Raw genomic sequence first — 57,671 nt, 5'->3', positions numbered from 1 at the left:
TGCGGGCCCTGGCCAAGTCCAGCGCGGGATCCCTTTCGCTGGAGCGGCCCAGTGCCGAACGCCTGCGGGAGCAGTGGCAGCGCCGCAAGCGACTGGTACGGCGGCTCCATGAGAGCATCTTCTACCGCCCGCTGCTGAGCACCGCGGCGAACCTCAGCGCGGACGAGGTCCGGCTGACGCCCGAGGCCGCGCAGGCCCGCCTGGCCGCACTCGGCTACGCAGATCCCCGCGGGGCCATGCGCCACATCGAGGCTCTGACCGTGGGGGTCAGCCGCCGTGCCGCGCTGCAGCGGCAGCTCCTCCCGGTGCTGCTGGCGTGGCTGGCCGACGGCGTGGACCCCGACGCCGGCCTGCTGGGTTTCCGGCGGCTCAGCGAAAACCTGGGCGATACGCACTGGTACCTGGGCATGCTGCGCGATTCGTCGGCCGCGGGGGAGCGGCTGTGCTCCATCCTGTCCTCAAGCCGGTTCATTACCGACCTGCTGGAGGTTTCGCCGGAATCCACGTCCTGGCTGGCCTCCGACAAGGAACTGGTGCCGGCGTCGTTTGACACGCAGTGGCAGGAAATCCAGTCAAAGATGTCCCGCCACCCCCATCCCGCGGAGGCGATGCGGCTGATCCGGCTGATCCGCCGGCGGGAGATGCTGCGCATTGCCATCGCCGACAGTGCGGGCCTGCTCAGCCAGCAGGACGTCGGCCGTGCCCTGGCCGATGCTGACCGTGCCGCAGTCCTGGGGGCCCTGCACGTGGCGGAGTCCGAGGTATTCGGCGGCAGCGAGAAGCTCACCGATCTGCTGGTGGTCGCGATGGGGCGGCAGGGCGGACGCGAGATCGGCTACGGTTCCGACGCGGACGTGATGTACGTGCACCGCCCGTTGCCCGGCGCCGACCCGGCCGCAGCGCAGGCGCAGGCCGAGAAGGTCGTCTCCCAGATCTCCACCTTCCTGCAGCAGCCCTGCAGCCCGGCCGTCCAGGCCGAACGCCCGTTGGTTCTCGACGCCGGGCTGCGCCCCGAAGGACGGCAGGGGCCGATGGTACGCAGCCTGGAATCCTACGCCGGCTACTACGAGCGCTGGTCGGTGATCTGGGAGGCACAGGCCCTGCTGCGGGCACGTCCGATGGCCGGCAGCGATGCCCTTGCCGAAGAGTTCATGGCGCTGATCGATCCGGTCCGCTACCCGGATGCGGTTACGGTCAAGGACGTGCGGGAAATCCGCCGGATCAAGGCCAGGGTGGAAGCCGAACGCCTGCCCCGGGGCGCGGATCCCTCCCGCCAGCTCAAACTCGGACGCGGCAGCCTCAGCGACGTCGAGTGGCTGGTCCAGCTGCTCCAGCTGCAGCACGCACACCGGGTGCCGGAGCTGCGGACGACGGCGACACTACCCGCGCTGGACGCGATCGAGGCAGCGGACCTGCTTCCCGCCGTCGACGTCGACACCCTCCGGCAGGCCTGGCTGCTCGCCAGCCGGGTCCGAAGCGCAAATGTGATCCGCGGCGGACGGAACCCCGATGTGCTGCCGTCCTCCCGCCGGGAACTGGACGCCGTGGCCCGCTGGTGCGGTTACGGCGCCGGCCAGGGCGGGGACCTGGAGGAGGACTATCTCAAGCTCACCCGGCACGCCCGGGCCGTTTTCGAACGGTATTTCTACGGATACGGGACCTAGCTCACGTCGCTGACGGCCCAATCGGTTCGTTGCATTGCCACTGCTCTAGGTACGCTCTATGAGGGCATTTGCGGCGTGTGCCGCAGTGATAGAGCTAGGAGACGTTTACTTTGCTTAGTGGCAAACGGGCCTTAAAGGGCCCGGCTAAACTGGCCGTACCGCTGACCACCTTCCTCGCAACCCTGGCTTTGCTGCTGGGGATACCTGCGGCCGGAGCCTATGCAGCGGACGGCGTCGAGGGTGAGACCTTCGTCATCGGCACCGATACCACTTTCGCACCGTTCGAATTCCGTGAAAACGGCGAACTGGTCGGTATCGATATGGACCTTCTCAACGCAATCGCCGAGGAGGAGGGCTTCAATGTCGAAATCCAGTCCCTCGGCTTTGACGCGGCGCTGCAGTCGCTGCAGTCCAACCAGGTGGACGGCGTCATTGCCGGCATGTCCATCACGGATGAGCGCCGGCAGGTCTTCGACTTCTCGGATCCGTACTTCGAGTCCGGCATCCAGATGGCCGTCGCCGAGAACAACAACGACGTCAAGGGGTACGAGGACCTGCGCGGCAAGCGCGTAGCGGTCAAGACCGGCACGGAAGGGCAGACCTTCGCCGAGTCCATCAAGGACCAGTACGGCTTTGAGGTGGTTGCGTTCGCGCAGTCCGCCCAGATGTACGACGACGTCAAGGCCGGCGGCTCCGTGGCCGTGTTTGATGATTACCCCGTGCTTGCCTACGGCGTGGCCTCCGGCAACGGCCTGAAGACCGTCACCGAAAAGGAAGCCGGCAGCTCGTACGGATTCGCCGTGAACAAGGGTGCCAACCCCGAGCTCCTCACCGCCTTCAACGCCGGCCTCGCCGACTTGAAGGAAAGCGGCGAGTACGACGAAATCCTGGATACCTACCTGGAAGCCGGTGCCAAGGACTCAAGCTTCTGGTCCCTCATCACGGACAACGGCCCGGCCTTCGCCAAGGGCATGGGCCTGACCCTGCTGGCAACCGCGCTGTCGTTGCTCTTCGCCCTCGTCCTGGGCGTGTTCTTCGGCTTCCTGAAGGTCGGCTCGTCAAAGATCCTGCGCGGCATCGCCACCGTGTACGTGAGCATCTTCCGCGGCACCCCGGTGCTGGTCCAGGCCTTCTTCTTCTACTTCGGCCTGCCGCAGATCATCGGCCAGCCGGTGGACGTACTTACGGCCGGCGTGCTGACGCTGAGCCTGAACGCCGGCGCCTACATGACCGAGATTGTCCGCGGCGGCATCCAGTCCGTGGATCCCGGCCAGATGGAAGCGGCACGCAGCCTCGGACTGGGCTACGGGAAGACCATGCAGAAGGTCATCATTCCCCAGGCCATCAAGATCATGACGCCTTCCTTCATCAACCAGTTCGTCATTACCTTGAAGGACACCTCCCTGCTTGCGGTTATCGGCTTTGCGGAGCTGACGTACCAGGGCCAGCAGATCTACGCGGTGAACTTCCGTACCGCGGAGGTCCTGATCATCGTGGCGGCCCTGTACTTCATCGTGATTACGCTGCTGACCAAGCTGGCGGACGTCCTGGATAAGAGGTTTAACAAGTGAGCAAGATCCAAACCATCGGACTCCGGAAGTCCTACGGATCCAACGAGGTCCTCAAGGGCCTGGACGTCAGTGTGGCCGAAGGCGAAGTGGTCTGCGTGATCGGCCCCTCCGGTTCCGGCAAGTCCACGTTCCTTCGCTGCCTCAACAAGCTCGAAGACATCACCGGCGGCACGGTGAAAGTCGACGGTTTTGACCTCACCGATCCAAAGGTGAACCTGAACGAGGTGCGCCAGCACATCGGCATGGTCTTCCAGCACTTCAACCTGTTCCCGCACATGAGCGTGCTGGACAACATCATGCTCGCTCCGGTGCAGCTGAAGAAGGCGCCGAAGGCCGAGGTCCGCAAGACCGCGCTGGCACTGCTGGACCGGGTCGGCCTGGCAGACAAGGCCGACGCACGCCCGGCTCAGCTGTCCGGCGGCCAGAAGCAGCGTGTGGCTATTGCCCGCGCGCTGGCCATGCAGCCGGACATCATGCTCTTCGACGAGGCCACCTCCGCCCTCGACCCGGAAATGGTGGGCGAAGTGCTCCAGGTCATCCGTGACCTGGCCCGGGAAGGCATGACCATGGTCGTTGTCACCCACGAAATGGGCTTCGCCCGCGAAGTGGCTGACCGCGTGATCTTCATGGCCGACGGCCACATCGTCGAAGAGAACACCCCGGGCCTGCTCTTCGGCAGCCCCCAGGCCCCGCGCCTGCAGGACTTCCTGGCCAAGGTGCTCTAGCGCTCCACTCGACCCCCGCAGTGGCCGCCGCCGGTATTCGTTATGCTCTTATCAATGAGCGAACTAACCGGTACGGCGGCCACTGTCGTACTGCTGCGGGATTCCGACGCCGGCCCCGAGGTCCTGCTGCTGGAGCGGCCGACCGCGGGCTCCTTCGGCGGTGCCTGGGTCTTTCCCGGCGGCCGGGTGGACCCGGAAGACCGTGTCGAAGGAGAGCCCGAAGCAGAAGCCGCCCGGCGGGCCGGAGTCCGCGAAACCGCGGAAGAGACCGGACTCGCGCTGGACCCTGAGGATCTGGTGCCGCTTTCCTGCTGGATTCCGCCGGAAAACATCCCCCGTCGGTACCAGACATGGTTCTTTGCCGCGAAGGCTCCGGCCGGGGATATTCACCTCAATCCGGGGGAGCTGCTCAACCACGTGTGGCTCTTGCCGGCGGAAGCTCTGGACCGGCACCGCAACGGGCTGATTCAGCTGGTTGCACCGACCTGGGTCACGCTGCACTCCCTGACCTCCGATGCCTCCGCCGGTGCGGCCCTTGCCCGGCTCGCGGATGCCGACCCGGAAACCTTCCGGACCCGCCCCCTCACCGGATACGAGCCCGCGACCGTCCTTGCCTGGGCGGGCGACGAGGAGTACGACGGCGCGGGCGGTGCTTCGGGTGATGCCAGGCCGGCGCGGCACCGGCTCGTGATGGACAAAACCGGGTGGCGCTACGAGCGCACCCGGTAGCCCGTAGCTCCGGGACGGGACCGGAGCTGCTGGCTCAAGACCGCAGCAGCTCCAGTATCTTCTTCCGTGCGGCCCGCCCTTCAGGCACGGGAAGCAGCGGGTAAACATGGACCCCGCCGTCAGCGATGTGCAGCGAAACAGGGATGCCGGCAGACCTCATCCGGCTTTCCAGCCTGAGCACATCCGGGTAGGGCAGGTCATGGGTTCCGACAAACACATCCGTCGGCGGGAGCCCCGACATTGTCCCGTTGACGGGACTGACCCGGGGATCAGCCAGGGGATCACCGGACGCCCAGGCACGTGCGGCAACCCGAAGCCCGGCACGGCTAAGCCACGGATCCACCGCTTCAACCGCGGCAAGCTCCGGATTTTCCATGGCCACGTCCACCCAGGGGGACAGCAGGACCAAACGCCGCGGCAGAGGCAGTGAATATTCCGCCAGCTGCTGGGCAAAGGCCAGGGCCAGTCCACCACCGGCCGAGTCGCCCATAAAAGCCACATCCTGGGAATCGAAGTCTTCAAGCAGGTTCCGGTACACGGCCGCCAGCAGTCCGGACGCATCCCGATGGCTGGATTCCGGTGCCAGCCCGTACAGCGGAACCTCCACCCGGTGGCCCGCTGCCGCCAGGCGGGCGATGAACCGCCAGTGCCAGGCGCTGATCGGGCTGATGTACGAACCCCCATGCAGGTACAACACCGCCTGGACGGCAGTTCCGGGCACGGAGCTGCCCTCGGCCCGGGGCAACACCGAGTAGCAGGAGAACCCCGCGACGCTCCTCTGCTCCACCCGGAACTTCCGCAACAGGCTTCGGGGAGGCAGGGCGGCCCGCTTGCGCCGCGCCAGTCTTGCCTCCGCGCGTTCCGCCGTGGCCGTCAGCGGCTTGCGGGTCAGCCGCAGATACGGCGCCAGGAGCTGCATCGGCAGGCTTGCCATCAAGTCCTCCCGGCTTCCGTGGCCCGGATAAACCGCAGGACCGGCTCAGCGAGTCCGGCACCGATGGCATCGGGCGTACGCTTCTGCCCGCGGATCTCAAAGGAGTGGTTGCCGCCTTCCACGCGCTGGACGTGCGCGTTCGGGCCGATCCGCTCGGCCACCGGTTCGAGTTCTCCCGGCAGGGCAAAAGTGTCACGGGTTCCCTGCAGGAACAGCATCGGCAGGGCCAGGCCGTACAAATGCTCGTCGCGCAGCTTCTCCGGCTTGCCGGGCGGATGCAGAGGGTAGCCCAGGTACACCAGGCCGGCCGCAGGCATGCCCTCCGCCACCGCCATGGACGCCATCCGGCCGCCGAATGACTTTCCGCACGCCCAGACCGGCCCGCCGCCGTCGCGCGCCGCCACCGCGGCCATAACGGCCTTCCACGTTTCGACGGCCACGGGAGCCCGGTCCGGGAACTTCTTCCCGGCTTCGCGGTACGGGAAGTTGAAGCGCAGGGTGGCCGCGCCGCCGTCGTTCAATGCGCCGGTAAACCCGGCGAGGAAGGGGTGTTCCATCCCGGTGCCGGCGCCATGGGCGACGACGACGGTCACCTCCGCGCCCGCGGGACGGGACAAAACGGCGGATACGGTCCCCTCGCCGACGGGAATGGACAGGTCAAGATGATCAACTTGCATGTGTTCAAACGTACTGCCATCCCGGGCCCCGCACCTTGAGCGCAGAAGGTAATACCACTAGAATGGAAAGCGGACAGGATCCGAAGGCCCCATAAGCGCAGCCGGTATCGGCACCACGCGCAGCCTCTCCTGAAATCCGCGGTCCGCCTTGGGCGACGAACCGCAACATCACCACTCCGGCACAGAAGCCACCGCTTTGCGGCACACCGATTCGTTGTGCCCGGAGTACCATCCCATGCCTCTCGAAGGGAGCATCAGCTATATGTTGAAGCACGTTGCAGTGACGCGCACCAGGACCACCACTTCACGATTCACCGCACAGGTCACGGCCATTGCCGCCGGATGTGCGCTGGTTGCCGGGGGAGTATCGGCGGCCGAAATCGCCATGCTGAACGCAGAACCGGCCCCCAGCCAGGTCATCGCCGAAGCAACCGCCTAACGCACAAGGCACAGCGCAGAAGAAGTCTCCGCCGTCGTTCCCGCCCGGGAATGGCGGCGTTTTTGCATTTCCGGACACCGGTGCTCTTCTAGAATGGAAAAACACCATTCCTACATCCGGGGAGCACCGTGCCCAGAGGCAAACACCATCCGCCGCGTCCCAAACCGGCCAACAGCGAGGGCATGCTCATCGCCAATGACCTGAAGAAGGAGCGGGGCTGGACCGACGGACAGATCAAGACCTTCCTGCCCGAACCGGACAAGACCGCACGGAACCCGTTTTCCCGCAAGGCAGCCCCCATGAAGCTCTACGCCCTGGAACGGGTTGTTGCCATCGAGGCCACACCGGAGTACGCCAAGGCCCGCGAAGCCTCACGCAACCGGCAGCTGGCGGCACGGGAACGTGCCCTGGTGAAGAAGAAGGCAGCGGTCGCCGTCGCCGAAGCGCTGGAGCTGCGCATTGTTCCCGAGCCGTGGGAAACCATGCAGCGCAAGGCGATCGGGCATTTCAACGGACGTCTCCGCGGCAAGCAGTCCCCGGCCAGCCTTTCCACGGCACCGTCGCGGCTGAACCGGCTGACCGTGAATTACCTGCGGCACCAGCAGACCTCCTACGAGGAGGAGCTTCAGGAATTCAAGGGCGTGGTGGGCGTCGGCGAGGCGTACCTGGTGGTCCGGAACCGCATCCTGGACCTGATTGCCGACACCTACCCGCAGCTCAAGGCCGAATGCGAGCGGCAGAAATTCGATGCACCGGAACTTCCCGACGGCGTGACGCTCTAGCCGCCGGGGGGCCTGCAGGTCCTGCAGAGGGTTCGGCCGCCGGCACAGCATCCCACGGAACGGTACGGATGTTTCCCGAAGTGGTTACAGCAGTCACGCCGGCCCCACTCCGTGGGACACCCTGCGGACGCCGAAAGCCCGAGGGAAGACAAAACCGCCCCCGCCCGGTGACGGGCGGAGGCGGTTGGGGTGTCCGGGCTGCGGCTGGAGGCTGCAGCTTGGAGGCGGATTAGACGCCGTAGTACAGCTCGAACTCGAACGGGTTCGGGCGCAGTGCAAGCGGCAGGATTTCGAATTCACGCTTGTACGAAATCCAGCTGTCGATCATGTCCTGGGTGAACACGCCGCCGGCCTGAAGGAACTCGTTGTCATTCTCCAGGGCAACCAGTGCCTCTTCGAGCGAGGCCGGAGCCTTCTGGATGTGCTTGGCCTCTTCGGGCGGCAGTTCGTAGAGGTCCTTGTCGATCGGGTCTGCCGGCTCGATGCGGTTCTTGATGCCGTCCAGGCCCGCCATCAGCTGTGCGGAGAACGCCAGGTAAGGGTTGGAGGAGGGGTCCGGAGCGCGGAACTCGAGGCGCTTGGCCTTCGGGTTGGAACCGGTGATCGGGATACGGATAGCGGCGGAACGGTTGCCCTGCGAGTAGACCATGTTCACGGGAGCTTCGAAGCCCTTGACCAGGCGGCGGTAGGAGTTGACCGTCGGGTTGGTGAAGGCAAGCACGGCCGAGGCGTGCTTGAGCAGGCCGCCGATGTACCAGCGGGCCAGGTCGGACAGGCCGGCGTAGCCCTTCTCGTCGTAGAACAGCGGCACGCCGCCGTTCCAGAGCGACTGGTGGCAGTGCATGCCCGAACCGTTGTCACCGAAGATCGGCTTCGGCATGAAGGTGGCGGACTTGCCCCAGGCATCGGCAACGTTCTTGACGATGTACTTGAACTTCTGCAGATCGTCTGCCGCGTGCGTCAGGGTGGTGAACTTGTAGTTGATTTCGGCCTGGCCGGCACCGCCGACCTCGTGGTGGGCACGCTCGACTTCGAGGCCCACGTTGTCCAGCTCCACGCTGATGGCGTCGCGCAGGTCGGCCTGCTTGTCCACGGGTGCCACGGGGAAGTAGCCGCCCTTGTACGGGGTCTTGTTGCCCAGGTTGCCGCCCTCTTCCTCGCGGCCGCTGTTCCAGGGTGCCTCCTCGGAGTCCACCTTGTAGAAGCTGCCCTTGGGGGAGGACTCGTACTGGACGTTGTCGAAGATGTAGAACTCAGCCTCGGAACCGAAGAAAGCCGTATCGGCGATGCCGGTGGAGGCCAGGTACGCCTCGGCACGCTCGGCAACGCCGCGCGGGTCGCGGTGGTACGGCTCGCCGGTGCGGGGGTTCACGATCGAGAAGTTCAGCGCCAGGGTCTTCTCGATGCGGAAGGGATCAATAAACGCCGTCGTGACATCCGGGATGAGCTGCATGTCGGACTCTGCAATGCCCTGGAAGCCGCGGATGGACGAGCCGTCGAACAGCTGACCGTTGACGAAGAAATCGGCATCTACGGTTTTGGCCGGCACGTTGAAGTGCTGCTGCACTCCGGGTACGTCGGTGAATCGGATGTCGACGAACTTCACTTGCTCGTCAGCGATGAACCTGAGGACTTCGTCCGCGTTCTTGAACATCGTTTATGTACTCCTATACAACTGTTTGGGTGGAAGACCTCGGGCTGCAAGACCTGGCTGGCGCCGGGCCCTTTGAACGTCCGGCGCCTCACCATGACCCTAAAGGGGCCGGGTTTCCCGGCGGTGACACATGTGTTTCCGGTACGTTACGCAGTCGATGGTCTCCCTTCCACCCTATCCGCATCCTCGGGGGACAGTGATAATGGAGTGTTTATTTCCGCCGCTGCCACCCGGGTAGTCTTTAACCGTGGTCGATAGAAGCGATATAGGTTCCTGGCTGGAAGGCCCTCCCTCCGATGAGAGCACGTGGCCGGGCAAACGCCTCGGCCGCCCGCGTACCGGCCCGGGGTCCATTGCTCGCGTCGGCCCCCGCCTGGGCGCCTTGGTCATCGACTGGGCCATCGCCTCGCTCATTGCCTACTGGCTCTTCGGCGGAGATGACTTCGCCATCCTGGCGATCTTCGCCGTCGAGCAGATCCTGCTCGTCAGCCTGCTCGGTTACAGCATCGGGCACCGTGTGTTCAGCCTGCAGGTGCAGAAAATGGACGGCCGCGCGGCGGGAATCCCGGCAGCGATTGTCCGCACGCTGCTGCTGTGCCTGGTGATTCCGGCAGTGGTGTTCGACGCCGACCAGCGCGGCCTGCACGACCGGGCCCTGGGTACCGTGCTGGTGAAGGTTAAACACTAGGCTTCCCGGAACTGCAGGAATCTGGCAGATTCCTGCATATGAAACTACTGATTCTGGGCGGAACCGCCTGGCTTGGACATCAGACCGCCGCCGCCGCGCTGGCCGCAGGCCACGACGTTACGTGCGCCGCCCGCGGAAGCTCCGGCGAGCCGCCGGCTGGAGCGGATTTCCTACGGGTGGACCGCGACGCCGACGACGGCCTCGCAGCCGCCGCAGGGGAGCACTGGGACGCTGTCATCGACGTCTCCCGCCAGCCCGGGCAGGTGCGACGCTCCGTCCGCGACCTGAGGTCCGGCGGGTGCTTCTATGTGTTTGTCTCCACCGGCAACGTCTATGCCAGCCAACGTGAACTCGGCCAGGCGGAGGACGCCCCGCTGCTGGCGCCCCTGGCGGCGGACGTCATGGACAGCATGGAAAGCTACGGTCCCGCCAAGGTCGCCTGTGAGCAGGCCGTCGCTGCAGGCTTCGGTGCCGGCTCCCATGCCCTGGTCCGCGCCGGGCTGATAGGCGGCCCGGGGGATACCTCGGGGCGCAGCGGATACTGGCCGCTGCGGTTCGCCCAGGGCGGGCCTGTCCTCGTGCCGGACGTGCCGAACCAGCCTACGCAGCTCATCGACGTCCGGGACCTGGCGCAGTGGCTCGTGCGGGTGGCTGAGCAGCGGACCGCCGGAGTGTTCAACGCCGTGGGGGAGACAGCGCCGTTCACGGAGCACCTGGCCGAGGCAGCGGCGGCAGCAGGAGCCGGGGAGCCACCTGCACGGAACTCACGGGTGGCGGACCCGGCCCCTCCGCGGATCACCGTCCCGGCAGCGCCGCAATGGCTCCGTGAGCAGGGCGTGAACGAGTGGTCCGGCCCCCGGCCGCTGCCGCTCTGGTTGGAAGACCCGGACTGGCACGGCATGAACGCCCGGTCCAATGCACGGGCGCGTTCCGCCGGACTACGCCTCCGGCCGCTGCGGCAGACGCTCAAGGACACCCTCGCCTGGGAGGAAGCCGCCGGCGTCGGACGTCCGCGCGGCGCGGGACTCACCCCGGCGGAAGAACGCGACCTGCTGGCCCGGCTCGAGGACGCGAAGGCCCTGCTGCCGGAAGGGAGCTAAGGGCAAAACAAAAGGGCCCCCGGTAAAGGGGCCCTTTTGGTGGAGAATCGGCTAGCGTCCGCGGGTTGCCTTGCGGTCCGGACGGGCACGGTAGGGGTCGATGCCCTTGGGGATCGGCAGCCGGGTGCCAAGCGCGGAGAGTCGCTTGTTGACGGTGGCGACTTCCTGCTTGGTCAGTGCCTTGGGAAGCTTCTTGGCTGTGGTGGCCACCTTGGACAGCGGAACCTGGCCTTCGCCGCGGCCGGTCTGGATGACTGTGATCGGAACCTTGGGAACGATCCGGTTCATCCGGCGGCGTTCGCCGTCGGCAAGTGCCTTGGCGCGGGCGGGCGAGCCTTCGGTGACCAGGACGATGCCGGGACGGCCGATGGCCCGGAACACGGCTTCCTGGGTGCGGGGGTTCACGGCGACGGGCTGTTCCTCAAGGATCCAGCCGCGGCGCAGCACGCTCAGGGCGGCGCCGGAGGCTCCCGGCTGGCCTTCAATCTGCGTGAATGCCGCCCGCTCTGCACGGCGGGACAGGATGAACACTGCCGCGAGCAGGCCGAGCGGGATGGCGATGATGAGCATCGTGATCCAGTTGTCGATCAGGAAGCCGATCAGCAGGCCCACGGCGATGATGCCGAGGAACGCGCCGAGCATCAGCCATACGACGTTGGGGTCATTGCGCCGGGTCATCTTGAAGACCTGGGCAATCTGCTTCATGCGCCCTTCCTTCTTGGGCTTCTTTTCCCCCTTCGGCTTGCGGGAAAAGACGCCTTTGCGGGCGCTCTGGGATGCGTCTGAATCGGTGCTTTTGGCCATAATGAGTTCATTCTACGTGATGTAAGGCGTGCGGTTAGGAAGGCTGCACGGTTGGGCGGCAGTCGGGGAGGCAGGGGGCGGCGCAGTGCCCGGGGAACCGGGCCGCCGTCACCCGCGGGCGAGGATGGAGGAGGCCTCCTGGAGCGTGCTTCCCGAATCCTCGATGTGCGCCAGCTGCGGAGGCAGCTCGCGGCCCTTGCGCCGCATGGCCCCGGCCCAAAGCCTCCCGGCACGGTAGGAGGAGCGCACCAGCGGGCCGCTCATGACGCCGAGGAAACCCAGTTCCTCGGCTTCGGTGCTGATCTCGACGAATTCCTGCGGCTTGACCCAGCGGTCCACCGGCAGGTGGCGTTCGCTGGGGCGCAGGTACTGGGTGATGGTGATCAGGTCGCACCCGGAGTCCCGCAGGTCCTTCAGGGCGCCCGAGATTTCCGCTCGGGTCTCACCCATGCCCAGGATCAGGTTGGACTTGGTAACCATGCCCATGTTCTGGCCCTGGGTGATGACGTCAAGGGACCGTTCGTAGCGGAAGGCGGGGCGGATGCGCTTGAACAGGCGTGGAACCGTTTCCACGTTGTGGGCGAAGACCTCGGGCAGGGCTTCGCAGATGTCGATGATGTGCTCCACTTTCCCGGAGAAGTCCGGAATCAGGATCTCGACGCCGGTGCCGGGGTTCAGCTCGTGGATTTTCCGGATCGTTTCGGCATAGAGCCAGACGCCCTCGTCCGCGAGGTCGTCGCGGGCCACGCCGGTGACCGTGGCGTAGCGCAGGTTCATCTGCTGGACGGAGCGTGCCACCTTGGTGGGTTCCATCAGGTCCAGCGGCGAGGGCTTGCCGGTGTCGATCTGGCAGAAGTCGCAGCGCCGGGTGCATTCGGACCCGCCGATGAGGAACGTCGCTTCGCGGTCCTCCCAGCATTCGAAGATATTGGGGCAGCCCGCTTCCTCGCAGACGGTGTGCAGGCCTTCCTTCTTCACCTGCTTCTTCAGCTCCACGTATTCAGGGCCCATGTTTACCTTGGCCTTGATCCATTCGGGCTTTCGTTCCACGGGGACGGCGGCGTTGCGCTGTTCAATGCGCAGCAGGCGCCGGCCTTCAGGGGCGAGGGTCACAGCAGGGCTCCTTTCGGCCGGCCGCCGGCAGGGACGGCGCCGATGCCGGGGAAGTTCTTCGAGGGGGTGGTGCCGGTCAGGTCCGCCTCGCGGGCGGCAAGTTCGTCTTCCACGCGGGCGACGACGTCGGCCGGGGACACTGCTTGTCCCGTCTCGACGCTGATCGACGTGGTTCCCGCGTCGCTGATGCCGCAGGCGATGATCTGGCTGTAGGGCGCCAGATCATTGCTGCAGTTCAGCGAGAATCCATGCATGGTGACACCCTCGTGGACGCGGATACCGACGGCAGCAATCTTGCGGTCCGGACGCCCGAAAGGTTGCCCGTCTCCGCGGATCCACACCCCCGAACGCCCTTCGACCCGGACGCCGGGGATTTTGTAGTCCTGCAGCACGCTGATGACCGCCGCTTCCAGGGCGTCAACATAGGCCAGCACGCGCGCGGGATCGGCGAGCTTCAGGATCGGATATCCCACGAGCTGTCCCGGACCGTGCCAGGTCAGCTTCCCGCCCCGGTCCACGTTGACCACTTCAGTTCCGTCGAAAGGCCGCTCGTGCGGCTCCGTACGCCGTCCGGCGGTATATACAGGGGTGTGCTCAAGCAGCAGCACCGTGTTCGGCGCCTTGCCCTCACGTACCTGCCGGTGCAGTTGCTGCTGGAGGTCCCAGCCTGCTGAATATTCCACGTAGTGCGGAGACAGGCCTACGCGGGTGAACTCCAAAGCCATGGCCACTAGCCTAGACCCCCGCAGACGTAATGTGGACCACACTTCAGGCCTGCCCGGCCAGGGGCGTTTTCCTGGTCTTCCCGCGGGTCCCGCTACCTTGTGGATAACTGCTCCGCGGTCCGTGTGGAGGGTAAGAATCTGCTTTCATGGACACGACTCAGCCGGCGGAACCCCCGGCGGAACATCCCGCGGCCAGTGGCGGAAATCCGGTACCTCCCGCACCCGAGGTGCCCGGTTTCCGGATAGAGCGATTGCTGGGAGTAGGCGGCAGCGCTGCCGTGTGGCTGGTGCGTGACGACGACGGCGCTCCGTTCGCGCTGAAAGTCCCGGCAACCGGGGGAGGCGGGGCGTTGAACGCCTTCGAAGCCCGACGGGAGGTCAATATCCTCGCCCGCCTGGAGCACCCGCATCTGCTGCGGATTTACGCGGTGGTCGAGACGAATCACGGTGCGGGCCTCATCTGCGGATACGCGGCCGGCGGCAGCGCTGCGGGTCTGGTGGCTGCCCGGGGTCCGGTCCGGCCCGGAGAGGCGGTCAGCATCCTCGTGGGGATAGCCGAAGCCCTGGGGTACCTCCATGCCCGGGGTGCGGCCCACGGGGACGTATCACCGGGCAACATCCTGTTCACTTCCGAGGGCAGGCCGCTGCTGGCGGATTTCGGCTCGGGTCGGCTGCTGGGAGAGCCCGGGGTACGGCGCCTGGGGACACCCGGGTTCTCTGCGCCGGAGAGCACGGACGCCGCAGAGCCGGCGCTGGGGGCGGCAATGGATATGTATGCGCTGGCCGCCGCGGGCTGGTTTCTGCTGACCGGGCGGACTCCTCCGCCCAGCCGCGACCGTCCCCCGCTGTCGATTCTGGTTCCGGGCGTCGGCCGCGAGCTGCCGGCCCTGCTGGAAGCGGGATTGGCGGAGGATCCTGCCGAACGGCCCGCAGCCGACGAATTTGCGGCGGCAGCGTTCCGGAGCGCTCCTGCGCTGCCGGTAGACCTGGTGGCCGCCGTCCATCCGGACGTTCATCCGGAGCTGCTGACGCGCCGTACCGGTTCCGCCGGAGCCGGGACGGAGAAACGGAAGCGCTGGCGGGGTAAGCGGGGTCCGTCCGGTGTAGCTGGAGGACGGGAACCGGAAGGGGGACGCAGCAGGGCGCTGGGACGAAGGCAGGGGCGCGGACGAGGGCAGGCGCGGGGAATGGCCCGGATGCCGGGTGCGGCGGGGAGGGGCTGGTGGGGGAATGCCCGGTGGGGAAGCGGCAGGCGGGGGAACGCTTTGCCAGGGGGCGGGACTGACGCGGATCGGGCACCGGTGGTTCGGGAGCGGAGCCTCGAAGAGAATGCCGCCCGGGGCCAGGCCCCGGGGACCCGCAGGGACCGTCAGCACGCTCTACGCGGCCGCGGGTCCCGTAGTTCCCCCATGGGACGCAGGGTGTTCCCCGTGGCAGCCGCGGTGGTGGTTGTTGCGGTCCTGCTTCTTGCCGGGATAGCGCTCGCCGCCCCTGATCTCCTGCGTGCCCGCGGTGCCGGCGCCGGTGCCCCGGATAATCCACCCGGCGGTTCCCAGGGGGCTGCCCGGGGCACCTCCGCTCCTTCGCCCGCTGCTCCGCCGACACCAACGCCGGAAGCTTCAACGATGGAAGCTCCAACACAGCCCGCACCGGGGGGACCCGCAGAAACCGTGGAGTCACTCCGGGCAGTGACCGCGGCGGAGGATCCGGCACAGGCCCTGCCCGCGCTCGCCGAACTGCGGAGCAGGGCCTTTGCCAGTGCGGACCCGTCGCTGCTTCACTACGTGAATGCCCCGGGGTCGGAAGCGCTGCAGGCCGATCAGGAGCAGGTTGCGCGGCTCGCTGCTGAAGGGCATGCCCTGTCCGGACTGGTCATGGAGGCAGCCGTGGTGGACGGCAGCGGGGCTGCCCCGGCGGCGCAGGGAACGGCAACGGCGGAGCTGCGCGTTCGGTTGCGGGTATCCGGCTACACGCAGGTAGACAGCGCCGGTGCCGTGCTGCGTCACGGGCAGGCACAGCAGCAGGAGGTGCTGCTGATGCTGGTGCGAAGCGGGGGAGAATGGCGGATCAGCCGCATCCTGGCTCCGCAATGAGGCAGCAGCCTACACGGACAAGGCAGCGGCGAAAGATAGGATCGTCCCATGAGTCCAACTGCATACCTCCGTTACCCCGATCTGCACGGGAACCTCGTCACCTTTGTCGCCGAAGACGATGTCTGGATGGCTCCCGTGGGCGGTGGCCGCGCCTGGCGGGTTTCCGCGATGCAGCTGCCGGCCCGTAGCCCGAAGTTCTCCCCGGACGGAACCCGGCTTGCCTGGCAGGTGGTCCAGGGCGGTGCACCGGAAATCGTCACGGCAGACGTCGACGGCGGGAATTTCCGGCAGCTGACCTTCTGGGGCAGCCAGAGCACGCGCCTGAAGGGATTCAACTCCGCCGGAGCGGCCATTGCCACGTGCTCCGTGGAACAGGAGGATAACCGGCTCCGCTGGGCCTTCGCGGTTCCTCTCGACGGGTCGGCGCCGGTCAAGCTTCCGTACGGCCCGGTGGAAACCATTGCCGAGGGCCCCGCAGTCGGCGATGAACGCCCGATGGTGATCGGCAGTCTGCTCACCCGGGAGCAGGCATGGTGGAAGCGCTACCGCGGCGGCACCGCAGGAAAGCTCTGGATCGACGCCGACGGCAACGGGGAATTCCTCCGCCTCGTCCCGGAACTGGACGGCAACCTGTCGGACCCGATGTGGATTGACGGCCGGGTGGTCTTCCTTTCGGACCACGAAGGCTACGGCAACCTCTACTCGGTGACACCCCAGGGGGAGGATCTCCGCCGGCACACCGACTTCGAAGGATTCTATGTTCGGCACGCCTCCTCCGACGGCAGCCGCATCGTGTTCGAATCCGCAGGACGCATCTGGCTCCTGTCCTCGCTTGACGCCGAAGCAGAGCCGCTGGACATCGTCCTGGGCTCAGCCGGCACTGCCCGCCGGCCGCGTCCGCTCAACGTCGCAAAGCACCTGTCAGCGGTTGTTCCCGATACCAAGGGAACCGCCAGCGTGGTGGAGAGCCACGGAACCCTGCACTGGCTGACCCACCGGGACGGGCCGTCGCGCGTGATCGAGGCAGATTCGACCGTCCGCGCCCGTCTGGGCAGGCCGTTGGACGGGTCCCGTGCCGTGTACGTGGCGGACCGCGGCGGCGAAGAAGCGATCTACATCAAGGACGTTTTCGCCGAGCTCGGCACGGTGGCGGCCAGTCCGGCTGCCAAAGAACGAGTCCCCGGAGGGATTCCGGCTGCCGGCGCCGGTGAGGGCAACGGTTTGGTTCTGCCCAGCCCGGTGTCCGCTTCCGGAGCTGCCGTTTCGGCCGCCCGGGAATCCGGGAGCAGGGAACCGGGGCACGACGTCGGGACGGAGGGCGCCGAATCGGCACCTACAGGAGCGCCGGAGGCCGGGGCAGCTGCCGAGACCATCCGGGTAGGGTTCGACCGCCCCACCCGCGTCAGCCAGCTCGTTGCCAGCCCGGACGGACAGCACGTGGGCGTCTCCACCGAATACGGTGAAGTGTTTGTGCTGGACGTGGCCACCGCCGAGCTGTTCCCCGTTGCGTCTTCCGATTTCGGGGCCGTCGACCAGCTGGCTTTCTCCCCGGACTCGCAGTGGCTCGCCTGGGCTGAACCGTCCAGCGGCGAAGGCCGGTCGCGGATACGCCTGCGGTCCGTGCGGGATACAGCAGCGCCCGTAGTGGATATAACCGACGGCCGGTTTAGCGACCATGATCCTTCGTTTACCACCGACGGCCTTTATCTGGCGTTCCTTTCGGAGCGCAGCTTCGACCCGGTGTACGACACCCACCGGTTCGACCTCAGCTTCCCGTCCTCCACCAAACCCTTCCTGGTGGCACTGGCCGCCGGGACGCCGTCGCCGTTCGGGCCGTCGGTATCCGGCACTTCCCCCGCAGCCTCCAAGAACACGGCGGCCGGAACCGAGGCAGACGCGCCGCAGGACACGGTGCCGCCGGTGCAGGTGGACGCCGAGCGGATCGGTGACCGCCTGATTGCCGTGCCGGTGCCCCAGGGACGCTACGAAAAGCTCCGGGCCGCAGAGAGCGGACTTCTCTGGCAGTCCTCGGACATCTACGGGGTGACCGGCGACGGCCGCGCATCGGCAGCAGACCGTGATCCGGCCGCCAGGCTGGAGCGCTTTGACCTGGAGAAGAAGGAGGTATCGGTCCTGGTTCCGGCGTTGGACGATTTCGAAGTCAGCGGCGACGGCACCAAGGTGGTGCTGAAGCACGAAGGCAGCGTCCGCATGGTTCCAGCAGTTTCCCGGGTGGAAGAGGACTCGGCCGAGAACATCCGCGTGGACCTGGAACGGATCCGGATACGGATCGATCCCGTGAAGGTGTGGGGACAGGCCTTTGATGAGGCCTGGCGCCTGCAGCGTGACTTCTTCTGGGCACCGGACATGGGCGGGCTCGATTGGGACGGTGTCCACGCCCGGTACCGGCCGCTGGTCCAGAACCTCGGAAGCCATGACGACCTCGTGGACCTGCTCTGGGAAATGCACGGGGAACTCGGCACGTCCCACGCCTATGTCACTCCCGTTCCGGTCACCGAGCAGGGCTCGGGCGGTCAGGGTTTCCTCGGTGCGGATCTGCGCCCCGGCGCCGGCGGCTGGGAAGTGGTGCGGATCCTCGGCGCCGAGTCCTCGGACCCGGCGGCCACGTCTCCCTTGACTGCGCCGGGTGCCGACGTCCACCCCGGTGACGTCATTGCCGCAGTGGACGGGCAGCCGGTTCCCCCGAACGAGGGACCGGCCGTCCTGCTCGCCGGAGCAGCCGGCAGGACGGTCGAACTGACCGTTGTGTCCGCCGGCAGCGACGGCGCGCCGGAACAGCGGCGGATCGCCGTCGTTCCGCTGCGAAGCGAGGAACGCCTGCGTTACCAGAACTGGGTCAGTGCCAACCGGCGCGTCGTGCGGGAAGCCTCCAACGGTGAGTTCGGCTACCTGCATATCCCCGACATGATGGCCAATGGGTGGTCCCAGCTGCACCGGGACCTGGACCAGGAAGCATCCCTGCGTGGCCTGGTGGTCGACGTCCGGCGGAACCGGGGCGGACACACGTCCCAATTGGTTGCCGAGCTGATCGGGCGGAAGGTTACGGCATGGAGCGTTCCCCGCGGCGGCGCTCCCACCCCCTACCCGGCGCATGCACCGCGCGGTCCCGTAGTGATCCTGACGGACGAATTCGCCGGATCCGACGGCGACATCGTCACCCAGGTGTCCAAGCTGCGCGGCATCGGCCCCGTCGTGGGCACGCGGACCTGGGGCGGCGTCGTCGGAATCGACGGACGTTTCAACCTGGTCGACGGAACGGTGGTGAACCAGCCGCGGCACGCCTACTGGTTCACGGGCGGTGTCGGCTGGGACGTGGAAAACCGCGGGGTGGAGCCGGACATCGAGGTGGCCTTCCCGCCGCACGCCTATGTGGCCGGGGACGACCCGCAACTGGAACACGGCGTGGGCATCCTGCGCGAAATGCTGTCCGAGCTGCCTACGGACGAACCGCCGGCCATGTCCGGCTACCGTAACCTCCAGCCCGCTCCGTTGCCGAAGCGGCCCCAGGAGCACACGGAAGAGGCGGACCCGTCCTTGCCTGCACCGGTGAGTGCAGGTGCCGGAGCGGACGCAGCGAGCCGGGACAGCCGGCACTAGTCACCACACCCGGTTGATCGGCCCGGACCGCTGCACCAGCGGTCCGGGCCGATCCGGACGGCGCCCGGTCAGGGAACGCGGCGGGCGGAGACAGACCCAATCGGCGCCGCACAGTGGATCTAGGCCTGCCGGCCGTTGAAGGCGGGAAAAGGCAGGAGTAACCTCAAAAACGGGTCTTTTCCCCTGATTCCCCACGACATAACGCCTTATTCTTAGGCGTGGCCCCGGGCAACCCGTGCACGTGGCCTGCCAATCAGCCCGCGCCGATGCCGGGGGCCACCTATCCTCGAAGCAAGGAATGAGTACCGGAATGCGCCCACAATACCTGCGCTGGGGCCCCATCGGACTTGTCGCCCTCGGAGGCGGAGCCGGTGCCGCCAGCCGCGAGGGCCTGTCCCTGGTCATACCGAACCTCGGTGAAGTGCCGGTGGCAATCCCGATCATCAACGTGGTCGGTGCCTTTCTGCTCGGCTACCTCTACGAGGCTGTCACTCGCCTGGACAGGTCCGGTCCGACAGGGAAGAACCTCAAACTGCTGCTCGGTACCGGTTTCTGCGGCGGCTTCACCACATACAGCTCGCTGGCCACCGACACCGCTGTACTCTTTCGCGACGGTTTTCCCTGGACCGCCATAATCTACGCCCTCGGCACGGTGATCGTCGGTGCCTGCGCCACTTGGGCGGGCATCGCCGCCGCAAGCGGTCTCCACGCCCGCGGCTCGGACCCGCAGCATAAGCAGGAGGATGCTTCATGACCCCTGGAATTTTCCTGCTGCTGGCGCTGGCCGGCGGGATAGGTGCAACGGTGCGGTTCGTCATTGACGGACTCATCCGCGCGCACCTCAAGACGCGGTTTGCCTGGGCAACAACCATCATCAACGTCTCCGGTTCCGTGGTGCTCGGCCTGCTCACCGGCCTCACCATCGAGCACTTTGTGTCGACCGACCTCAGTATCGTGATCGGGACCGGCTTCCTCGGCGGCTACACCACCTTCAGCACCGCGAGCTACGAGACGGTGCAGTTGATTAAGGAGGGCCGCTACGGTGCATCCTTCATCAGCGGTATCGTCATGCTGGTGCTCTCAGTGGCGGCCGCCGTGCTTGGCCTCTGGGTGGGCGCCTCGGTGTAAGAAGAGGTGTAAGCAGAAGCGAGGCCTACCGCGTGACTTCCCCGGCGAGGGGCGCTTATGGGCGCTTGGCTGCGGGAATGTAATGGGCGATGACCAGGAACACCCACGTGGTGAGGATGTACGGCCAGGTGTAGGTGGGAGCTGAAAGATCATGCATGATCACTGTCACCACCGCAGTGACCACCGTTCCGATCACGGCCAGAACCCAGGAGAGCGTGCTGCTGCGGAGGAAGACCACGGCGAGTGCAATCGCGGTGAGTACACCGGAGTAGCCGGCAAGGCCGTTGGCCGTCTCGGTTAGGGCCTCTCCCATTGCCAGGGCGCACAAGCTGCCCACGACGCTGCCCAGCAACCCGGCCAGCCCCACCTTCCAGCTCGCAACGAACAGGCCGAGCAGGATGAGGGCGCCGGACCAGACGTTGTTGACCAGCACCACCTCTGACACATTCGTCAGCAGGGAGCGTGCAAAGGCGAGCGGTTCGGAATCGATGGTGGCCGACGGCGCCGAGGTCACGTGCAGTGCCTCCGTGCTGAGCAGTATGCCCGTCGCCACGATGCAGAACGGTGCCGTCGTGGACGGCAGGGAGAACACCCTCAGCGGTGTCTTGGTGAACAGCGCAACCACCAGCCACGTCACCGGGGCACAGAGCAAGCCGCCGATGAGCGCGATAGGATACGCCGCCCACTGACCCCCAATGGTTGAGAACGTCGCAGCCCCAACAAGGGCGCCGCAAAAACCTTCCAGGCCTGATGTCACTGAGGATGAATCGGCCTTGAGCAGGCGCCCTCCCACCGTGTTTCCCGCACAGCCGATCAGCACGAGCACGGCCATGCGCCAGTCCGCGACAACGAAGGCGGCCAGAATCAGCAACGCTGTGTAGATATTGCTCTGGAAGAAGATCTGCGACAGCCCCTGGCCCCAGCCCTTCAGCCAGCCTGCACTCGAGATGGATGGGTTCGGCGAGGCCGCACCGGCGCTGCTCATGCTTGCTCCTTTGGCGGGGCGTCCTCAGGCGGCGCGTCCTTTCCAGGCCTCTGCCTCAACTCCGGCCCGCCGGGCGCGGTTGCGCCGCCAGGTGTGCCCGCCCCGCCGCCTGCCAGCGCCCATCGTTCCTCCACATGGCCCAACCGCCAGTAGGCGGTAGAGGTCAACCAGACCAGTATCAGCGTGGCCACGACAATGTAGCCCACGTTCTCCAGGTCGATGGCGGCTACCCACCCGGTGAGTGGGTCCTGGAGCCCGAGCTTCTCATTCAGCAACCCGACCAGCTCAATGCCACCGATCATGACGGCAATCATGACTGAGAGCCCGGTAATGGTGAGGTTGTAGTACAGCTTGCGCACCGCGTTGACGCTCGCCCAGCCATAGGCTTTCACCATGATGGCTGAATCGAGCGTGTCGAACAGGCTCATGCCTGCGGCAAAGATCAGGGGCAGGCAGAGGATGGCATACCAGGGAAGCCCCGTCGCTGCCCCGGTTCCGGCCAGCACCAGCAGGGCAATCTCGCTGGCGGTGTCGAAGCCGAGCCCGAACAAAAAGCCAACGGCATACATCTTCCCCGGGCGGTCGATGGTACGAAGCATCGGCCGGATAAGGCGGCTGATGAGGCCGCGGCCCTGCAGGTGCCGCTCCAGCTCCAGCTGGTCGAGGTCGCCATTGCGCGAGGCCCGCCAGACCTTGAGGATTCCGATGAACGCGACGGCGTTGATGAGTCCGATGAGCAGCAGGAAGACTCCGGAGACGACCGTACCGAAGACACCGAGGCCGTTGCGCACCTCGTTGCCGTCATCGCTGAGCCCCACGGCCCAGCTCACCCCGAGTGCCAGAAGCGCGGCCATCAGAAACACAATGGTGGAGTGCCCCAGGGAGAAGAACAATCCGACCCCGGCGGCCGGCCTGCGCAGGTCCACCAGTTTGCGGGTGGTGTTGTCTATCGCAGCGATGTGGTCGGCGTCGAAGGCGTGCCGTACGCCGAGGACGTAGGCCACCACGGCGATACCAACCCCGAAGACCGAGGAGCCCAGCTGCAGATGCAGCGGTTCGACCAGGAAGAAGAACAGTCCGAAGCCCGCGATGTGCAACAGCGCGACCGGGATGAAGGCGAGCACCACCTGCGCACGGTAGGAGCGCCCCGGGGCCACAGCCTTCTCTTGCGTGTTCGCTTGTTCACTCACCCTTAGACCCCTCTCTAGCTCTTTCGAATCGCGGGTGCTTGCTTCCCGGTCAGCAACTCGTGTACCGCCGATGCTGCGGCCGTGTTTGCGGCCGCCACAGCTACGGTGTCGTTGCCCACCAGGCGCATCCACACGCCGGCATCACCGGGCAACGTGCTCACCCCGAAGATCAGGTCGCCGCCGCTTTCGCCAAGCGCACGGTGCAGGGTATCAGCGAGCTGGGCCGCCGGAACAAGGGGCGTGAAGACGTACAGCATGGCGAGCACATCGTGGTTGGCAAGCACGCCTAGCCCGCTGACCCCGGAGACCGCTCCGTGGGCTCCCGCTCCCGGGCTGAGCCGAACCCGGTCGAGGGCAACCAGACGGCCGTCCGGCCGCCGCACCTCGAGGTCGGAGGCGTACACATCGTAGGCGTGCCGCTCGCCGCGGGCGAGCCTGCCCGCGTACATGGTGTCGCCGAGCAGCAAGGTAGCCGACTCATCGATCACCACTGATGTCTGCTGGTAGTATCGCGAAGCGGCGAAGGGCACCACGGGCTCGGGCAGGTACTCCACATGTGCGCCTTCTTCGACCGTGATGTTCATCAGCGCGGAGGCGTAGTCGTGGTCCATGCGGTAGACCCTGGTCTGGGTCTGAGTGGTGACGTGCGCCGAAGTGCCGGGGCCGAAGGTCAAATCGGTGCGCAGCCGGTCTCCCTGCAGAATGCCGCCGCCCGAGGACATCAGGTAGGTGTAAGCCATGTCGGGGCGCAGCGGGTTGAAATAGAGCGGATGCATGATCTGCAACGGTGACTTCTGGTAGTGCTGCACCAGCTCGGTTCGGCCCCGGTTGCAGGCGAACCCGAGCTGCAGGATGCCGACTTTGCCCGGGCTGCCGACGGGCAGATTCTTCCACTCTTCCTGGGTGTGCCGCCGCATTTCGGCAGGCGCACGGCCAGGCTCATAAAACGCCGGATCCAGTCGGTAGCCACCCGTGCCCGGGCCCGTCCGGCCCGCGTTGCGGGGAACCGGTGGACGGGGGAGAGGGGTCACGCCCGCAAGCCCGCTCTCACCCGCCGCGGTGTTGCCTCCGGGTGCCGGCACACTTCGCTGTTCCGTCGCTTTGAGCGTCATCCGATGAGCTCGGTTCTGGCACCGTTCCAATGCGACATGATTTGTTGGTGGAGTTCATCGACGCCGAACCCGGTGAGTGAATTGGTCAGCACCACCGGCCGGTCCTCACGTACCCGGTGTGCGTCGGACTCCATCACGTTGAGGTCGGTGCGGACGTACTGCGCGATGTCGATCTTGTTGATCACCAGGATGTCGCTGTCGGTGATGCCGGGACCGCGCTTGCGCGGCATCTTCTCGCCTTCAGCGGTGTCGAGCACGAACACGAACACATCGGCAAGCGCCGGGGAGAAGGTGAGCGTCAGATTGTCGCCGCCGGACTCGTAAATGAGCGTGTCGATGTCGGGAAACCGTTCGAGCATCTCCGCGCCGACGGCCAGGTTCATGGTCGGGTCGTCGCGCACGGCTGTATGCGGACAGGAACCGGTCTCGACACCCACCACTCGCTCGGGGTCGAGGATGCCGGCCAGCTCCCTGCGCACGTGGTGGGCATCCTCCTGGGTATAGATGTCGTTGGTGATGACGCCGGGGGTGCGCCCCGCCTCGATCAACAGCGGCACCAGCGCCTCCGTCAGCGCCGTCTTGCCGCTGCCCACGGGCCCGCCGATGCCGATCCTCAATACGTTCTCACTCATGAATTCCTCGTTTCCAGTGGATCTGCTGTGTTCGTGTGGGCACCCATCGGCGCCGTTTCATTCTTCGTGTCCGGAGTGCCGCCCTCAGCTGGCGAACAGGCGGGCCTCGGCTCTCTCATGCTGGGCTGACATAACGTCCGCCATGGGCGCAAAGCCGCCAAGGTCAGCGAGATCGCGCGCCAGGGCGGCCTCCGTCACCTGCTCCATGACGGGGGATGTCTGCAGCAGGATGGCCTGCGCCTGGCGGTGGTCGGTCAGCCGCAGCCGAAGGGCCGCCCCGACGAAGCTCGCCGAGAAGGCGAACAGGTCCGATGCCACGGCCTGCCGGGTTGTGACTCCGTTGGCCGCATACACCACCGCCGCCGCGACTGGCTGGCAGCCGGGTGTGCTGCGCAGCTTCACCCGCTCTGCGTACTCACCGAGCAGTGCGTGCTCAGTCAACTCGGCGCCAAGATCGATCAGCTGGTGGCCGCTGCGTACGGAGGCGGTGCGCATTTCGGCGTTCAGTTTCGAGGCGAACAACCGCTGGTCGACCTCCTGCACGAGGTCGACGTCGCCGCCTGCCGCGGCGCGGTGCGCAGCAGCAAGCGCCGTTGCGTCCCCGGGGCCGACGGAGTGCAGCAGCAGCTCGGCCAGCAGCTGCTGCACTCCGTCACCGGACACGAGCCGGGCCTGCCTGTATCCCTCGAGCCCGTGCGACATCGTGTAGAAGCCGCTGGGAAAGGCCGAGTCCGCGAACTGCAGGCTCGTCAGCAACTGGCGAACATCCGACATGCCGCGGCCCTAGGCGAGAAAGAACAGCTGGGTCATCGGCAGGGACTGGGCCGGCGGGATGGTGGCCAGCGTGCCGTTGTATGTCACGTCGTATGTCTCCGGGTCCACCTCGATCACCGGCGTCGCGTTGTTGCGGACCATGTGCTCCTTGCCGATGCCGCGGCAGCGGTGCACCGGCAGCACCTGGCTCTCCAGCCCGAGCTGCTCCGGTACGCCCTTGTCGATAGCCGCCTTCGACATGAACGTCACCCGCGTGCTCTGCAGCGCCTTGCCCTGCGCGCCGAACATAGGGCGGTAGAACACCGGCTGCGGGGTGGGCAGCGAGGCGTTCGGATCTCCCATCAATGCCCAGTTGATCAGGCCTCCCTTGACGATCAGCCGGGGCTTGGCAGCGAAGGATTGGATCGGCCAGAGCACGATATCGGCGATCTTTCCCTCTTCCAGCGAGCCGATGTAGTCGGACACGCCCTGGGTGATGGCCGGGTTGATCGTGATCTTGGCGAGGAAGCGCAGCACCCGGAAGTTATCGTTGTCGCCGCTGTCCTCCGGCAGCGGGCCGCGCTGGTCCTTGCAGTGGTGGGCGATCTGGAAGGTGCGCATAAACGATTCGCCGATGCGACCCATTGCCTGGGAGTCGGACGAGACCATCGAAATGATCCCTTCATCGTGGAAAACCGTCTCCGCGGAAATCGTCTCGGCCCGTACGCGGGAATCCGCGAAGGCGACGTCTTCGGGGACGTCGTGGGAGAGGTGGTGGCAGACCATCACCATGTCGAGCAGCTCATCCACCGAATTGACGGTGTAGGGCAGGGTCGGGTTCGTCGAAGACGGGAGCACGTTCGGGTGGCCGGCCACCTTGATGATGTCCGGGGCGTGGCCGCCGCCGGCACCCTCGGTGTGGAAGGTGTGGATGGTGCGGCCGTCGATGGCGTCAAGGGTGTTCTCCACATAACCGGCCTCGTTGAGGCTGTCTGTATGCACCGAGATCTGCACGTCGTAGTCATCGGCCACGGAGAGTGCGTTGCTGAGCGCAGCCGGCGTCGTGCCGTAGTCCTCGTGTACCTTGAGTCCGCAGGCGCCGGCCTCGACCTGTTCTATCAGGGCATCGGGCAGCGAGCCGTTCCCCTTGCCGAGGAAGCCCATGTTGACCGGACTCCCTTCGGCCGATTCCAGCAGTCTGGCGAGATTCCAGACGCCCGGAGTCGTGGTGACGCCGTTGGTGCCGTCGGTGGGTCCCGTGCCGCCGCCGAAGAGGGTCGTGATGCCGTTGGAGAGGGCGGCCAGCGCCTGTTCCGGCGAAATGTAGTGCACGTGTGAGTCGATGCCGCCGGGGGTGGCGATGAAGTGCTCGCCGGCCAGCAGTTCGGTTCCGGGGCCAACCACCAGGCGCGGATCCACTCCGCTCTGGGTGTGCGGGTTGCCGGACTTGCCGATACCGGCGATTTTGCCGTCACGCACGCCGATGTCGCCCTTAATGACACCCAGCACCGGGTCCAGGATGATTGCGTTGGTGATCACCAGGTCAAGCACGCCTTCCGCGGAAGTCGCCTGGGGATCGGCCGCCATGCCGTCGCGTGCGGTCTTGCCGCCGCCGTAGACCACCTCGTCACCGTAATGGCCCTCGTTGTAATCCTTCTCGATCTCGATCACCAGATTCGAATCGGCCAGGTGGACCCGGTCGCCGGTGGTCGGACCAAAGAGATCGGTATACTGCTTGCGCGAGATTTTCGCCATCACTTCTTCCCCTCTTCCGGGCGGCCCGTTTGCGCTGCAGGGCCCGCGTTGTTTGCACTGGGTTTGGAGCTCGGTTTTCCGTCCTGGAATCCGAGTTCCTTCATCCGCGCCATGGCACGGATCTTCGTGGCCGCAGAGTCGAGGCCGCCGTCGACGAGGTTATTGAAGCCGATGACTCGCCGGTTGCCGGCGTACGCGGTGAGCGTCACCTCCCGGGTGTCGCCGGCCTCGAACCGGATTCCGGTACCCGCCGGCACATCGAGGTGCATTCCGTACGCCAGTTCGCGTTCGAACAGAAGCGCCTTGTTGGTTTCGAAGAAGTGGAAATGAGAGCCGACCTGCACGGCCCGGTCGCCGGTGTTGCTCACCAGCAGTGTGACGCTCGGCCTGCCGGCGTTGATCTCGATGTCTTCTTGCTTGTGGTGGTAGGTGGGGCTGCCCAGCATGGTATTTCCTTCCCTTGCGGCGCAGCGTCGCTGCACGTGGCGTTTGGATGGGATTTGCGGTCAACTCGAGCGGATCGGGACAGGGTGGTGATGCGGATGGCCGTCGGCCGCCCCGTGGTTGTGGGAATGGCCGTTGTCCGCGTCAAAGGCGTGTGAGTGGGCGTAACCGTGACCGTGATCAGCCTGCAGTCCGGCGTCAATACCGGTGGAGCCGTGGCTGAGGTTGTGCAGTGCGTCGCGAACACGCTCGCCGATGACGCGAAGCACCGCCTGCTCGCTCATGAGTGCACCGTAGAACCTGGCTTGGGTGAAATCTCCCTCGCCGAAGGGCACCGTTTCGCCGTGCACGGTCGGCACCCGCCGAAATCCTCCGGGAACAACCACCGTCTCCGTGCTGCCGAGCAGACCCAGCCGTCGTACGGCCTCCAGGAGCGCATCCGCGTCGTTGACAGTGGCAACCTCCACGAGGTTGCCGGCCCCGTTCGTGCGCACCAGATGCGCGATGCGGTAGAGCTCGGCGTCATCGAAAGGATTGGCGGCGTCCCCGACGATCAGCACTGCCGCCTCCGGGGACTGCCTGCGCACCTCGACGGCGGCGGCCCGAAGCCAAGCCGTGAGATGGTCGCCGGTGCCGAATTCGTCGGCCAGGGCCAGCGGGGCCGAGGCGGCACCGCGCGGGACTGCACCGGCTCCCAGCCAGCGGAGGGTCTTCGCCGTGTCCGCAACAAGTGTCGGGTTGCGGCCGAAGGTCAGCGGCAGCACGACGACGGGTGCGGGGTCCGCTCCGTCGGCCCTGTCCGCACGCAGCCGAGTAAGGACATTGTGCAGCGGTCGTCCGGCGGGGGTAATGAGAGCCCCCGGAAGGGAAGCCCTGACAAAGGACAGATCCGCTCCGTTGCCGCTCTCATGTCCTCCGACCAGTACCACCGTCACACCCGGCTCGATGGGCCAGGTCAAGTCACACCCCGATGGGATCGTGACAGGAGACCAGCTTGCTGCCGTCGGCGAAAGTCGCCTCGACCTGCAGGAGGGGCAGCCGTTCACGGACGCCGTCCATGCACTGGCTTTCAGAGACGATGGTCTTACCGAGTTCCATCACCTCTGCGACGGTCCGGCCGTCGCGGGCACCCTCCAGGATCGCCTCGCAGATGAGGGCGGTGGCCTCGCTGACATTGAGCTTGGTTCCCCGCTCGCGCCGCTTACGGGCCAAATCCGCCACTTGGTATATGTAGAGTTTGTCTATTTCCTTGGGAGTGAGGTTCATACCTTCACCTTCAGACGCAGTTGCGATCGTATCTGGACCGCTCGCCCGACGCACCGGTCTGGCTCGCTTACAAAAAACCGTACGCGCACGCATCAGCCACGAACACCCGTTCCCGGCCATCTACGCCTGTACCCGGAGAAATGGGGGGGCGGCAGCACAGAGGGCCCCGTTCCGGACGGAACGGGGCCCTCTGTGCTGCGGATAGCCGGCTCCTAGGACTCGAGAGTGGCGTCCAGGGAGATCTTGATGCCGGCGAGGGCCTGGGACACGGGGCAGCCGCTCTTGGCAGCCTCAGCGATGTCCGTGAACTCCTCCGCGGTCAGGCCGGGAACCACCGCGGTAACTTTCAGCCGGCTTTCGGTGATGCCGGTGCCGGGGACAAAGGTCACGTCAGCGGACGTTTCGATCCGTTCCGCGGTCTTTCCTGCCTCGGCCAAACCGTTGCTGAAGGCCATGGAGAAGCAGGCTGAGTGGGCAGCGGCAATAAGTTCCTCAGGGCTGGTCTTGCCGTTGGCTTCTTCGGCGCGGGCCTTCCACGTGACGTCATAGGTGCCGAGTCCGGAGGAGTCGAGGGTGACGTTTCCCTTGCCGTTGAAGAGGTCGCCGTTCCAAACGGTATGGGCTGAACGGACTGTAGCCATGGGGGTCTCCTTAAACAGTGATGGGACGGGGCCGGCAACAAGCCGGCGCACCATCCCATCCTATTTCCGCTGTTGTGCGGACTACCACATAGTGGCTACGGCAATGTTGATGATCGCGAGGATGCCCACACCGTTCGCGAGTCCGGAGGACACCGGCTCGTCCTTCTTGTAGCGGCGCTGTCCGATGAAGGCCAGTACGGCAATCACCAGGGTGACCAGCAGCTTGATACCCACCTTAAGGTGGTTGACGTCGCCGTCGCCCATCTCATTCAGCGCCACCAATGCCAGGCCGGTGACCAGCTGCAGCAGTGCTGCGTGGAACTGGCCGGGCAGAACGGTCGGATTCTTGATGCGGGCAAACCAGATGCCCACAATGATGGCTGCACCGAGGATGTGCAGGAAAACGAGGAAGCTGTGAAGGAAGTCCATAAGGCCAGTTTACCGACTGGAAGTCGGGAACCTTGGGGAAAGCACGGGAGGCAGGTAACTTTTCTACAACATGTAGAGAAAGTTCCGCAGGGTCGATTCCCCCGGAGAAACAGCGCAGGGCGCCCTCCCGGTAACGGGAGAGCGCCCTGCCTCAGCGGAACCGGAACTAGAGCCCCAGGTCTGCCTCGAAGTTGCCTTCTTCCAGGCGTGCCTTCAGCGTCTGCAGGAAGCGGCCTGCATCGGCGCCGTCCACCAGGCGGTGGTCGTACGTCAGGGAGAGGTACATCATCGAACGGATGGCAATGTTGTCATTGCCCTCGGCGTCGGTGACAACCATGGGACGCTTGACGATCGCGCCGGTGCCCAGGATGCCGACCTGCGGCTGGTTGATGATCGGCGTGTCGAAGAGGGCTCCGACGCTGCCGATGTTCGTGATGGTGAACGTGCCGCCGGAGAGCTCGTCGGGGCCGATCTTGTTGTTGCGCGTACGGCTGCCGACGTCGGCAATCTTCTTGGCGAGGCCGGTGATGTTCAGGTCACCGGCGTCGTTGATGACCGGAACCAGCAGGCCCTTCTCGGTGTCCACGGCAATCGCGAGGTGCTCGGCATCGTGGTACGTGATTTCCTGCGTCTCGTTGTTGTACGAGGCGTTGAGGACCGGGTGCTGCTTCAGGCCCTCGACAACTGCCTTGGCAATGAACGGCAGGAAGGTGAGCTTCGCGCCGTTCTGCTGCTGGAAGTTGCCCTTGGCCTTCTGGCGCAGGGCTGCAATGCGGGTCATGTCGACCTCGTGCACCTGGGTCAGCTGTGCCGACTCCTCCAGGGACTCGCGCATACGGCGCGCGATGGTCTGGCGGATGCGCGGTGCCTTGACCGTGGTGCCGCGGAGCTTCGCGCTGGCTTCGCTGATCTGCGCCGGTGCTGCCTTTTCGGAGGCGGCGGAGGCTGCGGGAGCGGAAGCGGCGGGCTGCTGCGAGGCGGCCTTCTTGGCCTCGGCGGCTTCCAGTACGTCCTGCTTGCGGATGCGTCCGGCGACGCCGGAACCCTTGATGCTGGAGAGGTCGACGCCGTGTTCGTTGGCGAGCTTGCGCACCAGCGGGGTCACGTAGGTGCCGCCGTCGTTGGAACCGCTGGGAGCCTCCTGCTTCGGAGCTTCGGCCTTGGGGGCTTCCTGCTTGGGAGCTTCGGCCTTGGGAGCTTCCTGCTTGGGAGCCTCCGCCTTGGGCTCTTCCTTCTTTTCCGGCTCGACGGCCGGCGCTTCGCGCTCGTCCTTGGAAGCGGCCGCTACGGGCTCGGCTCCCTTGGGCTCGGCTTTGGCGGGGGCAGCAGCACCGGATCCGATGACGGCCAGTACGGAACCGACCTCGGCCGTGTCGTCTTCATTGACCCGGATTTCCAGCAGCTTGCCGGCTACCGGGGAAGGGATCTCGGTGTCGACCTTGTCGGTGGAAACCTCGAGCAGCGGCTCGTCCATTTCGACGTCGTCGCCAACGGCCTTGAGCCAGCGGGTGACGGTGCCTTCGGTGACGGACTCGCCGAGGGCGGGGAGGGTGACCTCGGTGCCTTCGCCGGAGCCGCTCTCCGCGGGGGCTTCCTCAGCCGGGGCAGCAGCCGCGGGAGCTTCTTCAGCGGCCGGAGCCGGAGCCTCTTCGGCCGGTGCTTCCTGGTTGGCGGCGCTGCCGCCGTCGTCCGGCTGTTCGCCGGAGCCGTCGCCGATGCGCACAAGTGCTGCGCCGACCTCGGCGGTTTCGTCTTCGGCCACGAGGATTTCCTCGATGACGCCGGCAACGGGGGAGGGGATTTCGGTGTCAACCTTGTCGGTGGATACCTCGAGCAGGGGCTCGTCGACCTCGACGCGGTCGCCCACGTTCTTCAGCCAGCGGGTGACGGTGCCTTCGGTGACGCTTTCCCCGAGGGCTGGTAAGTTCACGGTTTCAGACATATTGTCCCCGTTTCTCCTTGTTAGATCTTTTGTGACCAGCCGTGCCGCTGGTGCTGGTGATGATTTCCCCCGGGCCGCAGCCGCAAACCGGATGCGGCCCGGGGGAGTGAATCTTAGGTATTAACCGTGAAGGGGTTTGCCGGCCAGGGCCATAGCGGCTTCGCCCAGCGCTTCGTTCTGCGTCGGGTGCGCGTGGATCAGGCTGGCAATATCCTCAGGGTACGCCTCCCAGTTGACGATCAGCTGGGCTTCACCGATCTGCTCGCCGATACGGCCGCCGATCATGTGAACGCCCACGATGGGGCCGTCCTTCTCGCGGACCATCTTGATGAGGCCGGAGGAACCGAGGATGGAGGTCTTGCCGTTGCCGGCCAGGTTGTATTCCTGGACCTCGACGTTCTCGGCGCCCAGCTTGTCCTTGGCCTTGGCCTCGGTCAGGCCGACGGAGGCGATTTCCGGCTCGCAGTAGGTGACCTTGGGGATGTTGACGTCGTCAACCACAACGGGCTTCAGGCCGGCGATTTCCTCGGCAACGAAGATGCCCTGCTGGAAGCCGCGGTGGGCCAGCTGCAGGCCGGGAACAATGTCACCCACGGCGTAGATGTTGCCGACGCCGGTGTGCAGGCGGTCATTGGTGATGACGAAGCCGCGGTCCATGGTCAGTCCGGCTTCTTCGTAGCCCAGGTTGGCGGTGACGGGGCCGCGGCCCACGGCAACGAGCAGCAGATCGGCTTCGAAGGTCTTGCCGTCGGCCAGCGTGACGACGACGCCGTCGTCGTTCTGCTGGACGTTGTCGAAGAAGATGCCGGTGCTGAACTTGATGCCGCGCTTCTTGTACGCGCGTTCAAGCTGCTTGATGATGGCTGCGTCCTCGTTGGGAACCAGCGAGGGCAGGCCCTCCACGATGGTGACGTCCACGCCGAAGGAGTTCCAGACAGAGGCGAATTCGACGCCGATGACGCCGCCGCCGAGGATAACCGCGCTCTTGGGCACGGTGTCCATCTTCAGTGCCTGGTCGGAGGTGATGACCTTGCCGCCGATTTCCAGGCCCGGCAGTGAACGGGAGTAGGAACCGGTGGCCAGGATGATGTTCTTGCCGGTGTAGGTCTCACCGTTGACCTCGATGGTCTTTTCGCTGGTGAGCTTGCCTTCACCCTCGATGACGGTGATGCCCTTGGACTTGATCAGGCCCTGCAGGCCGCGGAACTTGCCCGCAATGATGTTGTCCTTGTAGGAGTTCACGGCCGTCATGTCGATGGAGTCGAAGGTGGCGTTGATGCCGTACTTCGAGGCCGTCTTGGCGTTCTCCGCGATTTCAGCGGAGTGCAGGAGCGCCTTGGTGGGGATGCAGCCGTTGTGAAGGCAGGTCCCGCCCAGCTTCCCCTTTTCAATCAGACCTACGGAGAATCCCAGCTCCACGGAGCGCAGTGCCGCGGCGTAGCCGCCGCTGCCTCCGCCGAGGATCAGGATGTCGAACTCTTGCGCAGCTGCCTTATCGGCCACTTGGACGCTCCCTCGCGTATTCGTTAGACGCGCCCATGCGCGCCGATGAGTTATTGGGCGTTTGTGATCAGTCCTCACCCTATCGCCCCCTACCACCGGCATCCACTTGAACACAGGCAGTAGGGGGCGAAGTGTAATGAGAAACACCTGCCACAACCGTCAGTTCCGTTTCACGGAACCGTATTGGATGCTATGAGGCGCGCGCCACGACGTCTTCGGCGTAGGCCACCAAGGTGCGGACGGCGACGCCGGTGCCTTCCTTCGGGGTGTAGCCGTAGGGGGCGCTGTCATTGAAAGCCGGTCCCGCGATGTCCAGGTGTGCCCACGGAATCTTGGTTCCGTTGACCTCGCCGACGAATTCCCGCAGGAAGGTGGCGGCGGTCATCATGCCGCCGAAACGCTCCCCGTGGTTGGCGATATCCGCCACCTGGGAATCCAGGCTAGCCCGCAGCTCCTCCGGAATCGGCATCGGCCAGAACAGCTCGCCGGCACGGTCCGCCGCTGCCTTGACAGCGTCCCGAACGCCTTCTTCGCCCATGACTGCGGAGACGCGCCGGCCCAGGGCAATCATCTGGGCACCGGTCAGCGTAGCGACGTCGATGATCGCGTCGGGGGCTTCCTCGCTGGCAGCCACCAGACCGTCGGCCATCACCAGCCGGCCCTCGGCGTCCGTGTTCAGGACCTCGACGGTGCGGCCGCCGTAGGTGGTCATGACGTCGGAGGGACGCTGCGCGGTGCCCGAGGGCATGTTCTCGGCAATGCAGAGCCAGGAGGTCACCTTGATGGGAAGCCCCAGTTCGGCGATGGCCAGCAGGGCGTTCAGTACGACGGCGGCCCCGCCCATGTCCGACTTCATTGCCTCCATGCCGGCGGCCGGCTTGAGGGACAGTCCGCCGGAGTCGAAGGTGATGCCCTTGCCGACGAGCGCCAGCTTGACCTTCGAACGCAGCGGCGCGTATTCGAGCTTGACCAGGCGCGGGGGACGGGCCGATCCCTTGCCCACCCCGAGGATGCCGCCGAAGCCTTCGCGTTCCAGCTTCTTTTCGTCCATCACGGTGACCTTCACGGGCAGCGACTTGGCCAGGTCCTTGGCCGCGGCGGCGAAGGTCTCCGGGTAGAGGTGGCTCGGCGGCTGGTTGACCAGGGTCCGGGTGGCGTTGACCGCACGGCCGAGGATGCGGGCGCGTTCGAGGGCCGGCTTCAGGCCCTTCTCGTCAGCGGCTGCAGTGATAACGGTGATCTCGGAAACCGGCGCCGGAACCTTGTCCGCGGTGGCGGCACTGCGGTGTTCGGTGAAGCTGTACGCGCCGAACAGGGCACCTTCGGCGACGGCTGCGGCGTCGGCCACGGTGCCGGCCGGCAGTGCGAGGGCGACGGATCCGGTGCCGGCAATCTGGCGGACGGCTGATCCGGCGGCGCGGCGCAGGGCTTCCTCGGTCAGGGCGACGCCGGCCGAAACCTTGCCGAGGCCGGTAAGGACCAGCATGTCCGCGTCGGCCTCGGGCAGGCCGGGCAGGCGGTGGACTTCGTCAACGGCGCCGGTGACGCCGAGCAGCGGCAGTGAAGCAGCCAGGGCGGCAGACGCCTTGGGGGAGAGCGGGCTTTCAATCAGGACGGGACCGTCGGGGGTCTGGCCGACGCCGATCACGAGTGCGCTGGCGGCAACCTTCCGCCCGTCCCTGGATACTGCCGACAGGCTGGGTTCACTGGCTTTGTTCACGAAGCTGGTTCCTCACGGTTCTGTGTTGCTCTGCGTTTACCACACCGATCGTAGTCCGAAGAACGCCCGCATGCCGCAACGTTGCTCCTTAGCTGCTGCACGGGGCCGTTAGCAAAGGCAGGTCCCGGTTCCGGAATGAAACGCACGCGTCCGGGCGTTTACCCTTGAGTAAGGGCACAGCAACGGTCTAAAGCAGCCGGATTCACCGGTCGTCACCTTCCTGTGCCAAGAGCCTGTGCCAAGAGCGCACGTGAGTTCCCGGGAGGGGTAAGACATGCTGGATCCGTTGACCCTGTTTAATCTGAATCCGGAGGTCGCGGAATCCGGGGACCTCTCCGGCTTGAAGCTCCTGGTCGGTTTCACGGGCTTTGCCGAAGCCGGCCACGTGGTCAGCCAGATCCGGGACGAGTTGTTTGATGCCCTGGACCATGACCTGGTGGCCACGTTCGACGCGGACCAATTGATTGACTACCGCAACCGCCGGCCGCAGATTTCCTTTATCGAAGACCACCTCAGCGACTACGAACCGCCGCGGCTTGAGCTGCACCGGATGTATGACGGTCTGGGCGAACCGTTCCTGTTCCTGACCGGCTTCGAACCGGACCTGCAGTGGGAACGTTTCACGGCGGCCGTAGTGCATTTGGTGAAGGCCTTCGACGTAAGCCTGGTCTGCTGGGTCCATTCGATACCGATGCCCGTCCCGCACACCCGCCCGATCGGCGTGACCACGCACGGCAACCGGCCCGACCTGGTGGAAGGGATCAGCTCCTGGACGCCGATCGCCCAGGTACAGGCCGCCGTCGGACACGTGCTGGAGCTCCGGCTCGTCGAAGCAGGGGTCGACGTCGTCGGTCACGTAGTGCACGTACCGCACTACCTGGCGGAGGCGGAGTTCCCGCCCGCAGCCGTCGCCGGACTCGAGTACCTCGGTGCCGCCGCCTCACTGGTGCTGCCGACGGACCGGCTCCGCGAAGCAGGCCGCGACGTCGAACGCCAGATCACCGAACAGGTCGAGGCATCTGCGGAGGTTAAGGGCGTGGTGGCCACGCTCGAAAAGCGTTACGACCAGTACACCGAAAGCACCGTGCGGCGCTCCCTGCTGGTCAAGGGCAACGACGAGCTGGCAGACGCCGAGGAAATCGGAGCCGCGGTGGAGGCCTACCTGGCCAGCCCGCAGGCCGAAGAGGAATCCGAGGCGCTGTGGCCCGAAAACCAGCATGAAACCGAGAACAGCGGACCGAGCGGAAACGCGGATCAGGAGAATGCACCAAATGCCACCGAGGGCACGGTTGAGGGGCACGGCAGCGACGACGGGAACGGCCGGACCGGCACGGCCTGACGCCGCGCATCCCCGCCCCTGCCCGGGGCAGGTGTGCCGGTGAACGGAACACGGGCCTGGATTGTCTGGGGCGTAGGCGTCTTTGCCTACATGGTGGCGGTGACCCAGCGGACCTCATTCGGCGTGGCCGGCATCGAAGCCACTGAACGCTTCTCCGCGACTGCGTCCGTCCTGTCCGTCTTTACGGTGGTGCAGCTGCTGGTCTATGCGGGGCTGCAGATACCCGTAGGGGTGCTGGTGGACCGCTTCGGCCCGCGGCTGCTGATCGCCGGCGGAGCGGCACTGATGCTTGCCGGACAGTTCCAGCTGGCTACCGCCGATTCCGTCGGCGCCGGCATCCTCGGGCGCTCCCTGGTGGGCGCCGGCGACGCCCTCACCTTCATCTCCGTGCTGCGGCTGCTTCCGGCCTGGTTCTCCGGCAGGAAAATCCCCGTCCTGACCCAGTACACCGGCATCGTCGGCCAGCTGGGGCAGATTGCCAGCGCCATTCCTTTCGCCTATGTGCTGCACCGCTTCGGGTGGAGCACGGCGTTTGTCTCCGCGGCCTCGCTGTCCCTGCTTGCCCTGGTCCTGACCCTGGCCTGCGTGCGGAACCGGCCCGAGGGCGGCGAAGCCCCCGTCCCGCTGCCGCTGCGGCAGACAGGCACGTCGCTGGCGGAGGCGTTTGCCCAGCCCGGGACGCGCCTGGGCATGTGGACCCACTACACCGTGCAGTTCCCCGGCACGGTGTTCGTGATGATGTGGGGCTTCCCGTACCTGGTCAGTGCCGAAGGCGTGTCTTCCGCCGTCGCGTCGGGCCTCATGACCTTCTTCGTGGTGGTCGCGATTGTCTGCGGACCGTGGATGGGGTCCTGGGTTGGCAGGCATCCGCTGCGCCGGTCGACTATGGTGCTGCTGATCGCCGGCGCCATGGCGGCCGGGTGGGCGGCCGTGCTGCTATATCCCGGTCCGGCGCCGCTGTGGCTGTTGGTCCTCCTCGTGGCGCTGCTTGCCGTCGGCGGTCCCGGCTCCATGATCGGGTTCGATTTTGCCCGGACGTACAACCCCAGCGCCCGGCTGGGAACAGCCACCGGGATTGTGAACATCGGCGGCTTCATTGCCTCGCTGGTCAGCATGTACCTGATCGGCGTGGTGCTGGACGTGCTGAACAACAGCGGCTTTTCAGGGGGAAACCTGTACGCCCTGGACTCCTTCCGCATCGCCTTGTCCGTCCAGTTTGCCGTGATGGCGGTAGGCGTCGCGGGCATCCTCCGGACCCGGGGGCTGATCCGCTCGCGGCTGGCCGATGAAGGATCCCCGCTGCCGCCGCTCCGTGCAGCGCTGGCCCGCGAACGGCAGCGCCGCCGCGGGGAACGCGGCGGTCAGGGTCCGCAGTAGCAGCGCGGCACCCTTCACCCTTGACCCTTGTGCGGCCCCGCCGCCAAAATGATCCGCATGACCAGGGCACAGGTGCCTGCCGGCACGGTGGTTAGCGTGAGCGGGATATCCAAGGCGTTCCGGCGTATCGCGGCGCTCGAGGACGTCACCTTTTCGATCGACGCCGGTGAAGCCTTCGGAATTCTCGGTCCCAACGGCGCCGGCAAGACCACCACGGTGGAGTGTGTGGCCGGCACGCTGCGGCCCGACGGCGGACGCGTCACCGTGCTGGGCGTGGATCCCGCGGCTGACCGGGCAACCGTGCGTGAGCGTGTCGGCTATCAGCTCCAGGCCGCCGCCCTGCCTCCCGCCCTGCGCGTGGAGGAGGCGCTGCGGCTGTTTGCCGCTTTCTACCCTGCGCCTGCCGATGTGCCGGAGCTGCTGCGCACCGTCGGGCTGCATGAACACCGCAAACGCCCCTTCGGCAAGCTTTCCGGCGGGCAGAAGCAGCGCCTGTCGATTGCCCTCGCGCTCATCGGCAATCCCGACGTCGTCGTGTTCGACGAGTTGACCACGGGGCTGGACCCGCAGGGCCGGCGCGATGTGCGGCAGCTGATTCAACGGGTGAAGGACGGCGGCATCACGGTTGTCCTCGTCACCCACTACCTTGACGACGTCGAACGCCTCTGCGACCGCTTGGCGATTATCGACGCCGGCCGGACACGGTTCGTGGGCACGCCGGCGGAACTGCTCGCCGTTTCCGGCAGGAACGCCGCCGAGCCCGGTGCTCTGGAGGATGCGTATCTGGCCTTCATCGAGCAGGCGGCAGCCGATTGAAGGGGAGAGGTGGAGCATGCGGGCGCTGGGAGCCCTGACGCGCACGGAAGCGACGCTGTATCTGCGCAATCCGGTGAGCATTTTCATGGCATTGGTGCTGCCCTCGGCCATTCTGCTGCTCCAGGGCTTCGTCATTCCCAACACGCGGGTCCCGCTGGGAGGCACGGATCCCGTCTATGCGGCCCTGCGCCCCATTGACCTGCTCGTGCCGCTGTCCATAGCGGTGGCACTGGCCAGTGTGGCGGTGACCAATTATCCGTCCGCGATCAGCGGTTACCGGGAGACCGGCGTGCTGCGCCGGCTGGGCGTGACGCCCGTCGGCGCGCACCGCATCCTGTTTGCCCAATGGATCGTCAGCGGCGCAGCGCTCGCCGTTGCGGTGACCGTCACCGTCCTGCTCGCCAGGGTTGTCTTTGACAGTCGGATGCCGGGCAGTCCCGGAGTGGTTGTCCTCGTGGTGGTTTTCGGTGTTGCTGCCATGATGGCCGTGGGATCACTCATTGCCGCCCTCGCCGGGACCGCCCAGAACGCCTACGGCATCGGATTCCTGGTGTTTATGGGGTGCATGTTCACCGCCGGGTTATGGACGCCCGGGCCGCTGATGCCGGAAGGCGTCCGGCAGGTTGCGTCTTTCACCCCGCTCGGTGCCATGACCCAGGCGCTGACCGCCGCCTGGTACGGAGGAACCGTGACGGTTGCCCCCTTCCTCGTGATGCTCGTCTGGACCGTTGCATGCGCGGTGCCGGCCGCGAAGGTTTTCCGCTGGAAGTGACCTCTCCGTGGCTGGCGGGCGGGCATGCCTGCCGGCCCGCGTTGCACCCGGCCACTCTTCCTCCACTCTTCCTCCACGGCTGCCGACGCGGCGGCTCAGCCGGCGCCGGATGCACATGCCCCGGGCCTGCTCTGCAGCGACCGCGGATTCCCGGGGACCCTTGGGCCATGAGCACAGAACCGGCCGACGGCACCCCGCGCAACCCCTACCGCATCAACGCTCCGGCGGACATCCTCAGCCTGGTTCCCCACACGCTGGGCTTCGAGCCGCGCGAGTCCCTGGTGCTGATGGCATTATGCGGCGGCCGGCTCGGTGCGACGCTGCGGCTGGACCTGCCTCCGGGGCCGGGAGCCAAAGCCGGAGCGAATGCCGCCTATGCCGCCGCGGCCTGCCGGTTCATGGCCGCCGACACCGAGGCTGACGGCGTGCTGCTGGCACTGTATACGGACCGGACCTGGAAGGACCCGGCGCATCCGCCCTACCGGCCGCTGGTCCGCCGCCTTGGGAAGGACCTGGCCGCCGCCGGCATCCCGCTGCAGGATGGCTGGCTGGTCGGGCCGGACACCTGGCGGGACTATTTCTGCACCCAACCGGACTGCTGCCCCTGGCCGGGGGCGCCCAGGTCGCAGATTGCGGACAGCATGCTGAACACGGAACTGGTGTACCGGGGAAGTGCCTTTGCCGCGTCGCTGGAAAGGGCGGTGGGGGAGTCTTTCCCGCTGCAGTGGCCCAACAAGGGCGAGGTTGCGGACAACCGGGCACGCTTTGGGGAACAGGTGGGTGCGCATTGGTGTGAACGGGACCAGTTCCACCGCACCCTGGAGCTATGGGGAAACTGTTTTGCCGGCGGCGTCCTCGATACGGGTGCTGAACCGTATGCGGAAGACGCGTTCGAGCCGTTCGCCGGTTCCCGGAACCCGTTGCACCGCGATCCCGAATGTGCCGGGTTTCTCCTGGCGAGCCTCTCTGACCGCGGGATCCGTGATGCCCTGCTGGTCCTGACTGCTGCGGGCCAAGCCGCCGCCGTTTACGGCGCAGAGGCCAACGGCCTGGTCCGCCGGCAGGTCCACCCCGTGGTCCTTCCCGGTTCCGCAGATCGCGGAGCGGCAGCATCCGGCGTCGTTCCCCTGCTGCCGCGCCCTCGAAGGCAGTCCAAGGCAGCTGCGGACTTCCGCAGCATCCTGGTGGGCCGAGGGGGTGCCCCGGACTGGAGCCTGCTGGACCGGGCGTACGCCGTTTTCTCGGACCTCGTGCCCGCCGCGGACGAAGATGCCAAGGCGGCGCTGCTTTCGCTGCTGGCCTGGATGGAGTGGGCCAGGGGGCGCGGCTCGCGTGCCCACGTCCATCTGCAGCACGCGCTCGAGGCGTGCCCCGGCTACCGCCTGGCGCTGCTGCTGCGCGAACTGCTGGGTACGGGAATCCTCCCGGACTGGACCGGCTCCCGGGACGGGTCGTGGCCGGGCACGGCGGACGGCTGGCCCGAGACCCCGATGAACCGGTGCTGAAAGAGAACCGGCGGGGAAAAGCCGCACGGCGGAACAGGCCCGCGGAGTGTGCCGATAACGTGCGCCGGTGCTGTGGCGGGACGGAAAACGTGCGACAATGGGAACCGAGACCCGGTCGGGTTCGTGTATCAAGTGTCCTTTGAACTGCCAGTCCTTGTGGCCAGCGGAACAATACACCGGCACGGCGTGTTCTATTCAGAGCAAGCCAAACCGAAACACTTGGATAGAATCACGGACTTGACAGGGTCATAGTGGTGTTGCCCCCAATGGCGGTGCCACAACCCGCCGTATGAAAGGTTTTCTGTGTCGCCGAGAAAGACAACTGCAGTCGAAGAGACTGACACTGCAAATAAGCGCACTGCCGCAACTGAGGCCCCGTCAGCGGTGGCCGACAAGGAGGCTGCTTCCGGCGAAAAGACCGCGGCCAAGACGGCCCGCAAGCCGGCTGCCCGGAAGGCTCCGGCGAAGGCCGGCACCACTGCAGCTGGACGAAAGACCGCTGCGAAGACCGCCAAGGCTGCCAAGGCCGAGGTTGATGAAGAGGTTGACTCTGCCGACGTAGAGCCGGACGCAGACGCCGTCGAAGGTGCAGACACTGCAGCAGCACCCACCGGATCCGGTTTCGTGTACTCGGATGCCGACGACGACGACGCCCCTGCCCAGCAGGTCGTCTCCGCCGGTGCCACGGCCGACCCGGTCAAGGACTACCTGAAGCAGATCGGTAAGGTCGCCCTGCTGAACGCCGAGCAGGAAGTCGACCTCGCACTGCGGATCGAAGCCGGCCTGTACGCCGAAGAGAAGATGGCGGCGGATCCCGACATGGATCCCAAGCTCAAGCGTGAGCTTCAGTGGGTCTCCCATGACGGCAAGCGCGCCAAGAACCACCTGCTCGAAGCCAACCTGCGCCTCGTAGTGTCGCTGGCCAAGCGTTACACCGGCCGCGGCATGCTCTTCCTGGACCTGATCCAGGAAGGCAACCTTGGCCTCATCCGCGCCGTAGAGAAGTTCGACTACACCAAGGGCTTCAAGTTCTCCACGTACGCAACGTGGTGGATCCGCCAGGCCATCACCCGCGCCATGGCAGACCAGGCCCGCACCATCCGCATCCCGGTGCACATGGTGGAAGTCATTAACAAGCTGGCCCGTGTGCAGCGCCAGATGCTCCAGGACCTGGGCCGCGAGCCCGCGCCGGAAGAGCTGGCACTGGAACTGGACATGACCCCTGAAAAGGTCGTCGAGGTGCAGAAGTACGGCCGTGAGCCGATCTCCCTGCACACCCCGCTGGGTGAAGACGGCGACTCCGAGTTCGGCGACCTCATTGAGGATTCCGAAGCCGTGGTTCCCGCCGATGCAGTCAGCTTCACGCTGCTGCAGGAGCAGCTGCATTCAGTGCTGGACACGCTGTCCGAGCGCGAAGCCGGCGTTGTTGCCATGCGTTTCGGCCTCACCGACGGCCAGCCGAAGACCCTGGACGAAATCGGCAAGGTTTACGGCGTGACCCGTGAACGGATCCGCCAGATCGAATCCAAGACCATGTCCAAGCTGCGCCACCCGTCGCGGTCGCAGGTCCTGCGGGACTACCTGGACTAGACACCTGCCGGTTCGCCGGCAATCCGCTTCACCAACAGCACCCCGATCCGCGTCTGCGGTCGGGGTGCTGTTGTGTGCGCCCCGGCGGACCAAGATGCAGCTGGACAAAAAGAAGTCCCCTTCCGATCCGGAAGGGGACTTCTTCAAGCTTGGTACGCCGCGTCGACGCGGACTTTACTCCGTGGCTTCGCTGACCATTCAGGCGCCTGCGTGTTTACTCTGCAGAAACCGGTGCCTTCTCGTTCAGGCGCGAGGTCTCGTCCTGCCATTCCGAAGTGAGCGGACGGAGGTTCGCCTCCACCGCACGGGCGTGGTGCCCGCAGAAAAGCAGTTCCCCACCGGAGGATTCCAGTACGGCACGTACGTATGCCTGTGCGCCGCAACGGTCGCAGCGGTCCAGGCTGTTCAGCTCACGGGTTGCTACTGCTGCTGTCATGAGTTGCCTCCTCAAGGGTGTTGATACTTCATATAACCACCTTTGACACCCCGTCCCTTGCAGGTTGGCCCGCCTTTCGCTCTACGCGTACCCTTTCGGCGCGGCCACCGTGGGCAAACTCACGCAACTGAGTCGTTGAGCGGAAGTGTCACCGCCGGGGATTAACCTTGTAGGAGTTCCTGATTGTTCCCGGCTATCCCTACCGGCGAAACAGCCGACACCAAGGAGTTTCAACGCACGTGGCGCCCCCTAGTTCCGATTACACTGCCCGGCACCTTTCCGTCCTGGAAGGGTTGGAAGCCGTCCGCAAGCGTCCCGGCATGTACATCGGGTCCACCGACTCCCGCGGCCTGATGCACTGTCTCTGGGAAATCATCGACAACTCCGTCGATGAAGCCCTCGCCGGCTTCGGGCAGAGCATCAAGATCATCCTCCACCCGGACGGTTCCGTGGAGATCCACGACGACGGCCGCGGGATTCCGGTGGACATCGAACCGAAAACCGGGCTCTCCGGCGTCGAAGTCGTCTTCACCAAGCTCCACGCCGGCGGCAAGTTCGGCGGCGGGTCCTATGCTGCCTCCGGCGGCCTTCACGGTGTCGGCGCCAGCGTGGTCAACGCCCTCTCCTCCCGACTCGACGTGCAGGTGGACCGGGCGGGCAAGACGTACCAGATGGCCTTCCGCCGCGGCGAGCCCGGGCACTTCGACGACACCGGCAGAAAGCCCGGCCCCGAGGCCAAGTTCTCTCCGTTCCTGGACAGCTCGCGCCTTGAAGTTGTGGGTAAGGCCAAGCGCGGCGTCACGGGCACGCGCATCCGGTACTGGGCCGACCGGCAGATCTTCACGCCGGACGCCAAGTTCTCCTACACCGAACTCCAGGCCCGTGCCCGCCAGACTTCCTTCCTGGTCCCCGGGCTGCGCATCACCCTGCGCGATGAACGGCGCCTGCCCGGAACCCCGGGCGAGAACGGTCCCGTGGAGGAAGTCTTCCATCACGACGGCGGGATCGCCGAGTTCGTCGACTATCTGGCCGCCGACGCCGCCGTCACCGATATCTGGCGCCTGCACGGTTCCGGCAAGTTCAAGGAATCCGTGCCCGTACTCGATGAAAGCGGACATAGCCGGATCACAGAGATTGAACGCGAGGCGGAGGTGGATATCGCCCTGCGCTGGGGGATCGGCTACGAAACCAATATCCGCTCGTTCGTGAACATCATTGCCACACCCAAGGGCGGAACGCACCAGACCGGCTTCGAGCAGGGCCTGCTCAAGACCTTCCGCAAGGTCATTGAAGCCAACGCCCGCAAACTCAAGGCCGGCAACGACAAGATCGAAAAGGACGACGTTTTCGCCGGGCTCACGGCTGTGCTGACGGTCCGCCTCGCCGAACCGCAGTTCGAGGGCCAGACCAAGGAAATCCTCGGCACCTCCGCCGTAAGGGCCATTGTGAGCAAGGTGGTGGAGAAGGAAATCACCGCCCGGTTGAACTCCACGGCGCGCGCCGACAAGGCGCAGTCTTCGCAGCTGCTGGAAAAGGTGGTGGCGGAGATGAAGTCCCGGATCTCCGCCCGGGTGCACAAGGAGACCCAGCGCCGGAAGAACGCGCTGGAAACCTCCACCATGCCCGCCAAGCTGGCGGACTGCCGGATCGATGACCAGGAACGCTCTGAACTGTTCATCGTGGAAGGCGACAGCGCCCTGGGCACGGCCAAACTTGCCCGGTCCTCGGACTATCAGGCGCTGCTGCCCATCCGCGGCAAGATCCTGAACGTGCAGAAGGCGTCGGTGGCGGACATGCTGTCCAATGCCGAGTGCGCGGCGCTGATCCAGGTGGTGGGGGCCGGTTCCGGCCGCAGCTTCCAGCTCGACGCGGCCCGGTACGGCAAGGTCATTTTCATGACCGATGCAGACGTCGACGGCGCCCATATCCGGACCCTGCTGCTCACGCTGTTCTTCCGCTACATGCGCCCGCTGGTGGACGCCGGACGCGTCTATGCGGCCGTTCCGCCGCTGCACCGGGTGGAGGTCATCAACGCAGGCTCCAAGAGCAATGAGATGGTCTACACCTACAGCGAAAAGGAACTGCACCAGGTCCTTGCCCGCCTGGAAAAGGAAGGCAAGCGCTACAAGGAACCGATCCAGCGCTACAAGGGCCTGGGCGAGATGGACGCGGGCCAGCTGGCCGAGACCACCATGGATCCCCGGCACCGCACCCTGCGGAGGGTCCGGATTTCGGAGGCGGCTGCCGCCGAGCAGGCATTCGAACTCCTGATGGGCAGCGACGTGGCGCCGCGCAAGGACTTCATCATCGCCGGCGCGGCCATGCTGGACCGGGACCGGATCGACGCCTAGCCGGGACCCGTGCCCGGGGAAGCAGGCCGGTGGGCCGCGGTCCGCATCTCACGAGGCGTGCCCGACCTAATCCTGCAGCAGCCCCGGGGCGATCAGCAGGGTGGTCGGTACCGCCAGCAGCAGGGCCGAGAGGCACAGCACGCTCCACTGCTGCCAGCGGGGCAGGGGCGGCTGCGGTGTGAGCAAGCGGCTGAGCCTGCCGGCAATACCCAGCGGCTCTGACCCCTCGGGGGCACCCAAAGCCAGCGGGGGCGTCCCGCGCAGGCTGTCCTGCTGTACGGCCGGGGACTTCGGTGCCCCGGGTACCGCGGGGGACCCGGACCCGACAATTGCCACGGCGCGGACGAGCGTCATCCGGTCCACCTTCCGCAGCGCCTCGTCGTCGGCGAGCATTTCGATCAGCTCGTTCACCGAGTGCTGGGCCAGCATCGATGTCGGCAGCCACGGCAGGGCCGCACGCCAGGCCGCGAAGGCCCACAGCAGCAGGTGGTGGTGCTGGGCCAGATGCGCGCGTTCATGGGTGAGCACCGCGGAAAGCTCATCCTCGGAGAGCATGTTCAGCAGACCGTCGGAGAGGACGGTGACGGACCGCGCGCCGCCGGGCAGGCAGTAGGCCACCGGGGTTGGATGCTGGATGACCAGGGTGGCAGGCGTGTCGGCGGAAGGGGAACTGAGCAGGTTGAGCATGTCCCGGTGCCGATGCCGGCCGCGGAGGATCCGGTAGTACGTCAGCAGCAGGGTGAACACCAAGTGGGCGCTGAGCAGCATTGCGGCGCTGAGCGCGAAAACGTGGACCAGTCCGAGGGTGCTGGCCGGGGCGCCCTGCAGAAGGATGCGCCATAAGCCGTGGAGTCCGGCCAGGAGATTGTCCCCGAGCGGCTCCAGGCCCCAGGTCAGCATGGCTCCGATCATGGACAGACCGCCCGCAAGGGCTATCGCCTGCCACAGGACCATGGCGGTGAAAGGGGAGCGGGCCGGCCAGGCTGCCCGCGAGAGAAGAATCGGAACGGGCCACGCCAGCACGATCGCCAGCGCCGCCAAAGCATAGGAGGCCCAGAACACCGCAGGTGCCGGTGCCTAGGCGCCGAGCAGCCTGCGCAGCATTTCAGCCTCGGTGTCGGAGACGGAACCGACGAACCGGGCCAGCACGGCTTCGCGGTCATTGGCGGTGCCGAGGGCTTCATGCATGAGTTCGGCCGTGTGTTCGGCGCGGCTGGTCACGGCACGGTAGCGGTGGGGGCGGATGTCGCGTTCACGCTGGACCAGCGACTTCTTTTCCAGCCGTGAGAGCACGGTCAGCACGGTGGTGACAGCGAGACCCTTGCCGTCAGCGGAATCCTCACGCTGCGCGAGTTTCTCGCGAAGTTCATTGGCGGTTGCTGCTTCGTTTGATTCCCAGAGCAGATCCATCATTGCGCGTTCCAACTCACCGAGCGTTGCCATGTGCATCCTTTTTCGATCGAGATCCCCCGCGGACCCCCGTGTCGGGTCCAGACTTACTAATGTACCGCGTTTCGATCGTTTGTTCTACATCACGTAGAAATCTTGCGAAAGTTGTTCTACGCTGTGTAGAAGTAAGGAATTCTACGTCGTGTAGAAGTCGTTCCTCAAGCTGAAGGACATAAGCGTGGAAGCACTGGATATCGCCCGGTGGCAGTTCGGCATCACGACCGTCTACCACTTCCTCATGGTCCCGCTGACCATTGGGCTGGGGATTGTGGTGGCAGCCATGCAGACAGCCTGGGTGCGCACCGGCAAAGAGCAGTACCTGCGAATGACGAAGTTCTGGGGCAAGCTGTTCCTCATTAACTTCATCCTGGGCCTGGCCACCGGCCTGGTTCAGGAGTTCCAATTCGGGATGGCCTGGAGCGAGTACAGCCGCTTCGTCGGCGACGTCTTCGGCGCCCCGCTGGCACTGGAATCACTGTTGGCGTTCTTCACGGAATCAGTGTTCCTGGGACTGTGGATCTTCGGCTGGAAGAGGTTGCCCCCGAAGATCCATCTGGCGTGCATCTGGATCACCACGCTCGCCTCCATGCTCTCGGCCTACTTCATCCTCGCCGCCAACTCCTGGATGCAGCACCCCGTGGGCGTGGAAATGGTGGACGGCCGCCCGGTCATGAACGACATCTGGGCCGTCCTGACCAACAACACCCTCCTCGTCGCGTTCCCGCACACAATCTTCGGTGCCTTTGCCGTTGCCGGCGGATTCCTGCTCGGCATCGCCTGGTACCACCTCTGGAAGCGGCGCCGCGACGGCATCGACACCGTGGATGCCAAGGGCAACGTGGTGGTGGGCGAACGGCCCGAAACGGGCCGTGACAAGACCGACCACACCGTGTGGCTGCGGTCCCTGCGCATCGGCGCCGTCGTCGCCATGATCTCCTTCGCCGGCGTCGCCGTCAGCGGTGACCTGCAGGGCAAGCTGATGTTCGAGCAGCAGCCCATGAAGATGGCGGCTGCGGAGGCAGCGTGCCATGACGGCACCGGCTTCTCAGTCCTGTCCATCGGTGACCCCGGTGCGGAGAACTGTGAAGACGTGGACACCCTGGTCGAAATTCCAGGCATGCTGTCCTTCCTTGCCAACGGCGACTTCGACACTGAAATCCGGGGCGTAAACACCCTGCTGGATGAGTACCGCGATGCCTACGGCACCCACCTGCCGGACAACGAAATGTACGGCACCAACTCCGGCATGGAAATCGACTACACGCCGAACTTCGCCGTCACCTACTGGGGCTTCCGCATCATGATCGGCTTCGGCAGCGTTGCCGCCGTCGCCGCGGCCTACGCCCTGTGGGCGGTCCGCAAGGGCACCGTCCCCGAATCCAAGTGGCTGATGCGCCTGGCCGTCTTCGGCATCCTGGCACCGTTCGGCGCCAACTCCGCAGGCTGGATCTTCACCGAAATGGGCCGCCAGCCGTTTGTGGTGGCTCCGAACCCCACCGGTACCGACGGCGTCTTCATGTTCACAGCAGCAGCCGTCTCGCCGGGTGTGAGCATGGCGGAACTGCTGTTCTCCGTCATCACATTCACCGTCGTGTACCTGGCCCTGCTGATCGTGGAGGTGCGGCTGCTGTTCAAGTTCGTCCGCGGCGGCGTCCCGGCAGCGATGCCGGACCTGCTGGGCGGCGACGACGGCGGCACGGGCGGCCTGGACTCCGCCGGCGGCGATCCGGACGGCAGCCCAGGAACGAAGAAGCATGATGTCCTCGACTTTGCCTACTAAGGCGCCCCGGGGGGAGGCCGTGCACGCGGCCGCCCTCCGGGTCCTCCACCCTGCAATCTGCCGGACACCGGCACTTCTGGAGCTCTGAAAGTAATGTCGCTACCGCTGTTCTGGTTTATCGTGATTGCCTTCCTATGGGTCGGGTACCTTTTCCTGGAGGGCTTCGACCTCGGGGTCGGCATGCTTATGAAGCTGATGGCCCGTGATGAGAAAGACCGCCGGGTACTGCTGAACACCATCGGCCCCGTGTGGGACGGCAACGAAGTCTGGCTGATCACGGTCGGTGCAATGACTTTCGCGGCGTTCCCGATGTGGTACGCCTCGCTGTTCTCCGCCCTGTACATCCCCCTGGTCATTGTGCTGCTGGGGCTCATCTTCCGGGCCGTGTCCATCGAGTACCGCGGCAAGCATGACAGTGACAGCTGGCGCAACCGCTGGGACTGGGGCCTGGCCCTGGGCTCCTTCGCGGCGGCCTTCGGCGTCGGCGCCGCGCTCGGACTGACCACCACAGGCCTGCCGCTGAATGCGAACGGCGACCGCGTGGGCGGGGCATTCGCCTGGCTGACTCCGTACGCGGTGCTGGGCGGAGTGGCCGTAGTGGCCTTCTGCCTGGTTCACGCCCTCGTTTTCCTGATGCTCAAGACCGACGGACAGATCCGTGACCGCGCCAAGCGCATCGTGACGCGCTGGCTGCCCGTGGGCATCCTGCCCTTGGCGGCCTGGGCCATCATTGTGCAGATCATGAACGCCAAGGTGGAGACCCTGCCCCTGTTGGTGATTGCCGTGGTGGGAGCCCTCCTGGCCTGGCTCTACGCCCGCCGGGGCCGTGACGGCCTGAGCTTCATCAGCCTCGGGATCTTCCTGGTGGCCGGAGCGGCGACCATCTTCGCCTCCATGTACCCCGTGGTGCTGCCCTCCACGCTGGATGCCGCGTGGAACCTGACGGTGGAAAACGCCTCCGCTTCCCCCTACGCCCTTAAGGTCATGAGCTGGGTGGCCCTGTTCGGCCTGCCGGTAGTGGTGCTGTACCAGGGCTGGACCTATTGGGTGTTCCGTAAGCGGGTCACCACCGAGTCCATCCCCGCCCCCCACAGTTTCAAACCGCAGTGAAGCCGGTTCTTCCGGTCAGTGCCACCAGCCGCCGCGCGCTGTACCTCCTCGGGCTGCTCGCAGCCATCAAGGCCGCGGGGCTGGTGCTGCTGGCCGACGCCGTAGCCAGCGGCATCGCCGGCCTGGCCGCCGGCGGCCCGGAGTGGAACCGCGTGTTCCTGCTCGGCACCGCCGGCGCGGTGCTGAGGTCCGTGGCCGTATGGGGCCAGGACACCGTGGCCCAGCGTGCGGCCGCGGGGGTGAAGGACGAACTGCGCCGGCAGCTGTCCGAGCGGGTACTGGCCGACGGCGGCACCGTCCCGGGGATGGGCAGCGGCGCCCTGAGCGTCCTGCTGACCCGCGGGTTGGACGGGCTGGACAATTACTACTCCAAGTACCTGCCCGCACTGGTGACCTGCGCCGTCGTCCCCCTGCTGGTGGGTGCCCGCATCCTCGCCGCGGACTGGATCAGCGCCGTCACGATCGTGCTGACCGTCCCGCTCATTCCGGTCTTTATGATCCTGATCGGCCTGCACACCGAGGACAAGACCGCCGCCGCGGTGGACGCACTGAACCGGCTCTCGGACAACATGCTGGAACTCGCCAAGGGCCTGCCCGTGCTGGTGGGCCTCGGCCGCGCCCGTGCGCAGACCCGGGCACTGCGCGACGTCGCCGACCGCTACCGCACCACAACGCTGGCAACCCTGCGGGTGGCGTTTATGTCCTCGCTGGCGCTGGAACTCATTGCCACTATCTCGGTGGCCCTGGTGGCGGTATTCATCGGTGTCCGGCTGGTGCACGGGGGCATGCCGCTGGAATTGGGGCTGCTGGCCCTGATCCTTGCACCCGAGTGCTACCAGCCGCTGCGTGACCTGGGCACCGCCCACCACGCCAGCGAGGACGGCCTCGAAGCGCTGAACCGGACCAACGCGGTGCTGGACGCACCCGCGGCCGTGCCGCTGGCGGACGCTTCAGCCGCCGCTGAGGAAACCGCCGGGTCGGCGCTCGTGGTCAGGAACCTGACTATCGCCTACGAAGGCCGGCCGCATCCTGCCGTGGAGGACCTCAGCTTCACGGTCCCGGCAGGTGCCGTTGCCGCCCTGACCGGTTCCAGCGGGGCGGGAAAAACCTCCGTGCTGGAAGTCCTGGCCGGGCTCCGGCGGAACGGCGGCGACACCCGGCTGGACGGCACCGTGCAGGGCATCAGCCGCGAAACGCAGGCGTGGATACCCCAGCACCCCGTCCTGGTCGAGGACACCGTTGCCGCGGAGATAGCCCTCTACGCGGGTCTACCGGTGACCGGTTCCGGCGCTGCCGAAAGCCCGGACAACGCGGGGCGCACGGCCGCCCGCCGGGCACTCGAACGCATCGACGCCGGGCACCTGCTCGATTCCGCCACCGCGGACCTGAGTCCGGGCGAGCAGCGCCGGGTGGCCGTGGCGCGGGCACTGGCCCGCATCGACGGGAATCCCGGCGTCCGGATCCTGCTGGCGGATGAACCGACCGCACACCTCGATTCGCGCAGCGCCTCGGCTGTCCGTGCCGCCCTCGCCGCGCTGCGGGGGCGGACCACCGTGCTGCTGGTAGCCCACGACGCCGCCACCGCGGCCATCGCCGACACGGTGATTCCGGTTGAAGGGGCGGCGGGGGGAAGCCTGCCCCGGGAACGGGTCAAGGGCAAGCATGCGGCATCCCTGGCCGCCGCTGCCCGCAGCGCCCCGGTAAGGATTCCTGCCGGCTCCGGCCCGGCAGCTGCTGCCGGCGCCGGTCCCGGGAAAGCCGACGGCCCGGCATCCGGCGGCTCCGCAGCCGACACGGCCGCGGAGCCGGCGTCGGGCCATGAGCCGCTGTGGAAGAACCTCATGGTGCTGAAGCCGTGGAGCAGGCAGTTCGTCCTGGCGCTGGTGCTGGGCACGGGTGCCACCATGTTCGCCGTCGCCCTGACGGCCCTGTCCGCCTGGCTGATCGTGCGTGCCGCGGAACAGCCGCCGATCCTGTACCTGCTCATGGCGATTGTCGGGGTGCGGTTCTTCGGCATCGGCCGGGCATTGCTGCGGTACCTGGAGCGCCTCTCCCTGCACGACGCCGTCTTCCGGGCCACCAACACGCTGCGGGTCCGGCTCTGGAACGGGCTGCTGCAGCGCCCCGAAGGCTGGCGCCGCGTGGCGCGGGGTTCGGGTGCCCTCGAACGCCTGGTGGGTGACGTGGACGAGCTGCGGGACATCGCGCCCCGGGTGGTCTTCGCACCCCTGACCGGTCTGCTCACCGCCGTCGCTGCCTGTGTAGTGACCTGGCTGCTGGTCCCGGAAGGCCTGGCGGTGCAGGTGGCGCTGACCGTGGTGGGGATGGTCATTGCGCCGCTGCTGGCCCTGTTCGCCGATTCCGCTGCCCGTGCAGCCACCGTGAACCTGCAGGCCCGGTCCATGTCTTCCATGGCCCGCCTGCTCACGGCTGCTTCCGACCTGGAAGCCAATTCGAGCTCGGGGCCGGTGCTGGCCCGCCAGGAGCAGTTCGAAGCAGCCGCGGCCCGGGCCGTCCGGCGCAGTGCCTGGGCCCAGGGCCTGGCCAATGCCGTCACCGCCCTGGCCTGCTCCCTTGCAGCGCTCTACATGATCAGCGCGTCGCAGGACGGTCCGGCCACCGTGGCCGCGGTGGTGGTCCTGGTGCAGCTGGCGCTGATTGAGCCTTTTGTGGCAGTCAACGGCTCCATCCAGCAGTTCTCCGCGTGGCGCGCCCTGGGGGACAAGGTGCTGCCGGATCTGGGCACGGAAGACGTCGCGCCCGATGACACCGCCGGGGAAACCGCCGCCCGGGAGAGCTTCGGCAAGGTCCAGGTGCTGGAACTGGATAACATCCGGTACCGCTATCCCGGTGCTGCCGCAGATGTGCTGACCGGCGTGGACCTCACGGTCTCCGCGGGGGAGTGGGTGGCCGTCACCGGTCCCTCCGGCAGCGGCAAATCCACGCTGCTCGGCGTGCTGCTCGGCTTCCTGCCGCCCCGAAGCGGTACCTATCTGATCAACGGCGTTCCTGCGCAGTCGGTCCCGCAGGCAGCCCGGCGGATGGCGTGGTGCCCGCAGGAGGCGCACCTGTTCGACTCGACCCTCCGCGGCAACCTGCTCCTGGCCCGTGACCGCACCCTCGCGCCGACGGAAGCCGAAATGATCGGCTCGCTCCGTGCTGTGGGCCTGGGACCGCTGTTCGACACACTGCCCGAGGGCCTGGATACAGCCATCGGCGCCGGCGGGCATTTCCTCTCCGGCGGCCAGCGCCAGCGGCTTGCCGTGGCCCGTGCGCTGCTCGCCGAGGCCGACGTCGTGCTCCTGGATGAGCCCACGGCCCACCTGGACGCGGAGGCGGGGGCGCAGCTGATGGCCGACCTGAAATCCGGACTGCAGGGCAAGGCAGTGGTGGTGGTAACCCATAATCCGGCCGACGCAGCCTGGTGCGGGCGGGAAATCTCGCTGGGAGCGGTGCTGATGTCCTAGGGTGGATGGATGCAGACGCCCTCCCCACCCCTGTTCCCCGGGCCGGAAACCGGCCTGCGCTGGCGCTCCATCGGAGCCGATGACGTCGACGCCTGGTACGCCCTGATCCGCCGGATGGCGGAGGTGGACAAACCCGGATGGGTGGAGGACCGCAGGGACCTGGAGCAGGCGCTGGAAACCACCTCCGGGGATCCCGCAAAGGACACGCTGATCGGGCTGGACAAAACCGGTGCGGCCCGGGCGTACGGCCGGATCGCCGTGAACCCCGGTTCGGAGACCGGCTCCGGCTTCGGCGGCGTCGACCCGCAGTGGCGGCGCCGGGGCATCGGTGCGAAGGTCTACCGCTGGCAGGAAACCCGCCTGCGCCAGCGGCTGCTCACGGAGCACCGGAAACACGGTGTGCTGCGCACCTACGCCGAGGAATCCAATGCCTCCCAGGTGGCGCTGCTGCAGTCCGAGGGCGCCGAGGTGGTGCGCTACTTCACCGAGATGAGCCGACCGCTGACGGGCGGCCTGCCCGACGCCGTACTGCCGGAGGGGATGGAATTCCGCACCTTCGACCCGGAGATCTCCGACGCCGTGCGCCGGGCGCATAACGAAGCGTTCAAGGACCACTGGGGGAGCGAGCCACGGAACAAGGAGCGGTGGGGATTCACCATCGACCATCCCCAGTTCCGGCCGGACTGGAGCTTCGCGGTGGTGGACACCGGCTCCGGCGAGGTTGCCGCCTACCAGTTGGCGAGCTTCGATCCGGAGAGCAAGGACATCCACGGCTACAACGAGGGCTACACCATGCTCCTCGGCGTGCGGCGGGACTGGCGGGGACGGAAACTTGCTCCGGCGATGCTGCGTGAAGCAATGCGCCGGTTCCGGGAGGGCGGCATGGACAACGCCGGGCTCGGCGTGGACACGGAGAACCCGTCCGGTGCCTTGGGACTTTACGAAAGCCTGGGCTATAAGCCCACGCACCGGGAAGTGGTCTTCGACAAGACGGTCCTGTAGCAGGGGCCGCGGGAAGGTCGCGCTACCGGTCCGACGCGGCCGTTTCCGGGGACGTGGCCGGGACCTTGAGGATCCAGATGGCTTCCGCTGCGGGCAGGCCCAGGTCCAGCGTCCGGCCCCCGGTTTCAATAGTCAGCGTGCCGGCATACGGCTGGCGCTGCACCACGGACACCATGGTGTCCAGATGGAGCCCCAGCCCGGCCAGGTAGCGCAGCAGTTCGGGTTCGTTGTCGGAGACGCGGGCCACCGTTCCGCGGGTACCGGGTTCGCACCGGCTCAGGCGCTGTGCGTCCAGTACGGGGAAACTGCCGTCGCGGGCCGGGATGGGGTCGCCGTGCGGGTCACGCACGGGATTGCCGAGGCGCGCCGCCAGGGCATCCACCATCTTGTCCGATACGGCGTGCTCGAGGTGTTCGGCTTCGTCGTGCACTTCGTCCCAGCGGTAGCCCAGGTACTCCACGAGGAACGTCTCGATCAGCCGGTGCCTGCGGACCATGCCCACGGCAGCCTTCTCGCCCGCGTCCGTCAGCGCAATCGACCCGTAGCGGGCGTGCGTCAACAGGCCCTGGCCGGTGAGCTTCTTTACCGCCTCGGAGACCGACGACGGCGAGAAGCCCATGTGGACGGACAGCGCGGACACCGTCAGGGGTTCATCCGTCCATTCCTGCGCGGTCCAAATGACCTTCAGGTAATCCTGGCTTGCTGTCGAGAGTTCACTGTGTGCCACGGAATCCACCTTACTGGCAGGACGCCGCCCATCCGGGAATAAATACCCCCTAGGGGTACTTGAATCGATACCCCGGCAGGGTATACCTTGGAGGCAGTCAAGGATTGGAGCTGAGGCAATGGACGCAGTCACGCAGAACGTTCCGGACACCGTGGAGACCCACGACGGGCCGCATGGTTACGCGTCGGATAAAGACGCCTACCTCCGCCGGCTGCGCCGGATTGAGGGACAGGTGCGGGGAATTGCCCGCATGGTCGAGGAGGACAAATACTGCATCGACATCCTCACCCAGGTCGCGGCCATCAACAAGGCGCTGCACGCGGTCAGCCTGGGGCTGGTCCAGGACCACATGTCGCACTGCCTGGTAGACGCAGCGCAGGAATCCGAGCGGACCGGCAACCCCGAGATTGTGACCGCCAAGGTCCAGGAAGCTGCCGACGCCATCGGCCGGCTGCTGCGCTAGGACCGGCACCCGATCCATTCACCCATCCAAGGAAGAAGATTCACATGGAAACCACCACACTGAACATCTCAGGCATGACCTGCGGCCACTGCGTCGCCTCCGTGACCGAGGAACTGGAGGCACTCGACGGCGTCGACAAGGTCACCGTGGACCTGAACGCGGGCGGCATCTCAACCGCTACTGTCACCGCGAACCGCAGCCTTAGCACCGCCGAACTGGGCGAAGCGGTTGCGGAAGCCGGTTACCTGGTGGTCGACGCCGACGCGTAGCGGCTGCACCATGCGCAACGCAGCGGATACTGCGCACAGGAAGTAGGAGAAGGGAACCATCATGGACACTCGCGAACAAGCGGCAACCAGGGCAGTCGAACTTGAGATCCAGGGCATGACCTGCGCTTCCTGCGTGGCGCGGGTGGAGCGCAGGCTCGGAAAGATCGACGGCGTCGAGGCGTCAGTCAACCTGCCGCTGGAAAGTGCGCGGGTCACCGCCCCCGCAGCCGTGTCAGACCAGCAGCTTGTCGACGCCGTTAATGCCGCCGGTTACAACGCCCGGCTGAAAACCCGGCAGCCTGTCCGGCCTTCCGCCCACGGGGGGCACGCCGCCGCGGCACCGGGAGCGGGCGCCGGGGATAACACGCCGGTGGAACACGGTGACAACCACACGGCCGGCGACGACCACATGTCCGCTGAAGACCACCTGTCCCACGGCGGGACTGCCGCACAGCTGCGTCCCCGGCTGATCCTGGCAGCGGTCCTCAGCGTTCCGGTCCTGCTCATTTCCATGGTTCCCGCACTGGCATTCCCGAACTGGGGCTGGGTGGTGGCGCTGCTCGCCCTGCCCGTGGTGACCTGGTCCGCGTGGCCCTTCCACCGGGCCGCGGCCATCAATGCCCGGCACCTTGCCTCCACCATGGACACCCTGGTCTCCATCGGCGTCGCGGCGGCCTACCTGTTCTCGGTAGGCCAGCTGGCCGTCGATCCGGGAATCACGTCTGATCCGGGCATGGGATCGGACCCGCACCTGTACTTCGAGGTCGCCTCGGTGGTGGTCACCTTCCTGCTGCTGGGCCGCTACCTGGAGGCCAACGCCAAAACCAAGGCAACGGATGCGCTGAAGGCACTGCTGAACCTGGGCGCCAAGGACGCGACAGTGCTGCGGGACGGATCGGAAGTCCGCATCCCGGCGGACCGGCTTGAAGTCGGCGACGTATTCGTTGTCCGGCCCGGGGAAAAGATACCGGCTGACGGCGTGGTACTCGAGGGCCGCTCGGCGGTGGATGCTTCCCTGATCACCGGCGAGTCGCTGCCCGTGGAGGTGGATGTCAACAGCCCGGTCACGGGCGCCACCATCAACACCTCCGGCCGCCTGCTGGTGCGGGCCACCCGGGTAGGCAGCGAGACCACCCTGGCGCAGATGGGCCGCCTCGTCAGCGACGCCCAGTCGTCCAAGGCGCCGATCGCCCGGCTTGCGGACCGGATCAGTGCCGTGTTCGTGCCGGTGGTCCTCGGAATCGCGGTCCTGACCTTCGTGTTGTGGATGCTCCTGACCGGCGACCTGCAGGCAGCCTTCACTGCCGCCGTCACGGTGCTGGTGATCGCCTGCCCGTGTGCCCTCGGCCTCGCCACCCCGGTGGGCCTGCTGACCGGAACCGGCCGCGGCGCGCAGCTGGGCATCCTGATCAAGGGCGCCCAGGTGCTGGAGGACACCCGGACAGTGGACACCATCGTGCTGGACAAGACCGGCACCATTACCTCGGGCCGGCTGTCCGTGGCCGGGATCCGGCTGCTGGACAATGAATCAGCGGATTTCACCGCGGATGACCTGCTGCGCCTGGCCGGCTCGGTCGAGGATGCCGGGGAGCACCCGATTGCCCGGGCCATCGCCGCGTCCGCACGTTCCGGTCCAGGCACCGTGCCGGTCACCGACTTCGATTCAGCGCCGGGCGGGGGAGTCCGCGGCACCGTGGACGGACACCGCATCGTGGCCGGACGCCCGGCCTGGCTGGACGAAAACGGGGTAGACCTGCCGGATGCTGCCTACGCCGCGCTGCGGGAAGAGCAGGACGCCGGCGCCACTGCCGTCCTGGTGGCGGTCGATGACCGGGCGGCGGGAATCATCAGCCTGCAGGACACCGTCAAGGAAGGCTCCGCGGAGGCGATTGCACGGTTCCGCAGCCTGGGCCTGCACCCGGTGCTGCTGACCGGCGACAACGCGGTGGTGGCCGCCCAGGTCGCGGAACAGGTGGGAATCCCGGCCGAGGATGTGCTTGCCGATGTCCGTCCCGAAGGGAAGGTCGACGCCGTCCGACGGCTCCAGGCACAGGGACGCACCGTGGCGATGGCCGGGGACGGCGTGAACGACGCCGCGGCACTGGCCCAGGCGGATCTGGGGATCGCGATGGGATCCGGCACCGACGTCGCCATGGAAGCGGCAGACCTGACCGTGATGGGCAGCAGCCTGGGACAGGTGGCCACCGCCGTCGAACTCTCCCGGCGGACGCTGGCGACCATTAAGACCAACCTGTTCTGGGCGTTCTTCTACAACGCGGTCGGCATCCCGGTGGCAGCCTTCGGACTGCTCAACCCCATGATCGCCGGGGCGGCGATGGCGGCGAGCTCGGTGCTGGTGGTCGGCAACTCGCTGCGGCTGCGCAGCTTCGGCAAATAGGAAG

Annotated in this window: 49 protein-coding genes and 1 pseudogene (1 of these 50 cut by a window edge); 26 read left to right on the top strand and 24 right to left on the bottom strand. The window is 66.4% G+C overall.

Features of this window, described 5'->3' with window-relative positions:
* The 4 genes from NNX35_RS10825 to NNX35_RS10810 all read left to right on the top strand — a co-directional run.
* Nucleotides 1–1,664 carry the 3' portion of a bifunctional [glutamine synthetase] adenylyltransferase/[glutamine synthetase]-adenylyl-L-tyrosine phosphorylase gene (locus NNX35_RS10825; RefSeq protein ID WP_255867763.1) on the top strand. Its footprint begins 1,351 nt before the window's first position, so only the last 1,664 of its 3,015 coding nucleotides appear in the window; its start codon lies off the left edge, out of view; the stop codon is at nucleotides 1,662–1,664.
* 110 nt (nucleotides 1,665–1,774) lie between these two features.
* Nucleotides 1,775–3,235, top strand: a complete 1,461-nt coding sequence (locus NNX35_RS10820) for an amino acid ABC transporter substrate-binding protein/permease (protein ID WP_255867762.1) — start codon at nucleotides 1,775–1,777, stop codon at nucleotides 3,233–3,235.
* On the top strand, nucleotides 3,232–3,960 hold the full coding sequence (locus tag NNX35_RS10815) for an amino acid ABC transporter ATP-binding protein (protein WP_255867761.1): 729 nt from the start codon (nucleotides 3,232–3,234) through the stop codon (nucleotides 3,958–3,960). Before NNX35_RS10820 ends, NNX35_RS10815 begins: the two co-directional genes overlap by 4 nt.
* A 54-nt stretch (nucleotides 3,961–4,014) precedes the next feature.
* Nucleotides 4,015–4,689: an NUDIX hydrolase gene (locus NNX35_RS10810; protein ID WP_255867760.1), complete on the top strand. Its 675-nt coding sequence runs from the start codon at nucleotides 4,015–4,017 to the stop codon at nucleotides 4,687–4,689.
* 34 nt (nucleotides 4,690–4,723) lie between these two features.
* On the opposite strand, the gene NNX35_RS10805 is transcribed toward NNX35_RS10810, so the two are convergent.
* The gene (locus tag NNX35_RS10805) at nucleotides 4,724–5,623 is read right to left on the bottom strand and encodes an alpha/beta hydrolase fold domain-containing protein (RefSeq protein WP_255867759.1); all 900 of its coding nucleotides are present in this window, start codon (nucleotides 5,621–5,623) and stop codon (nucleotides 4,724–4,726) included.
* On the bottom strand, nucleotides 5,623–6,300 hold the full coding sequence (locus NNX35_RS10800; protein ID WP_255867758.1) for an alpha/beta family hydrolase: 678 nt from the start codon (nucleotides 6,298–6,300) through the stop codon (nucleotides 5,623–5,625). The genes NNX35_RS10805 and NNX35_RS10800 overlap by 1 nt, the downstream gene beginning before the upstream one ends.
* Before the next feature lie 235 nt (nucleotides 6,301–6,535).
* Between NNX35_RS10800 and NNX35_RS10795 the strand changes: the two genes are divergently transcribed.
* The gene (locus NNX35_RS10795) at nucleotides 6,536–6,739 is read left to right on the top strand and encodes a hypothetical protein (RefSeq protein ID WP_255867756.1); all 204 of its coding nucleotides are present in this window, start codon (nucleotides 6,536–6,538) and stop codon (nucleotides 6,737–6,739) included.
* A gap of 128 nt (nucleotides 6,740–6,867) precedes the next feature.
* Entirely contained in the window at nucleotides 6,868–7,521 is a 654-nt protein-coding gene (locus NNX35_RS10790) for a hypothetical protein (RefSeq protein WP_255867755.1), read from the top strand.
* A gap of 229 nt (nucleotides 7,522–7,750) precedes the next feature.
* Here the strand turns inward: NNX35_RS10790 and glnA are convergent, their stop codons facing one another.
* Entirely contained in the window at nucleotides 7,751–9,175 is a 1,425-nt protein-coding gene (gene glnA, locus NNX35_RS10785) for a type I glutamate--ammonia ligase (RefSeq protein ID WP_229952279.1), read from the bottom strand.
* Nucleotides 9,176–9,422: 247 nt separating this feature from the next.
* On the opposite strand from glnA, the gene NNX35_RS10780 reads away from it, so the two are divergent.
* Nucleotides 9,423–9,863 (top strand): RDD family protein, encoded by a 441-nt coding sequence (locus NNX35_RS10780; RefSeq protein WP_255863254.1) that lies wholly within the window; start codon nucleotides 9,423–9,425, stop codon nucleotides 9,861–9,863.
* A 38-nt stretch (nucleotides 9,864–9,901) separates the two neighbouring features.
* Nucleotides 9,902–10,963, top strand: a complete 1,062-nt coding sequence (locus NNX35_RS10775; protein WP_255867754.1) for an NAD-dependent epimerase/dehydratase family protein — start codon at nucleotides 9,902–9,904, stop codon at nucleotides 10,961–10,963.
* A 51-nt stretch (nucleotides 10,964–11,014) separates the two neighbouring features.
* On the opposite strand, the gene NNX35_RS10770 is transcribed toward NNX35_RS10775, so the two are convergent.
* From NNX35_RS10770 to lipB, 3 genes are all read right to left on the bottom strand, one after another.
* Complete coding sequence (locus NNX35_RS10770; protein ID WP_255765839.1) at nucleotides 11,015–11,767, bottom strand: DUF4191 domain-containing protein; 753 nt, start codon at nucleotides 11,765–11,767, stop codon at nucleotides 11,015–11,017.
* 108 nt (nucleotides 11,768–11,875) lie between these two features.
* Complete coding sequence (gene lipA, locus NNX35_RS10765) at nucleotides 11,876–12,880, bottom strand: lipoyl synthase (RefSeq protein ID WP_255867753.1); 1,005 nt, start codon at nucleotides 12,878–12,880, stop codon at nucleotides 11,876–11,878.
* Nucleotides 12,877–13,605: a lipoyl(octanoyl) transferase LipB gene (gene lipB, locus NNX35_RS10760; RefSeq protein WP_255863251.1), complete on the bottom strand. Its 729-nt coding sequence runs from the start codon at nucleotides 13,603–13,605 to the stop codon at nucleotides 12,877–12,879. The genes lipA and lipB overlap by 4 nt, the downstream gene beginning before the upstream one ends.
* A gap of 146 nt (nucleotides 13,606–13,751) precedes the next feature.
* Here lipB and NNX35_RS10755 point away from each other — a divergent pair, with 146 nt between their 5' ends.
* The 4 genes from NNX35_RS10755 (at nucleotide 13,752) to crcB (ending at nucleotide 20,444) form a co-directional block, all read left to right on the top strand.
* Nucleotides 13,752–15,698 (top strand): serine/threonine-protein kinase, encoded by a 1,947-nt coding sequence (locus NNX35_RS10755; protein ID WP_255867752.1) that lies wholly within the window; start codon nucleotides 13,752–13,754, stop codon nucleotides 15,696–15,698.
* 48 nt (nucleotides 15,699–15,746) lie between these two features.
* On the top strand, nucleotides 15,747–19,316 hold the full coding sequence (locus NNX35_RS10750) for a S41 family peptidase (RefSeq protein WP_255867751.1): 3,570 nt from the start codon (nucleotides 15,747–15,749) through the stop codon (nucleotides 19,314–19,316).
* Nucleotides 19,317–19,626: 310 nt separating this feature from the next.
* Nucleotides 19,627–20,070 carry a CrcB family protein gene (locus NNX35_RS10745; RefSeq protein ID WP_227922526.1) on the top strand — a complete coding sequence of 148 codons (444 nt, stop codon included), beginning with the start codon at nucleotides 19,627–19,629 and terminating at the stop codon, nucleotides 20,068–20,070.
* Complete coding sequence (gene crcB, locus NNX35_RS10740) at nucleotides 20,067–20,444, top strand: fluoride efflux transporter CrcB (protein WP_255867750.1); 378 nt, start codon at nucleotides 20,067–20,069, stop codon at nucleotides 20,442–20,444. The genes NNX35_RS10745 and crcB overlap by 4 nt, the downstream gene beginning before the upstream one ends.
* Nucleotides 20,445–20,499: 55 nt before the next feature.
* Here crcB and NNX35_RS10735 read toward each other — a convergent pair whose 3' ends face one another.
* The 14 genes and pseudogenes from NNX35_RS10735 to NNX35_RS10670 form a co-directional block, all read right to left on the bottom strand.
* Nucleotides 20,500–21,429 carry an urea transporter gene (locus NNX35_RS10735; RefSeq protein ID WP_255867749.1) on the bottom strand — a complete coding sequence of 310 codons (930 nt, stop codon included), beginning with the start codon at nucleotides 21,427–21,429 and terminating at the stop codon, nucleotides 20,500–20,502.
* Nucleotides 21,426–22,619 (bottom strand): HoxN/HupN/NixA family nickel/cobalt transporter, encoded by a 1,194-nt coding sequence (locus NNX35_RS10730; protein ID WP_255867748.1) that lies wholly within the window; start codon nucleotides 22,617–22,619, stop codon nucleotides 21,426–21,428. The genes NNX35_RS10735 and NNX35_RS10730 overlap by 4 nt, the downstream gene beginning before the upstream one ends.
* Before the next feature lie 14 nt (nucleotides 22,620–22,633).
* Complete coding sequence (locus NNX35_RS10725; RefSeq protein ID WP_255867747.1) at nucleotides 22,634–23,536, bottom strand: urease accessory protein UreD; 903 nt, start codon at nucleotides 23,534–23,536, stop codon at nucleotides 22,634–22,636.
* A gap of 191 nt (nucleotides 23,537–23,727) precedes the next feature.
* Nucleotides 23,728–24,363: an urease accessory protein UreG gene (gene ureG / locus NNX35_RS10720; RefSeq protein ID WP_255765848.1), complete on the bottom strand. Its 636-nt coding sequence runs from the start codon at nucleotides 24,361–24,363 to the stop codon at nucleotides 23,728–23,730.
* A gap of 84 nt (nucleotides 24,364–24,447) precedes the next feature.
* Nucleotides 24,448–25,137, bottom strand: a complete 690-nt coding sequence (locus NNX35_RS10715) for an urease accessory protein UreF (protein ID WP_255867746.1) — start codon at nucleotides 25,135–25,137, stop codon at nucleotides 24,448–24,450.
* Between the two features lie 9 nt (nucleotides 25,138–25,146).
* The gene (ureC, locus tag NNX35_RS10710) at nucleotides 25,147–26,871 is read right to left on the bottom strand and encodes an urease subunit alpha (RefSeq protein ID WP_304661142.1); all 1,725 of its coding nucleotides are present in this window, start codon (nucleotides 26,869–26,871) and stop codon (nucleotides 25,147–25,149) included.
* Between the two features lie 137 nt (nucleotides 26,872–27,008).
* Nucleotides 27,009–27,317 (bottom strand): annotated as a pseudogene (locus tag NNX35_RS10705) (urease subunit beta); the annotation flags it as partial.
* 60 nt (nucleotides 27,318–27,377) lie between these two features.
* Nucleotides 27,378–28,274 (bottom strand): hypothetical protein, encoded by an 897-nt coding sequence (locus tag NNX35_RS10700; protein WP_255867744.1) that lies wholly within the window; start codon nucleotides 28,272–28,274, stop codon nucleotides 27,378–27,380.
* A 1-nt stretch (nucleotide 28,275) separates the two neighbouring features.
* Complete coding sequence (locus NNX35_RS10695; RefSeq protein ID WP_255765852.1) at nucleotides 28,276–28,581, bottom strand: urease subunit gamma; 306 nt, start codon at nucleotides 28,579–28,581, stop codon at nucleotides 28,276–28,278.
* 212 nt (nucleotides 28,582–28,793) lie between these two features.
* Nucleotides 28,794–29,222, bottom strand: coding sequence for an OsmC family protein (locus NNX35_RS10690; protein ID WP_255765853.1), 429 nt, complete (start codon nucleotides 29,220–29,222; stop codon nucleotides 28,794–28,796).
* Between the two features lie 81 nt (nucleotides 29,223–29,303).
* Nucleotides 29,304–29,651 (bottom strand): hypothetical protein, encoded by a 348-nt coding sequence (locus NNX35_RS10685; RefSeq protein WP_255867743.1) that lies wholly within the window; start codon nucleotides 29,649–29,651, stop codon nucleotides 29,304–29,306.
* 166 nt (nucleotides 29,652–29,817) lie between these two features.
* Complete coding sequence (gene sucB / locus NNX35_RS10680; RefSeq protein ID WP_255867742.1) at nucleotides 29,818–31,593, bottom strand: 2-oxoglutarate dehydrogenase, E2 component, dihydrolipoamide succinyltransferase; 1,776 nt, start codon at nucleotides 31,591–31,593, stop codon at nucleotides 29,818–29,820.
* Between the two features lie 120 nt (nucleotides 31,594–31,713).
* Nucleotides 31,714–33,096, bottom strand: a complete 1,383-nt coding sequence (lpdA, locus tag NNX35_RS10675; RefSeq protein ID WP_229952239.1) for a dihydrolipoyl dehydrogenase — start codon at nucleotides 33,094–33,096, stop codon at nucleotides 31,714–31,716.
* A gap of 190 nt (nucleotides 33,097–33,286) precedes the next feature.
* The gene (locus NNX35_RS10670; protein ID WP_255863240.1) at nucleotides 33,287–34,816 is read right to left on the bottom strand and encodes a leucyl aminopeptidase; all 1,530 of its coding nucleotides are present in this window, start codon (nucleotides 34,814–34,816) and stop codon (nucleotides 33,287–33,289) included.
* A 274-nt stretch (nucleotides 34,817–35,090) separates the two neighbouring features.
* Between NNX35_RS10670 and NNX35_RS10665 the strand changes: the two genes are divergently transcribed.
* From NNX35_RS10665 to NNX35_RS10640, 6 genes are all read left to right on the top strand, one after another.
* Nucleotides 35,091–36,155, top strand: coding sequence for a PAC2 family protein (locus NNX35_RS10665; RefSeq protein ID WP_370647020.1), 1,065 nt, complete (start codon nucleotides 35,091–35,093; stop codon nucleotides 36,153–36,155).
* Nucleotides 36,156–36,194: 39 nt separating this feature from the next.
* Nucleotides 36,195–37,532: an MFS transporter gene (locus tag NNX35_RS10660; protein ID WP_255867741.1), complete on the top strand. Its 1,338-nt coding sequence runs from the start codon at nucleotides 36,195–36,197 to the stop codon at nucleotides 37,530–37,532.
* Between the two features lie 57 nt (nucleotides 37,533–37,589).
* On the top strand, nucleotides 37,590–38,348 hold the full coding sequence (locus NNX35_RS10655) for an ABC transporter ATP-binding protein (protein WP_255765858.1): 759 nt from the start codon (nucleotides 37,590–37,592) through the stop codon (nucleotides 38,346–38,348).
* Between the two features lie 16 nt (nucleotides 38,349–38,364).
* The gene (locus tag NNX35_RS10650) at nucleotides 38,365–39,120 is read left to right on the top strand and encodes an ABC transporter permease (RefSeq protein ID WP_255867740.1); all 756 of its coding nucleotides are present in this window, start codon (nucleotides 38,365–38,367) and stop codon (nucleotides 39,118–39,120) included.
* Between the two features lie 167 nt (nucleotides 39,121–39,287).
* A complete protein-coding gene (locus NNX35_RS10645; protein WP_255867739.1) occupies nucleotides 39,288–40,625 on the top strand; it encodes a DUF4192 family protein in 1,338 nt (445 codons plus the stop codon).
* A gap of 303 nt (nucleotides 40,626–40,928) precedes the next feature.
* Nucleotides 40,929–42,215, top strand: coding sequence for an RNA polymerase sigma factor (locus tag NNX35_RS10640; protein WP_227922484.1), 1,287 nt, complete (start codon nucleotides 40,929–40,931; stop codon nucleotides 42,213–42,215).
* A 214-nt stretch (nucleotides 42,216–42,429) separates the two neighbouring features.
* On the opposite strand, the gene NNX35_RS10635 is transcribed toward NNX35_RS10640, so the two are convergent.
* The gene (locus tag NNX35_RS10635; protein ID WP_146362357.1) at nucleotides 42,430–42,651 is read right to left on the bottom strand and encodes a hypothetical protein; all 222 of its coding nucleotides are present in this window, start codon (nucleotides 42,649–42,651) and stop codon (nucleotides 42,430–42,432) included.
* Nucleotides 42,652–42,890: 239 nt separating this feature from the next.
* Here NNX35_RS10635 and NNX35_RS10630 point away from each other — a divergent pair, with 239 nt between their 5' ends.
* Nucleotides 42,891–45,002, top strand: a complete 2,112-nt coding sequence (locus tag NNX35_RS10630; protein ID WP_255765861.1) for a type IIA DNA topoisomerase subunit B — start codon at nucleotides 42,891–42,893, stop codon at nucleotides 45,000–45,002.
* 66 nt (nucleotides 45,003–45,068) lie between these two features.
* Here the strand turns inward: NNX35_RS10630 and NNX35_RS10625 are convergent, their stop codons facing one another.
* Both NNX35_RS10625 and NNX35_RS10620 read right to left on the bottom strand, forming a co-directional pair.
* Entirely contained in the window at nucleotides 45,069–46,064 is a 996-nt protein-coding gene (locus NNX35_RS10625) for a M56 family metallopeptidase (RefSeq protein ID WP_255765862.1), read from the bottom strand.
* Nucleotides 46,065–46,079: 15 nt separating this feature from the next.
* Nucleotides 46,080–46,445: a BlaI/MecI/CopY family transcriptional regulator gene (locus NNX35_RS10620; RefSeq protein WP_255765863.1), complete on the bottom strand. Its 366-nt coding sequence runs from the start codon at nucleotides 46,443–46,445 to the stop codon at nucleotides 46,080–46,082.
* A 184-nt stretch (nucleotides 46,446–46,629) separates the two neighbouring features.
* Between NNX35_RS10620 and NNX35_RS10615 the strand changes: the two genes are divergently transcribed.
* The 4 genes from NNX35_RS10615 (at nucleotide 46,630) to NNX35_RS10600 (ending at nucleotide 53,810) form a co-directional block, all read left to right on the top strand.
* Nucleotides 46,630–48,231 (top strand): cytochrome ubiquinol oxidase subunit I, encoded by a 1,602-nt coding sequence (locus NNX35_RS10615; RefSeq protein WP_255765864.1) that lies wholly within the window; start codon nucleotides 46,630–46,632, stop codon nucleotides 48,229–48,231.
* A gap of 93 nt (nucleotides 48,232–48,324) precedes the next feature.
* Entirely contained in the window at nucleotides 48,325–49,341 is a 1,017-nt protein-coding gene (gene cydB, locus NNX35_RS10610; protein ID WP_255863234.1) for a cytochrome d ubiquinol oxidase subunit II, read from the top strand.
* The gene (gene cydD / locus NNX35_RS10605; protein ID WP_255867738.1) at nucleotides 49,338–52,808 is read left to right on the top strand and encodes a thiol reductant ABC exporter subunit CydD; all 3,471 of its coding nucleotides are present in this window, start codon (nucleotides 49,338–49,340) and stop codon (nucleotides 52,806–52,808) included. The genes cydB and cydD overlap by 4 nt, the downstream gene beginning before the upstream one ends.
* A 9-nt stretch (nucleotides 52,809–52,817) precedes the next feature.
* Nucleotides 52,818–53,810, top strand: a complete 993-nt coding sequence (locus NNX35_RS10600) for a GNAT family N-acetyltransferase (RefSeq protein ID WP_255867737.1) — start codon at nucleotides 52,818–52,820, stop codon at nucleotides 53,808–53,810.
* A 22-nt stretch (nucleotides 53,811–53,832) separates the two neighbouring features.
* Here the strand turns inward: NNX35_RS10600 and NNX35_RS10595 are convergent, their stop codons facing one another.
* Nucleotides 53,833–54,537: a metal-dependent transcriptional regulator gene (locus tag NNX35_RS10595; protein WP_255765868.1), complete on the bottom strand. Its 705-nt coding sequence runs from the start codon at nucleotides 54,535–54,537 to the stop codon at nucleotides 53,833–53,835.
* A 118-nt stretch (nucleotides 54,538–54,655) separates the two neighbouring features.
* Between NNX35_RS10595 and NNX35_RS10590 the strand changes: the two genes are divergently transcribed.
* The 3 genes from NNX35_RS10590 (at nucleotide 54,656) to NNX35_RS10580 (ending at nucleotide 57,667) form a co-directional block, all read left to right on the top strand.
* Nucleotides 54,656–55,000, top strand: a complete 345-nt coding sequence (locus tag NNX35_RS10590; protein WP_255867736.1) for a metal-sensitive transcriptional regulator — start codon at nucleotides 54,656–54,658, stop codon at nucleotides 54,998–55,000.
* A gap of 44 nt (nucleotides 55,001–55,044) precedes the next feature.
* A complete protein-coding gene (locus NNX35_RS10585) occupies nucleotides 55,045–55,269 on the top strand; it encodes a heavy-metal-associated domain-containing protein (protein WP_255765870.1) in 225 nt (74 codons plus the stop codon).
* Nucleotides 55,270–55,330: 61 nt separating this feature from the next.
* Complete coding sequence (locus NNX35_RS10580) at nucleotides 55,331–57,667, top strand: cation-translocating P-type ATPase (RefSeq protein ID WP_255867735.1); 2,337 nt, start codon at nucleotides 55,331–55,333, stop codon at nucleotides 57,665–57,667.
* Nucleotides 57,668–57,671 lie beyond the last annotated feature (4 nt).

The organism is Arthrobacter sp. zg-Y844, from assembly GCF_024385465.1.
In the GTDB taxonomy this organism is placed as follows: domain Bacteria; phylum Actinomycetota; class Actinomycetes; order Actinomycetales; family Micrococcaceae; genus Arthrobacter_B.
The sequence above is the reverse complement of the archived record's forward strand: the minus strand, read 5'-3'. Positions and strand labels throughout refer to the sequence as shown.

Excerpts from the sequence above, each read along its gene's own strand:
- NNX35_RS10810 (WP_255867760.1), top strand. The coding sequence starts at position 4,015 with ATGAGCGAACTAACCGGTACGGCGGCCACTGTCGTACTGCTGCGGGAT.
- NNX35_RS10805 (WP_255867759.1), bottom strand. The coding sequence starts at position 5,623 with ATGGCAAGCCTGCCGATGCAGCTCCTGGCGCCGTATCTGCGGCTGACC.
- NNX35_RS10800 (WP_255867758.1), bottom strand. The coding sequence starts at position 6,300 with ATGCAAGTTGATCATCTTGACCTGTCCATTCCCGTCGGCGAGGGGACC.
- NNX35_RS10795 (WP_255867756.1), top strand. The coding sequence starts at position 6,536 with ATGCCTCTCGAAGGGAGCATCAGCTATATGTTGAAGCACGTTGCAGTG.
- glnA (WP_229952279.1), bottom strand. The coding sequence starts at position 9,175 with ATGTTCAAGAACGCGGACGAAGTCCTCAGGTTCATCGCTGACGAGCAA.
- NNX35_RS10775 (WP_255867754.1), top strand. The coding sequence starts at position 9,902 with ATGAAACTACTGATTCTGGGCGGAACCGCCTGGCTTGGACATCAGACC.
- NNX35_RS10770 (WP_255765839.1), bottom strand. The coding sequence starts at position 11,767 with ATGGCCAAAAGCACCGATTCAGACGCATCCCAGAGCGCCCGCAAAGGC.
- lipB (WP_255863251.1), bottom strand. The coding sequence starts at position 13,605 with ATGGCTTTGGAGTTCACCCGCGTAGGCCTGTCTCCGCACTACGTGGAA.
- NNX35_RS10755 (WP_255867752.1), top strand. The coding sequence starts at position 13,752 with ATGGACACGACTCAGCCGGCGGAACCCCCGGCGGAACATCCCGCGGCC.
- NNX35_RS10750 (WP_255867751.1), top strand. The coding sequence starts at position 15,747 with ATGAGTCCAACTGCATACCTCCGTTACCCCGATCTGCACGGGAACCTC.
- NNX35_RS10745 (WP_227922526.1), top strand. The coding sequence starts at position 19,627 with ATGCGCCCACAATACCTGCGCTGGGGCCCCATCGGACTTGTCGCCCTC.
- crcB (WP_255867750.1), top strand. The coding sequence starts at position 20,067 with ATGACCCCTGGAATTTTCCTGCTGCTGGCGCTGGCCGGCGGGATAGGT.
- NNX35_RS10735 (WP_255867749.1), bottom strand. The coding sequence starts at position 21,429 with ATGAGCAGCGCCGGTGCGGCCTCGCCGAACCCATCCATCTCGAGTGCA.
- NNX35_RS10725 (WP_255867747.1), bottom strand. The coding sequence starts at position 23,536 with ATGCGGCGGCACACCCAGGAAGAGTGGAAGAATCTGCCCGTCGGCAGC.
- ureG (WP_255765848.1), bottom strand. The coding sequence starts at position 24,363 with ATGAGTGAGAACGTATTGAGGATCGGCATCGGCGGGCCCGTGGGCAGC.
- NNX35_RS10715 (WP_255867746.1), bottom strand. The coding sequence starts at position 25,137 with ATGTCGGATGTTCGCCAGTTGCTGACGAGCCTGCAGTTCGCGGACTCG.
- ureC (WP_304661142.1), bottom strand. The coding sequence starts at position 26,871 with ATGGCGAAAATCTCGCGCAAGCAGTATACCGATCTCTTTGGTCCGACC.
- NNX35_RS10695 (WP_255765852.1), bottom strand. The coding sequence starts at position 28,581 with ATGAACCTCACTCCCAAGGAAATAGACAAACTCTACATATACCAAGTG.
- NNX35_RS10690 (WP_255765853.1), bottom strand. The coding sequence starts at position 29,222 with ATGGCTACAGTCCGTTCAGCCCATACCGTTTGGAACGGCGACCTCTTC.
- NNX35_RS10685 (WP_255867743.1), bottom strand. The coding sequence starts at position 29,651 with ATGGACTTCCTTCACAGCTTCCTCGTTTTCCTGCACATCCTCGGTGCA.
- sucB (WP_255867742.1), bottom strand. The coding sequence starts at position 31,593 with ATGTCTGAAACCGTGAACTTACCAGCCCTCGGGGAAAGCGTCACCGAA.
- NNX35_RS10665 (WP_370647020.1), top strand. The coding sequence starts at position 35,091 with ATGCTGGATCCGTTGACCCTGTTTAATCTGAATCCGGAGGTCGCGGAA.
- NNX35_RS10655 (WP_255765858.1), top strand. The coding sequence starts at position 37,590 with ATGACCAGGGCACAGGTGCCTGCCGGCACGGTGGTTAGCGTGAGCGGG.
- NNX35_RS10650 (WP_255867740.1), top strand. The coding sequence starts at position 38,365 with ATGCGGGCGCTGGGAGCCCTGACGCGCACGGAAGCGACGCTGTATCTG.
- NNX35_RS10645 (WP_255867739.1), top strand. The coding sequence starts at position 39,288 with ATGAGCACAGAACCGGCCGACGGCACCCCGCGCAACCCCTACCGCATC.
- NNX35_RS10635 (WP_146362357.1), bottom strand. The coding sequence starts at position 42,651 with ATGACAGCAGCAGTAGCAACCCGTGAGCTGAACAGCCTGGACCGCTGC.
- NNX35_RS10620 (WP_255765863.1), bottom strand. The coding sequence starts at position 46,445 with ATGGCAACGCTCGGTGAGTTGGAACGCGCAATGATGGATCTGCTCTGG.
- cydB (WP_255863234.1), top strand. The coding sequence starts at position 48,325 with ATGTCGCTACCGCTGTTCTGGTTTATCGTGATTGCCTTCCTATGGGTC.
- NNX35_RS10600 (WP_255867737.1), top strand. The coding sequence starts at position 52,818 with ATGCAGACGCCCTCCCCACCCCTGTTCCCCGGGCCGGAAACCGGCCTG.
- NNX35_RS10590 (WP_255867736.1), top strand. The coding sequence starts at position 54,656 with ATGGACGCAGTCACGCAGAACGTTCCGGACACCGTGGAGACCCACGAC.
- NNX35_RS10585 (WP_255765870.1), top strand. The coding sequence starts at position 55,045 with ATGGAAACCACCACACTGAACATCTCAGGCATGACCTGCGGCCACTGC.
- NNX35_RS10580 (WP_255867735.1), top strand. The coding sequence starts at position 55,331 with ATGGACACTCGCGAACAAGCGGCAACCAGGGCAGTCGAACTTGAGATC.